General features: G+C 69.4%; 59 protein-coding genes (1 of these 59 cut by a window edge). 32 read left to right on the top strand and 27 right to left on the bottom strand.

Annotation, left to right across the window (positions count from 1 at the left end; genetic code table 11):
* Nucleotides 1-335, top strand: partial view of a flavodoxin family protein gene (locus EZ216_RS16585; protein WP_135250905.1) — the 3' portion only. 736 nt of this gene lie to the left of the window's left edge; 335 of the gene's 1,071 nt are visible here — the last part of the coding sequence; its start codon lies off the left edge, out of view; it ends in the stop codon at nt 333-335.
* A gap of 31 nt (nt 336-366) precedes the next feature.
* Here the strand turns inward: EZ216_RS16585 and EZ216_RS16580 are convergent, their stop codons facing one another.
* Nucleotides 367-978, bottom strand: a complete 612-nt coding sequence (locus EZ216_RS16580; RefSeq protein ID WP_135250904.1) for a hypothetical protein — start codon at nt 976-978, stop codon at nt 367-369.
* A 118-nt stretch (nt 979-1,096) separates the two neighbouring features.
* On the opposite strand from EZ216_RS16580, the gene EZ216_RS16575 reads away from it, so the two are divergent.
* The 4 genes from EZ216_RS16575 to EZ216_RS16560 all read left to right on the top strand — a co-directional run bounded on the left by EZ216_RS16575 (nt 1,097) and on the right by EZ216_RS16560 (nt 4,491).
* The gene (locus EZ216_RS16575) at nt 1,097-1,474 is read left to right on the top strand and encodes a DUF192 domain-containing protein (RefSeq protein ID WP_167772941.1); all 378 of its coding nucleotides are present in this window, start codon (nt 1,097-1,099) and stop codon (nt 1,472-1,474) included.
* A 116-nt stretch (nt 1,475-1,590) separates the two neighbouring features.
* A complete protein-coding gene (locus EZ216_RS16570) occupies nt 1,591-2,739 on the top strand; it encodes an acyl-CoA dehydrogenase family protein (protein ID WP_135250902.1) in 1,149 nt (382 codons plus the stop codon).
* 13 nt (nt 2,740-2,752) lie between these two features.
* The gene (locus tag EZ216_RS16565) at nt 2,753-4,315 is read left to right on the top strand and encodes an FAD-dependent monooxygenase (RefSeq protein WP_439126741.1); all 1,563 of its coding nucleotides are present in this window, start codon (nt 2,753-2,755) and stop codon (nt 4,313-4,315) included.
* Complete coding sequence (locus EZ216_RS16560) at nt 4,312-4,491, top strand: hypothetical protein (protein WP_135250900.1); 180 nt, start codon at nt 4,312-4,314, stop codon at nt 4,489-4,491. Before EZ216_RS16565 ends, EZ216_RS16560 begins: the two co-directional genes overlap by 4 nt.
* Here the strand turns inward: EZ216_RS16560 and EZ216_RS16555 are convergent.
* The 15 genes from EZ216_RS16555 to EZ216_RS16485 all read right to left on the bottom strand — a co-directional run bounded on the left by EZ216_RS16555 (nt 4,488) and on the right by EZ216_RS16485 (nt 16,343).
* On the bottom strand, nt 4,488-4,961 hold the full coding sequence (locus tag EZ216_RS16555; RefSeq protein ID WP_135250899.1) for a DUF3237 domain-containing protein: 474 nt from the start codon (nt 4,959-4,961) through the stop codon (nt 4,488-4,490). The genes EZ216_RS16560 and EZ216_RS16555 overlap by 4 nt on opposite strands.
* A 23-nt stretch (nt 4,962-4,984) precedes the next feature.
* Nucleotides 4,985-6,727 (bottom strand): thiosulfohydrolase SoxB, encoded by a 1,743-nt coding sequence (gene soxB / locus EZ216_RS16550; protein WP_135250898.1) that lies wholly within the window; start codon nt 6,725-6,727, stop codon nt 4,985-4,987.
* Nucleotides 6,728-6,851: 124 nt separating this feature from the next.
* Nucleotides 6,852-7,523, bottom strand: a complete 672-nt coding sequence (gene soxX, locus EZ216_RS16545; protein WP_135250897.1) for a sulfur oxidation c-type cytochrome SoxX — start codon at nt 7,521-7,523, stop codon at nt 6,852-6,854.
* An 11-nt stretch (nt 7,524-7,534) separates the two neighbouring features.
* Nucleotides 7,535-8,344 (bottom strand): sulfur oxidation c-type cytochrome SoxA, encoded by an 810-nt coding sequence (soxA, locus tag EZ216_RS16540; RefSeq protein WP_135251111.1) that lies wholly within the window; start codon nt 8,342-8,344, stop codon nt 7,535-7,537.
* 55 nt (nt 8,345-8,399) lie between these two features.
* Nucleotides 8,400-8,711, bottom strand: coding sequence for a thiosulfate oxidation carrier complex protein SoxZ (soxZ, locus tag EZ216_RS16535; protein ID WP_205959694.1), 312 nt, complete (start codon nt 8,709-8,711; stop codon nt 8,400-8,402).
* Nucleotides 8,712-8,745: 34 nt separating this feature from the next.
* Nucleotides 8,746-9,204 (bottom strand): thiosulfate oxidation carrier protein SoxY, encoded by a 459-nt coding sequence (soxY, locus tag EZ216_RS16530; RefSeq protein ID WP_135250896.1) that lies wholly within the window; start codon nt 9,202-9,204, stop codon nt 8,746-8,748.
* Between the two features lie 76 nt (nt 9,205-9,280).
* Nucleotides 9,281-10,330 carry a c-type cytochrome gene (locus EZ216_RS16525; RefSeq protein WP_135250895.1) on the bottom strand — a complete coding sequence of 350 codons (1,050 nt, stop codon included), beginning with the start codon at nt 10,328-10,330 and terminating at the stop codon, nt 9,281-9,283.
* Nucleotides 10,314-11,651, bottom strand: coding sequence for a sulfite dehydrogenase (gene soxC, locus EZ216_RS16520; RefSeq protein WP_135250894.1), 1,338 nt, complete (start codon nt 11,649-11,651; stop codon nt 10,314-10,316). Before soxC ends, EZ216_RS16525 begins: the two co-directional genes overlap by 17 nt.
* A 66-nt stretch (nt 11,652-11,717) precedes the next feature.
* Nucleotides 11,718-12,176, bottom strand: a complete 459-nt coding sequence (locus tag EZ216_RS16515) for a thioredoxin fold domain-containing protein (protein WP_135250893.1) — start codon at nt 12,174-12,176, stop codon at nt 11,718-11,720.
* A gap of 6 nt (nt 12,177-12,182) precedes the next feature.
* Entirely contained in the window at nt 12,183-13,136 is a 954-nt protein-coding gene (locus EZ216_RS16510) for an MBL fold metallo-hydrolase (protein WP_439126740.1), read from the bottom strand.
* Nucleotides 13,137-13,147: 11 nt separating this feature from the next.
* A complete protein-coding gene (locus EZ216_RS16505) occupies nt 13,148-13,486 on the bottom strand; it encodes an ArsR/SmtB family transcription factor (RefSeq protein ID WP_135250892.1) in 339 nt (112 codons plus the stop codon).
* 10 nt (nt 13,487-13,496) lie between these two features.
* Nucleotides 13,497-13,922, bottom strand: coding sequence for a DsrE family protein (locus EZ216_RS16500; RefSeq protein ID WP_135250891.1), 426 nt, complete (start codon nt 13,920-13,922; stop codon nt 13,497-13,499).
* A 77-nt stretch (nt 13,923-13,999) separates the two neighbouring features.
* On the bottom strand, nt 14,000-15,112 hold the full coding sequence (locus tag EZ216_RS16495) for a YeeE/YedE family protein (RefSeq protein ID WP_135250890.1): 1,113 nt from the start codon (nt 15,110-15,112) through the stop codon (nt 14,000-14,002).
* 44 nt (nt 15,113-15,156) lie between these two features.
* On the bottom strand, nt 15,157-15,423 hold the full coding sequence (locus EZ216_RS16490; RefSeq protein WP_135250889.1) for a hypothetical protein: 267 nt from the start codon (nt 15,421-15,423) through the stop codon (nt 15,157-15,159).
* Nucleotides 15,424-15,524: 101 nt separating this feature from the next.
* On the bottom strand, nt 15,525-16,343 hold the full coding sequence (locus EZ216_RS16485; protein WP_205959693.1) for an SGNH/GDSL hydrolase family protein: 819 nt from the start codon (nt 16,341-16,343) through the stop codon (nt 15,525-15,527).
* 136 nt (nt 16,344-16,479) lie between these two features.
* Between EZ216_RS16485 and EZ216_RS16480 the strand changes: the two genes are divergently transcribed.
* On the top strand, nt 16,480-17,919 hold the full coding sequence (locus EZ216_RS16480; RefSeq protein ID WP_135250888.1) for an MFS transporter: 1,440 nt from the start codon (nt 16,480-16,482) through the stop codon (nt 17,917-17,919).
* Here the strand turns inward: EZ216_RS16480 and EZ216_RS16475 are convergent.
* Nucleotides 17,903-18,613, bottom strand: a complete 711-nt coding sequence (locus EZ216_RS16475) for a TraX family protein (RefSeq protein ID WP_135250887.1) — start codon at nt 18,611-18,613, stop codon at nt 17,903-17,905. The genes EZ216_RS16480 and EZ216_RS16475 overlap by 17 nt on opposite strands.
* A gap of 678 nt (nt 18,614-19,291) precedes the next feature.
* Between EZ216_RS16475 and EZ216_RS16470 the strand changes: the two genes are divergently transcribed.
* Together EZ216_RS16470 and EZ216_RS21840 are read left to right on the top strand one after the other, a co-directional pair.
* Complete coding sequence (locus EZ216_RS16470; protein ID WP_135250886.1) at nt 19,292-19,801, top strand: hypothetical protein; 510 nt, start codon at nt 19,292-19,294, stop codon at nt 19,799-19,801.
* Between the two features lie 116 nt (nt 19,802-19,917).
* Nucleotides 19,918-20,523, top strand: a complete 606-nt coding sequence (locus EZ216_RS21840) for a hypothetical protein (protein ID WP_135250885.1) — start codon at nt 19,918-19,920, stop codon at nt 20,521-20,523.
* On the opposite strand, the gene EZ216_RS16460 is transcribed toward EZ216_RS21840, so the two are convergent.
* The 5 genes from EZ216_RS16460 to hutU all read right to left on the bottom strand — a co-directional run bounded on the left by EZ216_RS16460 (nt 20,520) and on the right by hutU (nt 26,482).
* Complete coding sequence (locus EZ216_RS16460) at nt 20,520-21,338, bottom strand: ABC transporter ATP-binding protein (protein WP_135250884.1); 819 nt, start codon at nt 21,336-21,338, stop codon at nt 20,520-20,522. The genes EZ216_RS21840 and EZ216_RS16460 overlap by 4 nt on opposite strands.
* A complete protein-coding gene (locus tag EZ216_RS16455) occupies nt 21,335-22,111 on the bottom strand; it encodes an ABC transporter permease (protein ID WP_135250883.1) in 777 nt (258 codons plus the stop codon). The genes EZ216_RS16460 and EZ216_RS16455 overlap by 4 nt, the downstream gene beginning before the upstream one ends.
* A 115-nt stretch (nt 22,112-22,226) precedes the next feature.
* Nucleotides 22,227-23,171 (bottom strand): ABC transporter substrate-binding protein, encoded by a 945-nt coding sequence (locus tag EZ216_RS16450; RefSeq protein WP_135250882.1) that lies wholly within the window; start codon nt 23,169-23,171, stop codon nt 22,227-22,229.
* Between the two features lie 45 nt (nt 23,172-23,216).
* A complete protein-coding gene (gene hutH, locus EZ216_RS16445; RefSeq protein WP_135250881.1) occupies nt 23,217-24,764 on the bottom strand; it encodes a histidine ammonia-lyase in 1,548 nt (515 codons plus the stop codon).
* A 14-nt stretch (nt 24,765-24,778) separates the two neighbouring features.
* Nucleotides 24,779-26,482, bottom strand: coding sequence for a urocanate hydratase (hutU, locus tag EZ216_RS16440; RefSeq protein WP_135250880.1), 1,704 nt, complete (start codon nt 26,480-26,482; stop codon nt 24,779-24,781).
* A gap of 108 nt (nt 26,483-26,590) precedes the next feature.
* Between hutU and hutC the strand changes: the two genes are divergently transcribed.
* The 10 genes from hutC (at nt 26,591) to EZ216_RS16390 (ending at nt 35,843) form a co-directional block, all read left to right on the top strand.
* The gene (hutC, locus tag EZ216_RS16435; RefSeq protein ID WP_135250879.1) at nt 26,591-27,298 is read left to right on the top strand and encodes a histidine utilization transcriptional repressor HutC; all 708 of its coding nucleotides are present in this window, start codon (nt 26,591-26,593) and stop codon (nt 27,296-27,298) included.
* Complete coding sequence (locus EZ216_RS16430; protein ID WP_135250878.1) at nt 27,295-27,852, top strand: HutD/Ves family protein; 558 nt, start codon at nt 27,295-27,297, stop codon at nt 27,850-27,852. The genes hutC and EZ216_RS16430 overlap by 4 nt, the downstream gene beginning before the upstream one ends.
* Entirely contained in the window at nt 27,849-29,057 is a 1,209-nt protein-coding gene (hutI, locus tag EZ216_RS16425) for an imidazolonepropionase (protein WP_135250877.1), read from the top strand. The genes EZ216_RS16430 and hutI overlap by 4 nt, the downstream gene beginning before the upstream one ends.
* Nucleotides 29,054-29,851 carry an N-formylglutamate deformylase gene (gene hutG, locus EZ216_RS16420; protein WP_135250876.1) on the top strand — a complete coding sequence of 266 codons (798 nt, stop codon included), beginning with the start codon at nt 29,054-29,056 and terminating at the stop codon, nt 29,849-29,851. Before hutI ends, hutG begins: the two co-directional genes overlap by 4 nt.
* The gene (gene hutF / locus EZ216_RS16415) at nt 29,844-31,127 is read left to right on the top strand and encodes a formimidoylglutamate deiminase (RefSeq protein WP_135250875.1); all 1,284 of its coding nucleotides are present in this window, start codon (nt 29,844-29,846) and stop codon (nt 31,125-31,127) included. The genes hutG and hutF overlap by 8 nt, the downstream gene beginning before the upstream one ends.
* A gap of 64 nt (nt 31,128-31,191) precedes the next feature.
* Complete coding sequence (locus EZ216_RS16410) at nt 31,192-32,412, top strand: helix-turn-helix domain-containing protein (RefSeq protein WP_135250874.1); 1,221 nt, start codon at nt 31,192-31,194, stop codon at nt 32,410-32,412.
* 51 nt (nt 32,413-32,463) lie between these two features.
* Nucleotides 32,464-33,129, top strand: a complete 666-nt coding sequence (locus EZ216_RS16405) for a Vgb family protein (protein ID WP_135250873.1) — start codon at nt 32,464-32,466, stop codon at nt 33,127-33,129.
* Between the two features lie 101 nt (nt 33,130-33,230).
* Complete coding sequence (locus EZ216_RS16400) at nt 33,231-34,010, top strand: DUF899 domain-containing protein (RefSeq protein ID WP_135250872.1); 780 nt, start codon at nt 33,231-33,233, stop codon at nt 34,008-34,010.
* Between the two features lie 15 nt (nt 34,011-34,025).
* Nucleotides 34,026-34,619: a hypothetical protein gene (locus tag EZ216_RS16395; RefSeq protein WP_205959692.1), complete on the top strand. Its 594-nt coding sequence runs from the start codon at nt 34,026-34,028 to the stop codon at nt 34,617-34,619.
* Between the two features lie 45 nt (nt 34,620-34,664).
* A complete protein-coding gene (locus EZ216_RS16390; RefSeq protein ID WP_135250871.1) occupies nt 34,665-35,843 on the top strand; it encodes an SGNH/GDSL hydrolase family protein in 1,179 nt (392 codons plus the stop codon).
* Nucleotides 35,844-36,032: 189 nt separating this feature from the next.
* Here the strand turns inward: EZ216_RS16390 and EZ216_RS16385 are convergent, their stop codons facing one another.
* Entirely contained in the window at nt 36,033-36,590 is a 558-nt protein-coding gene (locus tag EZ216_RS16385; protein WP_167772940.1) for a GNAT family N-acetyltransferase, read from the bottom strand.
* Nucleotides 36,591-36,713: 123 nt separating this feature from the next.
* Between EZ216_RS16385 and EZ216_RS16380 the strand changes: the two genes are divergently transcribed.
* The 5 genes from EZ216_RS16380 to EZ216_RS16360 are packed head-to-tail and all read left to right on the top strand — an operon-like array spanning nt 36,714 to nt 39,606.
* On the top strand, nt 36,714-37,034 hold the full coding sequence (locus tag EZ216_RS16380; protein ID WP_135250869.1) for an ArsR/SmtB family transcription factor: 321 nt from the start codon (nt 36,714-36,716) through the stop codon (nt 37,032-37,034).
* Nucleotides 37,035-37,045: 11 nt separating this feature from the next.
* Nucleotides 37,046-37,510, top strand: coding sequence for an ArsI/CadI family heavy metal resistance metalloenzyme (locus EZ216_RS16375; protein WP_135250868.1), 465 nt, complete (start codon nt 37,046-37,048; stop codon nt 37,508-37,510).
* A gap of 7 nt (nt 37,511-37,517) precedes the next feature.
* Entirely contained in the window at nt 37,518-38,021 is a 504-nt protein-coding gene (locus tag EZ216_RS16370; protein ID WP_135250867.1) for an arsenate reductase ArsC, read from the top strand.
* Nucleotides 38,018-38,656 carry an aquaporin gene (locus EZ216_RS16365; RefSeq protein ID WP_135250866.1) on the top strand — a complete coding sequence of 213 codons (639 nt, stop codon included), beginning with the start codon at nt 38,018-38,020 and terminating at the stop codon, nt 38,654-38,656. The genes EZ216_RS16370 and EZ216_RS16365 overlap by 4 nt, the downstream gene beginning before the upstream one ends.
* A gap of 29 nt (nt 38,657-38,685) precedes the next feature.
* Nucleotides 38,686-39,606 carry a M14 family metallopeptidase gene (locus tag EZ216_RS16360; protein WP_135250865.1) on the top strand — a complete coding sequence of 307 codons (921 nt, stop codon included), beginning with the start codon at nt 38,686-38,688 and terminating at the stop codon, nt 39,604-39,606.
* Between the two features lie 158 nt (nt 39,607-39,764).
* On the opposite strand, the gene EZ216_RS16355 is transcribed toward EZ216_RS16360, so the two are convergent.
* Entirely contained in the window at nt 39,765-40,145 is a 381-nt protein-coding gene (locus tag EZ216_RS16355; RefSeq protein ID WP_135250864.1) for a hypothetical protein, read from the bottom strand.
* A gap of 274 nt (nt 40,146-40,419) precedes the next feature.
* Here EZ216_RS16355 and EZ216_RS16350 point away from each other — a divergent pair, with 274 nt between their 5' ends.
* The 5 genes from EZ216_RS16350 to EZ216_RS16330 all read left to right on the top strand — a co-directional run bounded on the left by EZ216_RS16350 (nt 40,420) and on the right by EZ216_RS16330 (nt 46,236).
* The gene (locus EZ216_RS16350; RefSeq protein WP_135250863.1) at nt 40,420-41,100 is read left to right on the top strand and encodes a response regulator; all 681 of its coding nucleotides are present in this window, start codon (nt 40,420-40,422) and stop codon (nt 41,098-41,100) included.
* 3 nt (nt 41,101-41,103) lie between these two features.
* The gene (locus tag EZ216_RS16345; protein ID WP_135250862.1) at nt 41,104-42,534 is read left to right on the top strand and encodes a sensor histidine kinase; all 1,431 of its coding nucleotides are present in this window, start codon (nt 41,104-41,106) and stop codon (nt 42,532-42,534) included.
* Nucleotides 42,535-42,628: 94 nt separating this feature from the next.
* Nucleotides 42,629-43,051, top strand: a complete 423-nt coding sequence (locus tag EZ216_RS16340; RefSeq protein ID WP_205959691.1) for a tripartite tricarboxylate transporter TctB family protein — start codon at nt 42,629-42,631, stop codon at nt 43,049-43,051.
* A 3-nt stretch (nt 43,052-43,054) separates the two neighbouring features.
* A complete protein-coding gene (locus EZ216_RS16335) occupies nt 43,055-44,587 on the top strand; it encodes a tripartite tricarboxylate transporter permease (RefSeq protein ID WP_135250860.1) in 1,533 nt (510 codons plus the stop codon).
* 188 nt (nt 44,588-44,775) lie between these two features.
* Nucleotides 44,776-46,236, top strand: coding sequence for an MATE family efflux transporter (locus EZ216_RS16330; RefSeq protein WP_135250859.1), 1,461 nt, complete (start codon nt 44,776-44,778; stop codon nt 46,234-46,236).
* 51 nt (nt 46,237-46,287) lie between these two features.
* Here EZ216_RS16330 and EZ216_RS16325 read toward each other — a convergent pair whose 3' ends face one another.
* The 3 genes from EZ216_RS16325 to EZ216_RS16315 all read right to left on the bottom strand — a co-directional run bounded on the left by EZ216_RS16325 (nt 46,288) and on the right by EZ216_RS16315 (nt 49,490).
* A complete protein-coding gene (locus EZ216_RS16325; protein ID WP_135250858.1) occupies nt 46,288-48,201 on the bottom strand; it encodes a hypothetical protein in 1,914 nt (637 codons plus the stop codon).
* Between the two features lie 295 nt (nt 48,202-48,496).
* Nucleotides 48,497-48,823, bottom strand: coding sequence for a hypothetical protein (locus tag EZ216_RS16320; protein WP_135250857.1), 327 nt, complete (start codon nt 48,821-48,823; stop codon nt 48,497-48,499).
* A 106-nt stretch (nt 48,824-48,929) separates the two neighbouring features.
* Complete coding sequence (locus EZ216_RS16315) at nt 48,930-49,490, bottom strand: YbhB/YbcL family Raf kinase inhibitor-like protein (protein WP_135250856.1); 561 nt, start codon at nt 49,488-49,490, stop codon at nt 48,930-48,932.
* 138 nt (nt 49,491-49,628) lie between these two features.
* On the opposite strand from EZ216_RS16315, the gene EZ216_RS16310 reads away from it, so the two are divergent.
* The 4 genes from EZ216_RS16310 (at nt 49,629) to EZ216_RS16290 (ending at nt 53,546) form a co-directional block, all read left to right on the top strand.
* Entirely contained in the window at nt 49,629-50,531 is a 903-nt protein-coding gene (locus EZ216_RS16310; RefSeq protein WP_135250855.1) for a glutamate ABC transporter substrate-binding protein, read from the top strand.
* A gap of 3 nt (nt 50,532-50,534) precedes the next feature.
* Nucleotides 50,535-51,197 carry an amino acid ABC transporter permease gene (locus tag EZ216_RS16305; protein ID WP_135250854.1) on the top strand — a complete coding sequence of 221 codons (663 nt, stop codon included), beginning with the start codon at nt 50,535-50,537 and terminating at the stop codon, nt 51,195-51,197.
* Nucleotides 51,194-51,994 carry an amino acid ABC transporter permease gene (locus tag EZ216_RS16300; RefSeq protein WP_135250853.1) on the top strand — a complete coding sequence of 267 codons (801 nt, stop codon included), beginning with the start codon at nt 51,194-51,196 and terminating at the stop codon, nt 51,992-51,994. The genes EZ216_RS16305 and EZ216_RS16300 overlap by 4 nt, the downstream gene beginning before the upstream one ends.
* Nucleotides 51,995-52,349: 355 nt before the next feature.
* Nucleotides 52,350-53,546 (top strand): ABC transporter substrate-binding protein, encoded by a 1,197-nt coding sequence (locus EZ216_RS16290; RefSeq protein ID WP_239024414.1) that lies wholly within the window; start codon nt 52,350-52,352, stop codon nt 53,544-53,546.
* Nucleotides 53,547-53,767: the final 221 nt, after the last annotated feature.

The following is a 53,767-nucleotide window of genomic DNA, read 5'->3' as shown; positions in this document are numbered from 1 at the left end:
AGCTGAAGGGCTGGGACTACCCCAAGCACCTGAAGGGCCGCGTGTACGGCGTGGCCGTGCACGGCGACGTGGCCGGCATCGAATCGGTGCGGCGCGCGCTGTGCGACTGGCTGGACTGGATGGGCTTCGTCGACGCGGGCTCGCAGTCGAGGCTGGACCGCTTCATCGGCTACTACGAGCCGTACGCCACCAGCCACGACACGCTGGACGAAGACCATGCCGTGCAGGAGGAGGTGTGCAACGTCGCGCGCGCCATCGCGCACGCGGTGGAGGACCTGCGGGCGGGGAAGCTGCGGCAGCCGGACGCGCACCTGACGCGGCCGCGGCCGAAGTAGCCCTCATCCCCGCCTCCGCAGGGATGACGGGTTAGTACGGCGGCGCAAACCCGTTGCGCCCCGCGCTGATGCGCGTGGCCGTCGGCTTGCCATCCACCTGTTGCGCCGTGAGCGACACGCGCGTGCCGGGCACCAGCAGATCGCGCGAGCCCGGCTTCACGCTGAAGATCACCGCTTCGGGCGGCACCACGATGGTCTGCTCGCCGCCGGGGTAGGCCACCTTCAGCCGGCTGCCGTCCGCGGCCGAAGCGATGCCCGCCACGGTCGCGTTGGTCATCGTGCTTTGCGGCAGGAAGTCGAACGGCCGGTGGCCTTCGCCGGTGCCGCGCATGGTTTCGGGGAACACCAGCACCGCGATCGCCTTCTGCGTGCCGTCGGGCTGCGGCATTGCGCCCGCGCCGACGAAGCTGCCGGGCTGGATGTCCGAAAGCTTCGCCGGCACCACCTCGGTGACCACCAGGTTGGCGGGCAGCGCCAGGTCCACCTGCTCGCCGCTGCGGTCCCTCAGCACCAGCCGGTTGGCGTCCACACTTTCGATCGTGCCGCGCAGCCGCAGCGGCGCGTTCTGCGCGAAAGCCGGCAGCGAAACGGCGAGGACGAGGGCGGCAGCCAGCAGGCGGCGGCGGGGAAAGGCGAGGGCCATGGAACCTCCGGTGGTACGGCCGGGCAGCTTAGCGCGCCGCGTCGAGGTTTGCCGACAGCGCGCGGTGGTGTTGCCGCTCAGGGCGTGGCAGGGCGCCATCGCCAGAATGGTCCGCGTCATGCACAACCTGCTTCGCACCCCCCTGACCATCGGTGACTACACGCTGGACACCCGTATCGCCCGCACGCCGGAGCAGCGAGCGCTGGGCCTGATGCACCGGCAGGAACTGGGCGAGAACGAGGCCATGCTGTTCGTCTGCGACGAATGCGCGGTGCAGAAGTTCTGGATGAAGGACACGCCCGTGGCGCTGTCCATCGCCTTCCTGGACGACGATGGCACCATCCTGCACCTGGACGACCTGGAGCCGCATTCGCTGGAAGGCGCCAGCAGCCTCTATCCGGTGCGCTACGTGCTGGAGGTGCCGCGCGGCTGGTTCGCCGAGCGCAACGTGGCGCTCGGCGACCGGGTGGACGGCGCCGTATTCGCGATCGCCTAGCGAAGGCATTCCGCCGCCGGCTGCGGGTTCAGCGCGGCGCCGGGCCTTGTAGGAAAAAACCGCGGGTGCCGCGTGCAGGCCGCCCCAGCACCCGCTTGCGCCACAATGCCCGCACCATGGCCCTCACGTTCCGCCGCTCCTGGGAAGACGAAGACCTGCGCGCCTGGCGCGACTCGGTGGCCCGCTTCATCGAGCAGGAGATGCTGCCCGGCGACGAGGCGGCGCGAAAGCGCGGCAACGTCGGCCACGAGCTGTGGCGCCGCGCCGGCGAACTGGGCTTTCTTTGCGCCGACATCCCCGCTGAGTACGGCGGTGCCGGCGGCGACTTCCGGCACGAGGCGGTGTTCTACGAGGAAATGTCGCGGCGCGGCCTTTCGGGCATGAGCACGTCGGTGCACTCCATCGTCGCCCATTACTTCCTGAACCACGGCACCGAGGCACAGAAGCGCGAGTACCTGCCGCGACTGGCGCGCGGCGAGCTGGTGGGCGCCATCGCGATGACGGAGCCCGGCGCGGGCTCGGACCTTCAGGGCGTGCGCACGCGCGCGGAGCGCGACGGCGGCGACTACGTCATCCGCGGCAGCAAGACCTTCATCACCAACGGCTTTCTCGCGGGCGTGGTGCTGGTGGTGTGCAAGACCGATCCGGCGCAGGGTGCGAAAGGCACGTCCATCTTGATCGTCGACACCAGGGACCAACCCGGCTACTCCGTCGGCCGCGTGCTGGACAAGGTGGGCATGAAGGCGCAGGACACGTCCGAGCTGTTCTTCGACGGCGTGCGCGTACCGGCTTCGCGGCTGCTGGGCGGGCGCGAAGGCCAGGGCTTCTACCAGCTGATGTCCGATTTGCCCTACGAGCGCCTGATCATCGGCGTGGTGGCGCAGGCCTGCATGGAAGGCGCGTACGAAGCCACCCTGCAGTACGTGCGCGAGCGCCAGGCCTTCGGCCAGCCGGTCGCGAATTTCCAGAACACGCGCTTCAAGCTGGCCGAGGTGGCCGCGCAGGTGATGGCGGGCCGCGCCTTCATGGACCGCTGCGTGGAGGAGATCGTCGCCGGCCAGCTGGACACTGCCACCGCTTCGATGGCCAAGCTGTGGGGCTCCGAGACGCAGTGCAAGGTGCTGGACGAGCTGCTGCAGCTGTGGGGCGGCTACGGCTACATGAACGAATCGATGATCGCGCGCATGTACGCCGACGCGCGCGTGCAGCGCATCTACGGCGGCACCAGCGAGATCATGAAGGAAGTCATCGCGCGCGCGATGTGAGGTCCGCATGCCAATGAAGTCCCTGCCGGCGCGGGTGCCGGTGCTTGTCGCCGGCGGCGGTCCCGTCGGCCTGACCTGCGCCGCGCTGCTCGCGCACTTCGGCATCGCGTCGTTGGTGGTCGAAGCCGACGAGTCGTATTGCACCGGCAGCCGCGCGATCTGCATTTCGCGGCGGTCGCTGGAGATCCTCTCCTGGGCCGGCACGGAAGCCGCGATGCGCGAGAAGTCGCTGCCCTGGACCGGCGGCCGCAGCTTCTGGCGCGACCGCGAAGTGCTGCATTTCCAGATGCCCAGCGACCCGGCGCAGCGCTTCGCGCCCATGGTCAACATCCAGCAGTTCTACGTCGAGCGGTTCGTGCACGAGGCGCTGGACGCGGCGCTGGCGCAGGTGGCCTGGTCGCACCGTGTGGTGTCGGTGGCGCAGGATGGGGAAGGCGTGTCCGTCGTGGTCGAAGGCGCGGCCGGGCGCACGACCGTGAAGGCCGATTGGCTGGTGGCCTGTGACGGCGGCCGCAGCACGGTGCGCGAGCAGCTGGGCTTGTCGCTCGAAGGCACGCAGTACGAGGGGCGCTACGTCATCGCCGACATCGAACAGGCGACGAAGCGGCCTGTGGAGCGTCTGGCCTGGTTCGACCCGCCGTCGAATCCCGGCTCGACGCTGCTGATGCACCGGCAGCCGGACAACGTGTGGCGCATCGACTACCAGCTGCGCGAAGGCGAGGACGCGCAGGCCGCGCTGGCGCCGGGGAACATCCAGCCGCGCATCCAGAGCCACCTGGACATGATCGGCGAGCGCGAGCCGTGGAAGATGCTGTGGGCGTCCACGTACAACGCCAAGTGCCTGACGCTGGGTGACTACCGCCACGGCCGCGTGCTGTTCGCGGGCGATGCGGCACACCTGGTGCCGATCTTCGGCGTGCGCGGGCTGAACTCGGGGTTGGACGATGCCGGCAACCTGGCGTGGAAGCTGGCGGCGGTGCTGCAGGGACGCGCCGCGCCCGCATTGATGGATTCGTACACCGCCGAGCGCCTGCACGCCGCGCGCGAGAACATGGCCTACGGCGCGAAGAGCACCGAGTTCATGGCGCCGCCGGATTTCGCGTTCAGCCTCATGCGCGAGGCCGTGCTGCGGCTGGCGCTGGACGAGCCGCGTGTGCGGTCGCTCATCAATCCCCGGCAGTCCGCGCCCATCGCGTACACGGCGTCGCCGCTGAATGGGCCGCAGGAAGGGAGGTGGACTTCCAGCCTCGCGATGCCTGGCCAACCCGCGCCGGAAGCGTTGGTGCGTGGGCCGCGAGGCGAGATGCATCTCACGCAGACGTTCGGACGCGGCTTCGTTGGCCTGGCCTTCGGCGGTGACGGAGATGAAGTGCGCTTGGAGACGGTGGACGGCATCACGCTGGTGCATGTGCCGCGCGGCGCCGACACACTGGGCCAGGCGCACGAGCGTTATGGCGTGAGCGCCGGCGAAGCATTGGTGCTGGTGCGACCCGACGGCTACGTTTTCGGCCGGTGGCGCAAGTTGGACGTGGCCGCGGCACGCGCGGAGCTCGCCGAACGGGGAGTGCAGCCATGAACGATCAAGACCTGGACATCGCGTACACCGCCATCTGCCACGCATTGGGCGAAGTGGGACCGGAGAACGCGCAGCGCTTCCTCGCGATGCTGTGCCTGGCGCTGATGGCCCGCAGCGACAGCGCCGGCGATGTGCTGCCGCTGATCGAGTCGGTGCGTGCGCGCAGCGTGGACTAATCCAGCAGGAAGAACTTCATCTCCACCTGCGCCGGTTTGCGAACACCGGTGCCGACGAACAGCCGCTCGTTGATCCAGCCCAGCGCCTTCGACGCCGTCTCCAGCGTGGGCGCGCAGCGGAAATACACCAGCGAAGGATCGACCGGCTCGCCTCTCACCAGCTTCGCGGTGACTTCGGGCGGCGCGGAGCGGATGGCCTGGTTGCGCACGTACACCAGGTCGCCCGCGTCGGTTTCCAGCACGTAGTGCGCCTGCAGCTCCGCCAGCGTGTCGCCGATCACCAGTTGGTAGTCGGCGCCGCCGGGCAGCACGCGCGCCGTCCAGCCGTCACCGCGCACCTGGCCGCCCAGGATGGAGATCATGCGGCGCAGCCCGCGCGGCGTGCGGCCCACCTCGATCGGCTTGTCGACCTGCACCGCCAGCTCGGCGAAGAAGTGCAGCTTCGGATCGGGGGCGGAAGAGAGGCTCATGCGGCTGATCGTAGTCGCACCATTCAACCGATGTCGGCGTAGCCCGGGTTGGGCAACACGCCCACGAGCTTGGGCACGTTGGGCTTGCGCGCCTGTACCGTGCCGCGCTGCGCGCGCAGCCATTCCTCGGCCACTTCCCACACCGGCCGGGCGCCGGGCGCATTGCGCGCTTCCTCGGCGACGGGCGCCCAGCCCGCGACCTTGTACGTCTTCGACGCTTCGATGGGCTGGCCGCCCAGGCGCATGTCCTGGATGCGCTGGCCCATGGGCGCGTTGGGCGCGCAGGTGTACTGCAGGCCGCCCACGCGCACCATGTCGCCGCCCTGCTGGTAGTAGGGGTCGGGGTTGAACAGGTTGTCGCAGACGTCTTCCAGCACGGTCTTGATCTGCTCGCCGGTCATGTTGCTGACCGTCGCGTACGAGTACGTGGTGGCGGTCATGTCCATCAGCCATTCGCGCGTGATGGCCTCGCCCGGCAGCAGCGAGGTGCCCCAGCGGAAACCGGGCGAGAAGCCGATCTGCGCGTCCTGCACCTTCATGATGGCGTCCAGGATCAGCTGGTCGCCCGAGCCGTTGAAGTTGCCGCGGCGGAACAGCGTGCCTTCGGTGACCGCCAGCTTCTCGGCCAGTTTCGTCTCGTACGGCGCGCGCACCTTGGTGATGAACGACTGCATCTCCGCGTCGGCCGGCAGGGCGTTGGACAGCACCGGCAGCAGCTTGTAGCGGAAGTCCTGCACCTTGCCGCCGCGCACGTCGAAGTCCATCACGCCGAGGAACTTGCCGTTGGAGCCCGCGTTGGTCACCAGCGTCTTGCCGCCGGCGTTGGAGACGACCGTCGCCACCGGCATGCCGTCGTGCGTGTGGCCGCCGAAGATGGCATCGATGCCGCGCACGCGGCTGGCCAGCTTCAGGTCCACGTCCATGCCGTTGTGGCTGAGCAGCACGACCACCTGCGCGCCCTTGGCGCGCGCTTCGTCCACCTGCTTCTGCAGCGTGTCTTCCTGGATGCCGAAGGTCCAGTCGGCGACGAAGTAGCGCGGGTTGGCGATGGGCGTGTACGGGAAAGCCTGGCCGACGATGGCGCACTGCACCCCGTTGATGGTCTTCGTCACGTACGGCTTGAACACCGCGTCGCCGAAATCGGCGGTCTTCACGTTCTGGGCGACGAAGTCGATGCGGCCGGCGAAATCCTTCTCCACCAGCTGCTGCACGCGTTCCATGCCGTAGGTGAATTCCCAGTGGCCGGTCATCACGTCCACGCCCAGCAGCTTGGCGGCGTCGGCCATGTCCTGGCCTTTCGTCCACAGCGAGGTGGCCGAGCCCTGCCAGGTGTCGCCGCCATCCAGCAGCAGCGCGCCGGGGCGGCTGGCTTTCAGGCGCTTGACCAGCGTGGCCAGGTGCGCGAAGCCGCCCACCTTGCCCCAGCGCCGCGCGGCCTGCTCGAAGTCCAGGCAGGTGAGCGCGTACGAGTCGGCGCTGCCCGCGGGCACGTTGGCGGCCTTGAGCAGGTGCTCGCCCACCAGGTGCGGCAGCTTGCCGTTCATGCCGCCCACGCCCAGGTTGACGCTGGGCTCGCGGAACCAGATGGGCAGCAGCTGCGCATGGCAGTCGGTCATGTGCAGGAACGACACGTTGCCGAACTTCGGCAGGTCGTACAGCCGCTCGCCGGCGGTCTGCGCGTCGGCTTCGGACCAGCGGGTGAGGCCCATGCCGGCCACGCCGGCGGCGGCGAGGACCTGGAGGAATTCGCGCTTGGAAAGGTTCATATGTGATGGATGACGAATGACGTCGCTGCGCGTCGATGACAAATGACAGGGTCAGCGTTCATCACGCCTTCGGCTGCGCGTCATCCGGCGGCACAGCCGCCAGTCATTCGTCATTCGTCATTCGTCATTTGTTCACCGGCGATTGCGGGTCCAGCAGCAGCGCCATGATGTGCTTGACCTGCTGTTCGTTCAGGTTGCCCATGTGGCCGGCGCGCGGCATGTTGCTGCACGCGTTGTAGGCCTTGGCGTTCCAGATCTTGCCCCACGTGTACTGCACGATGGCCTTGGCTTCCGGGCTGTCCGGGTTGGCCACGCCGCGTAGCTTGCCGTAGTTGTAGAGGCTGGGGCCGATGGTGCCGAAGGAGATCTCTTCCTTGCTGATCTGGTGGCAGTTGTAGCAGTTGCCGCCGTTGGGCGTGCTGGCGGCGTCGGTCCAGGTCTGGCCGCGGCCGCTCTGCGCGATCTGCTCGCCCTGCTTCCAGTCGCCCAGGTACTTGCCGTCGCTGGGCCACTTCACCGTCTTGAGGTTCTCTTCCTCGATGCGCTTGGCGGTGGCCGCGTCCAGCGGCTTGCCGGACGCGTCGGCCTGGTTGCACAGGCGCAGGGTCTCGTCGATCTGCGTCACGCGTTCGACCTTGGCGATGCCTTCGCTGCGGAAGCTGGTCTTCACCGCTTCCTGCGCCATGCGGTCCAGGTCGGCGCCCGGCGGCAGCGGCGCCATGTTGGCGCAGCCCACGGCGGCGACGGCGACCACGGCGGCGGCCAGCGCCGCGAGCTTCATTCGCTTGTTGTCCATGCGGCTCTCCTTCAGCGCTTCAGGGTGGGGGCGGCCGACTTGGCGCCCTTGGCGTTGACGCCGAGGTAGGTGGACAACGCCGAGATGGCGTCGCTGCCGAATTCCGGGTACGGGAAGCGCTGCTGGCGGTAGCAGTCGTTCAGGCGCAGCTGCATGCTCCACATCTGGCCGTTGGACACGCGGTAGGCGGGCCACGCCGCGAAGCCGACGCCGTCGCCGGGGTTCTTGGTGAGGTTGGGCAGGTCCTGCAGGCGGATGCGCTTGCCGTCCTCGCCGTGGCACGAAGCGCACGAGAAGTCGTGCGTGCCGCCGCGCATGAAGAACAGGCGCTTGCCCACTTCATAGGCCACGCGTTCCTGCGGATGCGACTGCGGCAGGTTGAACGGCAGGCCGCGCGATTCGGCCGCGATCCAGGTGGCCAGCGCGGTGACGTTCTCCTGCTCGCCCTTGCCGTACGGCGTCTTGGCGATCTGCTGCGCGTCGAAACCCTGCAGCGTGGCCATGCAGCTGACCAGGCGCGATTCCAGGTCCTGCACCTTGTTCGTGTCCGCGAAGTAGCGCGGCAGCTCCACGAACGCGCCCTTCACCACGCCCGGGCCCTTGCCCAGGTCGCATTGCTCCAGCGAGGCGTTCTTCGGGCCGCGCTTTTTCTTCCAAAGGTCTTCGCCCTTGGCTTCGAACAGTTCGGCCGGGTTGCCGTCGGCCAGCATGGCCCGGTATTCCTCGATCGACTGGGTGGCGGACTTGGGCTGCTGCTGCGCGTGGGTCGCGCCGCAAGCCAGCGTCGCGACGGCCGCGAAGGCCGCCAACTTCCTGGTCATCATGGATGCGTCTCCTCTTTTCGTCATCGCCGGCCGCTCCCCGCGGCCATCGCCCTCAGGCGACCGTGGCCTCGTCGGTTCGCGTGTCGCCGCGGTTGTCCTTCCAGGTCACCGCGATCTTGTCGCCGGCCTTGGCGCCCTTGACGTTGAACTGCAGGAACGGGTTCTTGGCCACGGCCGGGCCCCATTCGGCGGCCAGCACCTGCTTGCCGTTGTGGGTGGCGGTGACGTCGGTGATGTGCCAGGCGGGGATCACCTTGCCGGCCGCGTCCTTGCGCTGGCCGGTTTCCATCTCGTGGCTCATCAGCACGCGCACGACGGCGGCGTTGCCTTGCACCTGGGCGCGGATGCGCATCGGGTCTGCCATGTTCTTTCTCCTTTTGTCCTGTGCTGTGTCCGGGTCAGCCGCCGCAGCCGCCGAGGGTGACCTTGACTTCCTTCTTGGTGAAGAGCGCCTTGCCGTCGGTGGTGATGGCCACCGCGTAGACGTCGGACGACTGGCCCATCTTCGCGCGCGTCAGGAAGTTGGCGTCGACCGCCGGGTTGATGTCGAACTTCGCGACCAGCGGGCTGGGGTTCTTCTCGACCAGGATCAGCAGCTGCTTCACGTTGGGCAGCGTGGTGGCCACGCCCATGGGCACGACGGCGCCGTTCTCGGCGATGTCGGGCGCGGTGAGCTGCACGTCCTTGCTCTCCGCCGGCGCGCCGGCGCCCAGGGCCTTGAGCGCTTCGTTGACGGTCTTGGCGTCGAAGGCTTCCTTGGTGAAGGCCAGCGCGGTGCGGGGCAGCAGGCCGGCGGTGGCCAGCAGCGCCGCGACGGCGGCGGTCTGTTGCAGGGTCTGTCGGCGGGTGGTGTTCATCGGGCTCTCCGGGATGATCGTTGCATCAGTGCAGGCTAATGAAAGGCGAGAGTGTACGCATGCGGACAATCCCTGCTCACGGCTTGGCGCCGCCGGCCAGCCAGCCGGCGATGCGGCGCGCGTCGGCGTCGGCGAGCGATTGCGGCGGCATGGAGATGGAGCCCCACACGCCGCTGCCGCCGCTCTTGATCTTGCCGGCCAGGTAGTCGGCCTTGCCGGCGTGGCGTTGCGCGACCTCGGCCCAGCTGGGGCCGACGATGCGCTGGCCGGCCGCATGGCAGCCGGTGCAGTTGTTCTTCTGCAGCAGCGCGTTCACGGCCGCGGCGTCGCTGCCGCCCGCGGGCTTCGCCGCGGGCGCCTGCGCCACCACCTTGCCTTCCGGCGGACGCCCGCGCTGCGGGCCCACCAGGCGGTTCTGTTCGGCGAGGTTGCCGTGCGCGTCGCCGGCGTGCGGCGGCAGCAGCGAGGTGACCCTGGGTTCGGTGGCGCAGTCCTTCATGCAGGTGCTGCCCGTCACGTCGGGCTTGCCCGGGCCGCCGAATTCGTTGCCCGGCCACATCGCGTGCCGCGTGGTCACGCCGTTGCGATTGGGCATGCGCTTCTGCACTTCGGCGATGTTGCGGTCGGACATCACGAAGTCGGCCGGCAGCACGTCGCCCAGGTTCAGCAGGTACGCGGTGACGGCGTACACGTCGTCGACCGGCAGCGACTTGGGCGCGTTCCACGGCATAGCGCGGCGGATGTAGTCCCAAAGCGTCGAGACGTAAGCCACTTTCATCAACGTGGTGCGCCCGGGGTAGTCGGTTCGTTTGAGCGATGCGACGCGGCCGCTCTCGACGTCGGCCTTGCTCGTGCCGCCCACCAGCGGGTTGAACACCGAGTTGGATTCGCCGAACACGCCGTGGCACGACGCGCACTTGTCTTCCCACACCTGCTGGCCGCGCTGCACGCTGCCCGAGCCGGGCGGCAGGCCCTGGAAGTCGGGCCGCACGTCGATGTCCCAGGCTTTCACTTCCGCGGGCGTGGCGTCGCGGCCGATGCCGGTGAAGCGGTCCTGCGCGTGGGCGCCGCACGCCGTGGCGGACAGCGCGGCCGCGAGTACGAAACGTTCAACCCAGCTGGACATTCTTCACCTCGCCGCTTTCCTCCACCAGCCAGGTCTGGATGGCGTTGTTGTGGTAGATCGAACGCGTGCCGCGCACGCCGCGCAGCTGCCGGTACGAGGGCTGCACGTAGCCCGATTCGTCGCGCGCGCGGCTTTGCAGCAGCGCGGGCTTGCCGTCCCAGGTCCAGTCGAGCGAGAAGCGGGTCAGGCACTTGTCCATCACGGGCCCTTGCAGGCGCGCGGCGCGCCAGTTGCGCCCGCCGTCGGTGGACACGTCCACCTGCGTCACCTTGCCGCGGCCCGACCAGGCCAGGCCGTTGATGCTGTAGAAGCCCTGGTCCATCAGCACCTGCCCGCCCGAAGGCGTGGTGATGACGCTCTTGCATTCCTGGATGCTGGTGTACTGGCGGTGCGTGCCGTCGGGCATCAGGTCCACGTAGTGCACCGTCTCGTCCTTGGTCGCCCACGGCTGGTCGCCCACCTCGATGCGGCGCAGGTACTTCACCCAGCTGACGCCCTGCACGCCGGGCACCACCAGGCGCAGCGGGTAGCCGTTCTCCGGCCGCAGCATCTCGCCGTTCTGGCCGTAGGCCACCAGCACCTGGCCGGATTCCACCAGCTCCATCGGGATGGTGCGCGTCATCGACGAACCGTCCGCGCCTTCGGCCAGCACGAAGCGGCCCTTCTTCAGGTCCGCGCCGGCCATCTGCAACAGCGTGATGAGCGGCACGCCGGTGAACTCGCTGCACGACAGCATGCCGTGCGTGTACTGGCACGTCGGTACCGCGACGTTGCCCCATTCCATGCCGGTATTGGCGCCGCACTCGATGAAGTGGAAGCGCGAGACGGATGGCAGCCGCATCAGCTCGTCCATCGTGAACACCTTGGCCGCCTTCACCAGACCGTTGACCATCAGCCGGTGCTTGGACGGGTCGATGTCCCACCATCCCTGGTGGTGCCGCTCGAAATGCAGGCCGCTGGGCGTGACGATGCCGAACAGCGACTGCAGCGGCGCGAACGACACCGAAGCCTGGCGCGTCTGCGTCAGGCCCGGGCTCTGGCGGCGCTGCACGTTGGCTTCGTACTTCGAGGGCTTGCCGTAGCCGTCGGTGACGACGGGCTGGCCCAGGCCCGTGGTGTGCTCGGGCGCCTGCAGGATGTCGGGATCGCCTTCCGCAGGCGCGGGAGCGGCGTGTGCCACCGCCGCCGCGCCCGCCGCGGCGGCCGCGAAGGCGCCGCGCAGGAAATCGCGGCGGCCCTGCTTCGCTTCCGTGTTCACCTGCCGGATGCCGGCGGCATCCAGGAAATTCTCGGGCGCCTTGCGCACGCGGCCGGTCTGCATCGTGAATGAATCTCTATATTCGGATTCACGAATATATTACGCGGCGCGCCGCGCCGGCCACCGGGTTTACGAGGGGGCGATGCTCTTCATGGCGGCCTGCAGCCGCTGTTCGAGGTAGGCGCCGTAGAAGTCCGGGATGGACGCGCCCACCAGTCTTTCGGCCACTTCGCGCCCGCCGCGGCCGAAGAACATCACCACGGGCGCCAGCTTGATCCGCCATTCGCGCAGCAACTGCTCGTGCGTGGACGCCTTGCCCTGGAAATCGGCGACGGCGGCGCGGCTGCCCATGTCCACCTGCACGATGGGTTGGCCTGTTTGGGCGCGCAGCGGCGCAAGATGGCTGTCGCGCACCACGCGGCAGAACGGGCAGCCTTCCAGGCTGGCCATCACGACCAGCGGCCGGCCTTTGCCCAGGGCCTGCTGCAGCTCATCGGCCAGCGACGTGGGCGTGGGCAAAGTCGCTGCTTGCGCGAACGCAGGCAGCGCCAGTGCGGGCGCGGCCAGGAGCAGTTCGCGCCGGCGCATCGCCGCTCAGTCCTTCTCCTGCTCCATCAGCAGGTAGGTGTTGTAGGCATTCATGCGGTTGGCCGCCTGGAAGAGGGGCAGCTTGTCGAAGCGGCTCCAGTCGGCGGCCTTGTACGCGTCCTCCCAGGGCTCCAGGTTCTTCGCGGCGGTGCCCATCACCTGGCGCAGGTACAGCAGGTAGTCGCGGGTGAGCGCCGCGTCGGCTTTCGCCTCGTGCGAAGCGGGCCCGTGGCCGGGCACGATGACATCCGCGTCCAGCGCCAGCACCTGGTCCAGCGCGCGGATCCAGCGTCGGCTGTCGGCCTGGCCGACGAAGGGGATGCGGTTGCGGAACACGATGTCGCCGGCGAACAGCACCTTCTCCGACGGCAGGTACACCACCAGGTCTTCCGGCGTGTGCGAAGGCCCCACCGGCAACAGCTTCAGCGTGGTGCCGCCCAGCTGCAGGTCGCGCGGGCCGTCCAGCCATTCGTCGGGCTCGACCAGGTGCGTGTTGGCATCGATCCACGGCGCCAGGTCCTGCCGCGAAGCTTCCAGCCGCAGCCGTGCCGTGTCGGAGTTCAGGTATTCGCGGGCCGCGCGGTGCGCGACGATCTTCGCGCCGGCGGCGCGGAAAGCCTGCAGCCCGTACACATGGTCGGCGTGGTAGTGCGTCAGCACCACGTACTTCACCGGTTGCGGCGTGACGCGGCGGATCCGTTGCAGCAGCTGCTGCGCGAGCGAGGGCGAACCCAGCGCGTCGATCACCACCACGCCGGCCGGCGTGACGACGAAGCCCGCGTTGGAGATGAAGTTGCGGTTGGCCGGCGAGCCCAGCGCCGACTGGCCCTGAACGAACCAGGCGGATGCCGACACCTGCTGCGGCAGCATGGCCGGCCCTTCGGGGCTGACGGGCGTGACGGCGAAAGCGGGGGCGGCCAGCAGCGCCAGCAGCAGCGCCCGGGCGCGGCGGAACGGCAAGGGGAAATCCTTCAGCGCGCCACTTCGGCTTCGATGGCGATCTGCGTGCAGATGGCCCGGCACAGCGTGACGACGCGGTCGTTGACGATTCGGTAGTAGATCTGCACGCCTTCGCGGCGGCGGCCCAGCACGCCGGCCTGGTACAGCGTGTTCAGGTGCTGCGACATGTTGGGCTGCGTGGTGTCGATCTCGGACAGCAGCTCGCTGACGTTCTTCTCGCCGTTGCACAGGCTGCTGATGATCTTCAGCCGCATCGGCGCCGACATCACGCGGAAGACTTCCGCGGCCATCTCGAACACCTCGTCGGACTCGACGGGCGATGCTTCCTTGCGGGCGCGTGCGGTGGCCATGGCGCGGACCTCAGGGCTTGATGTACGCGTAGTGCTCGCGCGTCTGCAGCTGCCCGATGCGCACGACGCCGGAGGGCGTGAAGTCCGCGTCCATGATGAACTTGTCCTTGGGCAGGTTGCGGCTCTTCAGCGTGATCTCGCACACCTCGAAGCGCACGCCGCGGGCCTTCAGCGCGCTGACCAGCGACGCGTACTCGATGTTCGGGTTCTTCTTGTCGTGCGCGCCTTCCATCAGCATGTCCACGCCCTCGGCGTGCGTCACCACGATGATCTTGGTGTCGGGCGCCACGTCCAGGTGGTTGCGGATGTTGCGCAGCCCCTTGGTGGCCTGGGCTTCGGTGTTGTCGATGTGGTAGACCACCTTGTCCTGTGCCCAGGCACCGCAGGCGGCGAAGGCCAGCAGCAGCGCGGGCAGGAATCGGAAGAGGGCTCGCATTTCGTGTTCTCCAGGCGATGAATATCGCCAGTGACCAATATAAGCCAGCGCGCAGGCATCCGGCGCTGGGGCTGACCCTAGGCGTCGCGTTCGATGCGCCAGGCCTGGTAGCGAACGCCCGCCACGGCGCCGGCCACCATGGCCAGCGTAGCAGCCAGGCTGCCCAGGCTGAGCGTCGACAGGCCGGTGACGCCCTGGCCGATGCTGCAGCCCAGCGCCGTGACGCCCCCCACGCCCATGAGCACCGCGCCCGCCAGGTGGTGGCCCAGGTCGCCGGTGCCGGCGAAGCCTTCCCAGCGGAAGCGGCCGCGCGCCAGCGCCACCAGCGCCGACCCCGCGAGCACGCCCACGACGGAAACGATGCCCACGGTCAGGCGCTTGTTCGCGTCGCTGAAATACAGCAGCCAGTCCAGCGCGTAGCCGGTGGGCGCGACGAAGCTCAGGCCCTCGGCGCGGGTGGACGAGGTGGCGATCCACGCTTCTTCCAGCGTCTGCGGGTGCTCGGCCAGGTGGCCGACGTGGCCGGTGATCCACCACATCGCCAGCACCGAACCGCCCACGCCCAGCCCGGCCAGCAGGTTGAGCGGGCGGCGCGATTCCTTCGCGGCCAGCGACCAAGCCAGCAGCGCGAGCCCCAGGACTCCGCCGGCGACCAGCGCGGCGACGGCCAGGGACATGCCCGAACCTCGTGCCAGCAACGTGGCGAGATCCGTGTTGCCGCCGGTCTCCACCGCCACGCGGTCCACCGTCGCCACGCGCAGCACCGCCGTGATGCCGCGCAAAGTGGCGAACGCGGCGATGCCCGTGACCACCGACACCACCAGCGACTTCAGGTTGCCCGCGCCCGCGCGCACCAATGTCTTGCTGACGCACCCCGACGACAGCACCATGCCGAAGCCGAACACCGCGCCGCCCGCGAGCGCGGACAGCCACAGCCAGCGAGTCGACGCGTACAGGGTCTGCGGTGCGGTGAGGATGCCGAGAAAAGCGAGCGCGGCGAAGCCGAGCATCGCCGTGGCCGCGGCCAGCGCCCATTGGCGCCCGCGCGTGAAGTCGCGCAGCGTCACGGCGTCGGCCACCGCGCCCATCGTGCAGAAGCCGGTGGCCTGCACGACGGCGCCGAAGGCCAGCGACGCGAGGAAGGCGAGGAAAAGGACGAGGTGCTGCAGCGAAAGCAGCTCGGCGGTCATCGCACGATTCTAGGATCGTGCTCTTCGGTGACCGCTCTTGGAGGTCAGACCACGTCGGACCGGTCGCGCTGGATGCCGCCGCCGATCGGCGTCCACCGCATGATGCTGCTGAGGCGCTGGCGGCCATGCGCCGCGCGCGCCACCAGCGTCGCGCCGAGGAAGGTGCCCAACGTGCGCACGGCCAGCGAAGGGTGCTTGCGGGTCAGCAGCCAGGCGGCGATGCCGCCGGCCAGGTCGATCCATTGTTCGCCCGGGAACAGGGGCTCGGGATTTTCGAGACGCTGGACGGCGTCGGGGGGCTGCAGGTCCATGGCGCGAGGCTCCGAATTCGTCGGATGCCGCACGCTATCGCGCGGGCCGCGCACGTGGCGGCGGACCGCGCACACAGCCGCTGTGGGAGCCGTCCGATACGCTACGGCTTGGCGTAGTAGGCCTGCACCGTCTCCCACGCCACGGCCTGCAGGTGCGCGGCGGTGGCCGCGTCCAGCCCCGCGGTGTACTTGTTGCCCACCGGCGAGTTCTTGAAGAGGGCAGCGTAGGTCGTGCACGCCGCCAGGTAGGTGCCCGCCAGGCTGGGGTGGCGCTTGTCGGGCGCGTACAGGTTCAGGTCGGGCTTCGCGGCAATGGAGCGCGCGAAGGCCAGCCCGGCCGGGATGACGAAAGCGTCGTTGTCGTTGCCGGCCTGCGTGTACGCCTCGGCCAGCCCGGCCGTCATCGAAGGCACGTCCTGGTAGGCCCAGGACATGAAGAACACCGGCTTGGCGCCGTGCCTGCGCACCGTGTCGGCGTGCTTCTTCGCGTATTCCCGGAACGTGTCCTTCAGCTGCGGGTGCAGCGGGCACTGGCTGCAGTCCATCAGGATCGCCACGTCGAACAGCTTGTCCAGCTTGTTGAAGACGACGTTGTTGTTGCGGTCGAACGAGTACCTGCCGATGGCGTTGGGGCGGAAGTACGAGTCGACGTCGTGCCAGTCGAAGCCGCTGCCGCCGATGGTCACCGACGTGCCGCGGTGGCGGAAGCCCGGGTCGGCCGAGCGGATCAGCTCGCCCACGTGGTTGTGCAGGCTGTTGTTGTAATAGAAGAAGCTGTTGCCGATGTAGATGGCCGACGCCGGCTTGTCCACGCCGCTGTCCGCCAGCTTGGGCCGGGTCTGGGCGATGGCGGGCGCCGCGAGCGTCGCGGCGAGCAGCAGCGCCGGCAGCAGCCGGGCCAGGCGGATCATGGCTCGCATGGTGTCTCCTTGTGGTGGCGGCACTTTGACACAATCCCGGCCGGGCGTTGTCGATTCCGGCCGCCCCGGTTCGTCGTGCAGCACAAGGCCCGCCAGAGGCCTCATGACCGAACCCAACGAAAAAGGAAATAACGCCATGTCTTCCCTCGATGCCGGCCGGCGCCAGCGCTGGTGGGCGCTGTACGTGCTGTGCCTGGGCGTGCTGATGATCGTGCTGGACACGACCATCGTGAACGTCGCGCTGCCCTCCATCCGCACCGACCTGAAGTTCACCGAGACCTCGCTGGTCTGGGTGGTCAATGCCTACATGCTCACCTTCGGCGGCTTCCTGCTGCTGGGCGGCCGGCTGGGCGACCTGTACGGCCACCGCAAGGTGTTCCTGGCCGGCCTGGCCGTGTTCACGCTGGCTTCGGCGGCGTGCGGCTTCGCTTCCACGCAGACCATGCTGGTGGCCGCGCGCGCGGTGCAGGGCCTGGGCGGCGCCGTCGTCTCGGCGGTGGCGCTGTCGCTGATCATGAACCTGTTCACCGAGCCTGAAGACCGCGCGAAGGCGATGGGCGTGTACGGCTTCGTGTGCGCGGGCGGCGGCAGCGTGGGCGTGCTGCTGGGCGGCCTGCTCACCAGCTGGCTCAACTGGCACTGGATCTTCCTGGTCAACCTGCCGATCGGCGTGGTGGTCGCGCTGCTGTGCCGCGCGCTCATCGCGCCGGGCGGGGGCGCCGCGGGCCAGCGCCTGGACTGGTTCGGCGCCATCACCATCACCGCTTCGCTGATGCTCGCCGTGTACGCGGTGGTCAACGGCAACGAAGCGGGCTGGACTTCGGTGCAGACGTTGTCGCTGCTGGGCGCCGCGGCCGTGCTGCTGGGCCTTTTCATCGCCATCGAATCGCGCGTGGCCGCGCCACTGATGCCGCTGGGCCTGTTCCGCCACCGCAACCTCACCGTCGCCAATTTCGCCGGCGTGCTGTGGGCCGCGGCGATGTTCGCCTGGTTCTTCATGTCGGCGCTGTACTTGCAGCTGGTGCTGGGCTACTCGGCCATGCAGGTCGGCCTGTCGTTCCTGCCGGGCAACCTGATCATGGCTTTCATGTCGCTGGGCGCCTCGGCGCGCATCGTGGTGCGCTGGGGCATCCGCGGGCCGCTGGCCTTCGGCCTGGGCATCGCCACGCTGGGGCTGGCGCTGTTCGCGCGCGCGCCGGTGGGCGGCAGCTTCGCCGTCGACGTGCTGCCCGCGATGACGCTGCTGGGCATCGGCGCGGGCATCGCGTTCAACCCGCTGCTGCTGGCCGCGATGAACGACGTCGGCCCGCAGGACTCGGGCCTGGCTTCGGGCGTGGTGAACACCAGCTTCATGATGGGCGGTGCGCTGGGCCTGGCGGTGCTGGCCAGCGTGGCCGCCGCGCGCACGGCGGCGCTGGAAGCGGCGGGCACCACGGGTGCCGTCGCGCTCAATGGCGGCTATCAGATGGCCTTTACGTTCGGCGCGGTGTTCGCGGGGCTGGTGGCGCTGGTCGGCTGGTTCTGCATGCGCGAGAGCAAGCCGGTGGGCGAAGCCCGGCTCAGCCCCACGCCTTGAGCGCGCCGATGGCGGCCAGGTGCAGCGGGTAGATGGCGTAGAACAGCAGCTGCCATCTCGGCATCGACAGCGGCAGTTCGTGCACGGCGGCGGCGATGGGCCAGGCCACCACGGTGGCCCACAGCGCCGGCCCGCCGGCATAACGCTGGTTCAGCAATCCGGTCGCGAAAAGCAGCAGCAGCGCCACCAGGGCCACGCCCGGATCGGGCCGCGTCGCGTACAGGTACACCGCCACCACGAGGAAAGCGCCGCCCACGCCGAACTCGCACCACCAGCTGGCGATGGCCATGGCGATGCAAGCCAGCATGCGCAGAGGCACCGCCGCCGGGCTGTCCACCGCCCAGCACAGGCCGGCGCCCAGCGCCAGCGTCACCAGCACGTTGACCACCTGGGGATCGCCGCGCGCCCAGATCGAAGGCAGCACGGCGACCAGTCCCCAAGCCGCCAGTCGCAACGCGGTGCGCGAGCTGCGCGCGGGCCTATCGCCTTGGCGCGCGAGGTTCAGGCCCAGCACCAGCGCGAACAGCGGGAAGGCGATGCGGCCGGCGAGGAAAGGCACGCTCTCGTTGGGCATGCCCAGCAGGTGCCGGCCGATGTGGTCGGTGACCATCGAGCCCAGGGCCAGCCACTTCAGCGTTTCCAGCTGGCCGTCGGTGAAGCCGAGGGGTGCGGTGCGCAAGGCTGGGGTGACCATGGCCGCATCCTAGGGCGCGGTGCATGCGCATGCGCGAGAGGTGATTCCTTCCTGACGGGCGGCGATGCGCGGCAACCTCGGCCGTGCCACCACGGCGGCGGCTTGCGCTGACACACGCGTCGGGCGCCGTCCGGCGGACGGTGACCGCCGCACTGCACACCATGCGACCTTCCTGCATTGAAGAGGTCCGCCATGCACCGCTTTCCCTACCGCCTGATCGCCGTCGTCGTTTCCGCCGCGCTGGCCGCCGGCACCGTGAGCTGGCCGGATGAGGCTTGGGCGAAAGGTGGAGGTGGAGGCGGTGGCGGTGGGGGTGCAGGCGCAGGCGGCGCAGGAGGAGGTGGTGCTGGTGGTGCAGGAGCCGGCGGAGCAGGTGGAGCAGGCGCCGGTGGTGTCGGAGCCGGTGGTGCAGGGGCTGGCGGAGCAGGCGCTGGTGGAGCAGGCGCAGGCGCGGGCGGCGCAGGTGCGGCTGGAGCAGGATCAGGCGGTGCAGGAGCGTCAGGCGCGGGGGCTTCCGGCAGCGGTGGCTCGGGCAGCGCGGGCTCCGGCAGCGGTGGTTCCGGAAGCGGTGGATCGGGCAGCGGCGCCGCGGGTGCCGGTGCGGCCGGTAGCGCTGGAGCTGCGGGTGCCGCTGGTGCTTCCGGAGCAGCCGGAACCTCCGGTGCGGGAGCCGGTAGCGTGGGCGGCGCAGGAACCGGCGCCGGCACGGGCGGCAGTGGAACCGGCACGGGCGGCAGCGGTGCGGTCGGCGTTGGTGCGGGCGGCACTGGCGCTTCGTCCGGCGCATCGGCAGGCGCAGCTGCGGGCATCGGTGCCGCGAGCGCGGGTGGTCCTGGAGCAGCTGCGGGCAGCGTGGGCACCGCTGCCGGCAGTGGCTCGGCATCGAGCAGTGGCGCAGCATCGAACGGCGGCGGTGCGGCATCGAGCAGCGGCGCGGCGACGGGCGTCGGCGTGGCGGCCGGCAACAGCTCGGTCGCCGGCATGGGCTCGAGCCCGACGGCCAGTGGCGGCGACGGAATCTCTTCCGGCACCGCCGGGTCGGCGCCCGGCGGCGTGGCGGTGATCCGCATGCCCGCCCCTCAACCTGGCGTGGTCCTGACCGAAGGCGCCACCACGGCGCCGGTCACCGCGACGATGGGCGGCCCGCCCGTCATCCAGTACCTGCCGCCGATGGATCCCGCGCGCTAGCCCCATCGGGCCAGCGGCGTCGTGCGGGCGCCGACAGCAACGCTCGCGGCTTTCCTACTGCTGCGCTTGCGCGCGCGGGACCAACATGGCCGCGTCACAGCAGGGAGAACAGCGAGATGGGAGCCAGCAAAGCCTGGATAGCAGCGGCCATCGGCGGCGCACTGGTGCTCGGCGTGGCCGCCGCCGAGACGAAACCGCCGCAGCCGCGCGCGCAGGGCGCGGGCACGGCGAAATCGAAACCCGCCGGGGGCACGGTGCAGCACGCCGACCTGAAGCGCGCGAAGGAGGCCAAGCCGGCCCGCAAGCCGGTGACGGCGAAGGCTTCGGCGAAGAAGGCAACGATCGCCGCACGAGCGCCGGCGAAAAAGACCACCGTCACCGCGCACGCACCGGCGAAGAAAGCCGCCGCCACGGCACACGCGCCGGCGAAGAAGGGCGTCGTCACCGCGAAATCGAAACCCGCGGCGAAGAAGCCGGTGCTCACGGCGAAGACGCCTTTGCGCAAGACCACCATCACGGCGCGCCGCGAGCCCGAGAAGCGCTACCTGCCGCCGCCGGTGTCCATGAACTGGACGCCGCCGCCGCTGGGCCCCGAGCGCTTCTACCCGAACGGCATCCCTGAACTGCACCCGGCGTTCATGCACCCGCTGCCCGGCGACGCGCCCGTGCAGACGACCACCGCCGCGGGCCCGAGCAGCGGCGAGTCGGAGCTGAGGAACTAGACCGCGCCGGCCGGCAGCAGCCCCGCGGCGCGCTGCACCTCGACGCGGATTTCTTCGGTCAGCCGCGCCTTCAGTTCGGCGAAGGCCGGCGTAGTCTTCATCGAGTAGTGCCGCGGGTGCGCCAGCGGCACCGGGAGGTCGCACTTGATGCGCCCCGGCCGCGCGCTCATCACCACGACGCGGTTGGCCATGAAGATGGCCTCGTCGATGTCGTGCGTGACGAAGAGCACCGTCTTGCGCTCTTCTTCCCAGATGCCCAGCAGCAGTTCCTGCATCAGCTCGCGCGTCTGGTGGTCCAGCGCGCCGAACGGTTCGTCCATCAGCAGGATGCGCGGGGCGTTGGCCAGCGCGCGCGCCAGCGCCGTGCGCTGCTGCATGCCGCCGGACAGCTGCTTGGGGTAGTGATGCTCGAACTGCGACAGGCCCACCTTGGCGATGAACGGGCGCGCGATGGCGTGCTGCTCGGCCAGCGGCAGGCCCTTCTCGCGCAGCCCGAAGCACACGTTCTGCAGCACCGTCAGCCAGGGGAACAGCGTGTAGCTCTGGAACACCATGCCGCGGTCGGCGCCGGGGCCCGTCACCTGCTTGCCATCCAGCGCGATGCTGCCGCCGGTGGGCGTGTCCAGCCCCGCCACCATGCGCAGCAGCGTGCTCTTGCCGCAGCCCGAGGGGCCGAGGATGGTGATGAAGTCGTTCTCCTGCACCTGCAGGTCGGTGGACTGCAAGGCCACCGTGCCGCCCGCGAAGGTCTTGCCGACGGCGGAAACCTGCAGCACCGGCGCGGCGCCGGCCAGCGTGACGTCGTCTCGTTTCATCGGATTTGCGACCACGGAAACAGGATCTTGTTGAACGCCTTGAAGGCGAAGTCCGTCACCAGCCCGATGAGGCCGATGACGATGATGCCGAAGATGATCTGGTCGGTGGCCAGCAGCGCCTGGCTGTCGGTGATCATGTGGCCGATGCCGCTGGAAGCGCCGATCAGCTCGGCGACGATGACGTAGGTCCAGGCCCAGCCCAGCACCATGCGCAGCTGCTCGGCGATCTCGGGCGCGCTGGAAGGCAGCAGCACGCGCGTGACCACGCCGCGGTCCTGCGCGCCCAGCGTGTACGCCGCTTCCACCAGGTCGCGCCGCGTGTTGCCCACGCTCACCGCGATCATCAGCACCAGCTGGAAGAACGAGCCGATGAAGATGACGGCCAGCTTCTGGCTTTCGCCGATGCCGGCCCACAGGATCAGCAGCGGGATGAAGGCCGAAGCGGGCAGGTAGCGCGCGAAGCTCACGAACGGTTCGAAGAAAGCTTCGATGGGCTTGTAAGCGCCCATCAGCACGCCCAGCGGCACGGCGAAAGCGGCGGCGATGAGGAAGCCGCCCACCACGCGCCACACCGTCATGCCGATGTCCTTGAGGAACCCGTATTCGGTGAGCAGCGTCCAGCCGGACTTCACCATGGTCAGCGGGTCGGCGAGGAACTGCTTGGGCACCAGGCCGCCGAAGGTGACGGCGGCCCAGAGCAGGAAGAAGGCGGCGAAGAAGGACACGCCGAGGAGGGCGCGGGTGCCGGGGGGGACGGGGTGGAGGGGTTTCATTTGTCTTCCTCCCTCTCCCGCCGGCGGGAGAGGGTTGGGGTGAGGGTGGGTGTGCGGTGCGGGTCCAATCCCTCACCCCCGCCCTCTCCCCCAAGGGGAGAGGGAGTTTCCAGGCTTATTTCAGGAACCGCGTATCCGCCAGCTTCGACAGATCCGGCACCTGCTTGATGATCCCCGCCTCCATCAGCAGATCCGCCGCTTCCTTGCTGAAGGCCGCGTGCTCGCCCGCGAAGAACTTCTGGTTCGCGTCGCGGTCCTGCCAGCGCAGGTACTTCTGGCTGGCTTCGAACTGCTCGCCGGTCTGCTTGACGTCGGCGCCCATGATCTCGAACGACTTCTTCGGGTCCTTCTTGATCATGTCCACGGCTTCGAAGTAGCTGTCGGCCAGCGCCTTGGCGGCCTTGGGGTTGTCCGACAGGAACTTGGGCGTGCAGCCGAAGGTGTCCATCACCATCGGGTAGTCCAGCGTCGTCGCGATGATCTTGCCGGCCTCGGGCTTGGCGCGCACGGCGCCCAGGTAAGGCTCGTACGTCATCGCGGCATCCAGGTCGGCGGTGCCGGCGATCATGGCGTTGGCGGCGGCCTGCGGTTCCAGGTTCACGACCTTCACGTCCTTGGTGGACAGGCCGTTCTTCTTCAGGAACCAGGCCAGCGTGAAGTAGGGCGCCGTGCCGGGCGCGCTGGCCGCGACGGTCTTGCCCTTCAGGTCGGCGATCTTCGTGATGTTGGGCTTGACGACCATGCCGTCGGCGCCGTACGACTTGTCCAGCTGGAAGATCTGCGTGGTGGCCACGCCGTTGGCGTTCCACACCACCCAGGTTTCCACCGTGGTGGCCGCGCACTGCACGTCGCCCGAAGCGATGGCCAGGTGGCGGTCCTTCTGCGGGATCTTCTTCAGCGTGACGTCCAGGCCGTTCTTCTTGAAGATGCCGGCTTCCTTGGCCAGCGTCAGCGGCGCGAAACCGGTCCAGCCGGAAATGCCGACGGCGACCTTGGTGTCCTGCGCCTGCGCGGCGGTGACGGCCAGCGCGGCCAGCGAGAGGGCGAACAGCTTCTTCATGGGGCTTCTCCTGTGAATGAGGGTGGGTGCAACTCTATGCATGGGTCATGCCAGCCGTAAAGCGTGCAACTCCGGTATGCGTTGCTCGATGGCATGCCCCAGGCCGCCGTCGGCCACCAGGTGGTGCACGGCCTCGATGTCGCGGGCCAGGCTGCGGTCGGCCATCATGGCCGGCGACAGGCTGCGGACGAGCCGCAGCGCGGCCTCCAGCGCGGGCGCGCTCTGCAGGGGCCGCAGGAACTCGATGCCCTGCGCGGCCGCGAGCAGCTCGATGGCGACGATGTGCGCCGTGTTGCGCAGCATGGGCTGCAGCCGCCGCGCGGCGAACGTCGCCATGCTGACGTGGTCTTCCTGGTTGGCGGAAGTGGGCAGGCTGTCCACGCTGGCCGGGTGCGCCAGCGACTTGTTTTCCGAGGCCAGCGCCGCGGCGGTGACGTGCACGATCATGAAACCGGAGTTGAGCCCCGGCTCGGCCGCCAGGAAGGGCGGCAGGCGCGACACCACCGTGTCCACCAGCATCGCGACGCGGCGTTCGGAGATGGCGCCGATCTCGGCGATGGCCACCGCCAGCGCATCCGCCGCCAGGGCGACGGGCTCGGCGTGGAAATTGCCGCCGGACAGCAGCGAGCCCTCGAACACGAGCGGGTTGTCGGTGACGGCATTCGCTTCGCGCAGCAGCACCTGCGAGGCGTAGCGCATCTGGTCCAGGCAGGCGCCCATCACCTGGGGCTGGCAGCGCAGGCAGTACGGGTCCTGCACGCGGTCGTCGTTCTCCAGGTGCGAACGGCGGATGTCGCTGCCGGCGGTGAGCGCGCGGTACGCGGCCGCGCAGTCGATCTGGCCGGGCTGGCCGCGCACTTCGTGGATGCGGGCGTCGAACGGCGCGTCGCTGCCGCGCGCCGCATCCAGCGTGACCGCGCCGGTGACCACCGCCGACTCGAACAGGCGGTCGGCCGCCATCAGCGCGTCCAGCGCCAGCGCGGTGGACACCTGCGTGCCGTTGATCAGCGCCAGCCCTTCCTTGGGGCCGAGCTGCAGCGGCTCGATGCCGGCCTGCCGCAGCGCCTGCGCCGCGGGCACGCGTTGGCCGCGGAAGAAGGCCTCGCCTTCGCCGATCAGCGGCAGGCACAGGTGGGCCAGCGGAGCGAGATCGCCCGAGGCGCCGACCGAGCCTTGCGCGGGCACGACCGGAATGACGCCCGCGTTGTGCAGCGCCAGCAAGCCGTCCACCACCTCTTCGCGCACGCCGGAAAAGCCGCGCGCCAGGCTGGTGGCCTTGAGCAGCAGGATGAGGCGCACCACGCGTTCGGGCAGCGGGTCGCCCACGCCCACCGCATGCGAGCGCAACAGCTTCAGCTGCAGCGTCGCCAGGTCTTCGCGGGCGATGCGCTTCGTGGCCAGCTTGCCGAAGCCGGTGTTCACGCCGTAGACGGGTGCGTCCCCGTCCGCAGCCTGCCGGACCAGGGCCGCGCTGGCGCGGATGCCGGCGCGGCAGCTGTCTGGCAGTTCGGCGCGCTCGATGCCGCCGGGCGCCAGGGCCAGGCGGACGTCGTCGAGCGTGAGTTGTCCGGGGGTGAGCGTGCGGGCGGTCATTCGTCCGGCGCTCTTCAGCCTGCCATCGGCAGGTTCAGGCCCTGCTCCTTCGCGCATTGCAGCGCGATGTCGTAGCCCGCGTCGGCGTGGCGCATGACGCCGGTGGCCGGGTCGTTCCACAGCACGCGTGCCAGCTTCTCGTCGGCGTCTTTGGTGCCGTCGCACACGATGACCACGCCGGCATGCTGCGAGTAGCCCATGCCGACGCCGCCGCCGTGGTGCAGGCTGACCCAGGTGGCGCCGCTGGCGGTGTTGAGCAGCGCGTTGAGCATGGGCCAGTCGCTGACCGCGTCGCTGCCGTCGCGCATGGCTTCGGTTTCGCGGTTGGGCGAAGCGACCGAGCCGCTGTCCAGGTGGTCGCGGCCGATGACGATGGGCGCCTTCAGCTCGCCCTTGCGCACCATCTCGTTGAACGCCAGGCCCGCCTTGTCGCGGTCGCCCAGGCCGATCCAGCAGATGCGCGCGGGCAGGCCCTGGAACGCGATGCGCTCGCCGGCCATGTCCAGCCAGCGGTGCAGCGACTTGTTCTGCGGGAACAGCTCCTTCATCTTCGCGTCGGTCTTGCGGATGTCTTCCGGGTCGCCGGACAGCGCCACCCAGCGGAACGGGCCCACGCCGCGGCAGAACAGCGGGCGGATGTAAGCGGGCACGAAGCCGGGGTAGGCGAACGCGTCCTCCACCCCGAAGTCCTTGGCCACCTGGCGCAGGTTGTTGCCGTAGTCGACGGTGGGGATGCCCATCGCGTGGAACGCCAGCATCGCGCGCACGTGTTCGGCACAGGACTCGCCCGCGGCCTGCTTCAGCTTGGCGTGCTGGGAAGGGTCCTTCTGCGCCGCCTGCCATTGCTCGACGGTCCAGCCCTTGGGCAGGTAGCCGTTGATGATGTCGTGCGCCGAGGTCTGGTCGGTGACGATGTCGGGCTTCGGTCCGCCCGCCTTCGCGCGGCGCACCAGTTCCGGCACGATCTCGGCCGCGTTGCCGCACAGGCCGATGGACACGGCTTCCTTGCGCGCGGTGTGCTCCTTGATCAGCGCGAGCGCCTCGTCCAAATCCTTCGCCTGCTTGTCCAGATACTTCGTGCGCAGGCGGAAGTCGATGCGCGACTGCTGGCACTCGATGTTCAGCGAGCACGCACCCGCGAACGAAGCGGCCAGCGGCTGCGCGCCGCCCATGCCGCCCAGCCCCGCGGTGAGCACCCAGCGGCCCGACAGGTTGCCGCCGTAGTGCTGGCGGCCCGCTTCGGCGAAAGTCTCGTACGTGCCCTGCACGATGCCCTGGGTGCCGATGTAGATCCAGCTGCCCGCGGTCATCTGGCCGAACATCATCAGGCCCGCGCGGTCCAGCTCGTTGAAGTGCTCCCAGGTCGCCCACTTGGGCACCAGGTTGGAGTTGGCGATGAGCACGCGCGGCGCGCCGCCGTGGGTGCGGAACACGCCCACCGGCTTGCCCGACTGGACGAGCAGCGTCTCGTCGGGCTGCAGCTTGCGCAGCGAATCCAGGATGGCTTCGAACGCGGGCCAGTTGCGCGCGGCCTTTCCGATGCCGCCGTACACCACCAGGTCGTCGGGCCGCTCGGCCACGGCGGGATCCAGGTTGTTCTGGATCATGCGGTAGGCCGCTTCGATGGGCCAGCTGGCGCAGGCGAGGGTGGTGCTGCGCGGCGCGCTGACCGGGCGGGGGCCGGCGGCGATGAACGGGGCGGTGGAGAGGTCTGACATGGCGGGCTCCTGTGCGCGGTGCGGCGGGTTGTCTATACAACTCGCGAAGTTCGGGCCGCAGGATAGTTGTCTATACAAGACGTGTCAATCCGGATATTCTTCGCGCCCATGGCAGCTGCCAAACCGGCATACGGACAGGTCAAGGACTGGGTGCGCCAGCACATCGCCCGCGGCGACTGGCGCCCCGGCGACCCCGTGCCCAGCGAGGCCGCGCTGATGGAGCGCTTCGGCGTCAGCCGCATGACCGCGCACCGGGCGCTGCGCGAGCTGGCGGCGGAAGGGCTGGTCACGCGCACGCAGGGTTCGGGCACCCGGGTGGCCCAGCTGCACCGCATCAGCTCGCAGCTGGTCATCCGCGACATCCACGAGGAAATGGCCGAGCGCGGCCACGAGCACGGCACGCGCGTGCTGAAGGTCGCGCAGGAGAAGGCCGGCGCGGAACTGGCCGGGTCGCTGCGGCTGCGCAAGGGCGCCCCCGTGTTCCACACCGTGCTGGTGCACCTGGAGAACGCCGTGCCCATCCTTTACGAAGACCGTTACGTCAACCCGGCGGCGGCGCCCGCGTACCTGGACACGGACTTCACGCGGACGTCGCCCACTTCGCACCTGCTTGAGCATGCGCCGCTCACCGAAGCCAGCTACACCATCGAGGCCTGCCTGCCGTCCGCCGACGAGGCGCGCGCGCTGGGCATCCGCGTGAGCGAGCCTTGCCTGGTGATGATGCGGCGCACCGTCAGCGGCGCGCACGTCGCCAGCGTCGCGCGCCAGCTGTACCCCGGCAGCCGCTACAGCTTCAGCGGGCAGTTCGCGGCATGAGCTGGAACTTCGTCCCTCTCGATTCGGTCACGCCGCAGCCGTGGAAGAACGGCGGCGGTACCACGCGCGAACTGCTCGCGTGGCCGCAGGCCGAAGGCTGGAAGGTGCGGCTGTCGGTGGCCGATGTCACCGCGGCGGGCCCGTTCTCGCGCTTCGAGGGCATCGAGCGCTGGTTCTCGGTGCTGGAAGGCGAGGGCGTGGTGCTGAAGGTGGCCGGCGGCCGGCATTGGCTGCGGGCCGACAGCGAGCCTTTCCGCTTCGATGGCGGCCTGGCCACGGATTGCGAGCTGTCGAACGGGTCGACGCGCGACCTCAACCTGATGGCGCCGCCCGGCCGTTCGCGCATGCGCCGGCTGCAGCCCGCGGAGCAGATGTTCAAGATGCGCGGGCCGGGCCTGCTGGCCATCTACGCGCATTCGCAGCCTTCGCGCGTCATCCTCGACTGGGTGAACGTCGACGTGCCCGCGTACACGCTCGCCTGGCGCTGGTGCGGCGAAGCGATGAGCGGCATCGCGCGCGGTGCCGACGCGCTGCTGATGGAGGCGCAGGCATGAGCATGCAGCTGTGGATTGGCGCACGCATCGCCACGATGGCGGAAGGTGGCGCGCCGTACGGGTTCATCGACGATGGCGCGTTGGTGGTCGAAGCCGGCCGCATCGCGTGGGTGGGCCCGCGCGCGGAGCTGCCTGCGCACTACGCCAGCGGCGCGCAAGTGCACGATGTGCAAGGCGCGCTCATCACGCCCGGCCTGATCGACTGCCACACGCACCTGGTCTGGGGCGGCGACCGCGCCCGTGAATTCGAGTTGCGCCTGCAAGGCGCCAGCTACGAAGACATCGCCAAGGCGGGCGGCGGCATCGTCTCGACGGTGAAAGCCACGCGCGCGGCCGACGAGGCGTCGCTGCTGGCGCAGGCGCAGCGCCGGCTGGACGCGCTGCTGGCCGAGGGCGTCACCACGATCGAGATCAAATCCGGCTACGGCCTGTCGGAAGAAGCCGAAGCCAAGTGCCTGCGCGTCGCGCGCACGCTGGGCCAGCGCAACCGCCTCGACGTGCGCACCACCTTCCTCGGCGCGCACGCGCTGCCGCCGGAATTCGCCGGCCGCGCCGACGACTACATCGCCGAAGTCGTGCGCATGCTGCCTCGCCTGCACGAGCAAGGCCTGGTGGACGCGGTCGATGCGTTCTGCGAGCGCATCGGCTTCTCGGTGGACCAGACGCGCCGCGTGTTCGAGACCGCGCGCGCGCTCGGCCTGCCGGTGAAGCTGCATGCCGAGCAGCTGAGCGACAGCGCGGGCACGCAGCTGGCCGCTTCCTTCGACGCGCTGAGCGCCGATCACCTGGAGTGGCTGAGCGAGGAAGGCGTGCGCGCGATGGCGAAAGCCGGCACCGTCGCCGTGCTGCTGCCCGGCGCGTACTACTTCATCCGCGAGACCCGGCTGCCGCCCGTCGCGCTGCTGCGCGAGCATGGCGTGCCCATGGCCGTGTCCACCGACTGCAACCCCGGCACCTCGCCCTGCACCAGCCTGCTGCTGATGCTGAACATGGCGTGCACCCTGTTCCGCCTGACGCCCGAAGAAGCGCTGGCTGGTGTCACGCGCCATGCGGCGCGCGCGCTCGGCCTGCCCGACCGCGGCGTGCTGGCGGCCGGCCTGCGCGCCGACTTCGCGCTGTGGGACGTGGAGCACCCGGCGCAACTCGCCTATGCATTCGGCGCGCGGCCTTGCCGCGGCGCCTTCGTTCAAGGACAAGCCCGATGACTTTCAAGCTCACGCGCGGCCGCGTGCCGCTGCTGGTCAGCATCCCGCACATGGGAACCGAAATCCCCGAAGCGCTGCGCGGCGCCTACGACCCGCGCGCGCTGCAGGTGGAAGACACCGACTGGCACCTGGACCGCCTGTACGCTTTCGCGCACGAGCTGGGCGCCAGCGTGCTGCAGCCCACCGTGTCGCGTTATGTCATCGACCTGAACCGCCCGCCGGATGACACGCCGATGTACCCGGGCGCGTCGAACACCGAGCTGTGCCCCACGCGCTTCTTCACCGGCGACCCGCTGTACGCCGAAGGCTCGGCGCCTTCGGCGCAAGTGAAGCTGCAAAGGCGCGAGCAGTTCTGGGCGCCGTACCACGCCGCGCTGCGCGGCGAGCTTGATCGCCTGAAGGCCGAGCACGGCTGGGTGCTGCTGTGGGACGCGCACAGCATCCGCAGCGAGATCCCCTGGCTGTTCGAAGGCGTGCTGCCCGACCTGAACATCGGCACCGCGAATGGCGCGGCGGCTCATGCCAGCGTCGGCGAAGCGGTGCAAGCCGCTGCCTCGCGCGCGGCCGGCGTGACCAACATCCTGAACGGCCGCTTCAAGGGCGGCTACATCACCCGCCAGTACGGCCGGCCCGCCGAGCACGTGCACGCGGTGCAGCTGGAGATGACGCAGAAGACCTACATGCGCGAGTCGCTGCCGTACGACTACGACGAAGCGAAGGCCGCGAAGATCCAGCCCGTGGTGCGGAGCATGGTCGAAGCGGCATTCGAAGCCTGCAGCAAGCTGTATGGCTGAACGGCGCTACCTTGCCCGGCACGCCTGGATCGACGGGGGCTGGTCGCGTGACGTCCTTCTCGTCGCAGGCGACGATGGTCGTTGGTCACGCGTCGAGCCCAATGCCGCCGACCGCGCCGGCGCGCCAGTCATCGACGGCGCCGTCCTCCCCGCCCTCGTCAACGCGCACAGCCACGCCTTCCAGCGCGCCATCGCCGGCCAGACCGAGCGTGCACCCGCGGGCCAGGCCGACGACTTCTGGAGCTGGCGCGACCGCATGTACCAGGTCGCGCTCACCATCACGCCCGAGCGGCTCGAGCAGGTCGCCACGCAGCTGTACCGCGAACTGCGCGCGGGCGGCTACTCGCACGTCTGCGAGTTCCACTACCTGCACAACGACACCGAAGGCCGGCCGTACGCCGACCCGGCGGAGATGTCGTGGGCGCTGGTGCGCGCCGCGCAGGCCGCGGGCATCGGCCTCACGTTGCTGCCCACGCTCTACATGCGCGCGGGCTTCGGCGCGGCGGGCCTGCGCGAAGACCAGCGGCGATTCGCGTCCACGCCCGAGTCCGTGCTGCGCATCGCCGAATCGATCCGTGCGCATCGCAGTGCCAACCTGCCCCTGACCGCCGGCATCGCCATCCACTCCCTCCGCGCGGTCGACGAAGGCGCGATGCGCGAAGTGGCGCAGGCCGCGCGCGCCGCCGGCATGCCCATTCACCTGCACATCTCCGAGCAGGTGAAGGAAGTGGACGACTGCCTGCGCGCCCGCCACCAGCGCCCCGTCGAATGGCTGCTGGCGCATTTCGACGTCGACGCAAGCTGGAACCTGGTCCACGCCACGCAGGCCGACGAAGCCGAGCTGCGCGCGCTGCACAAGACCGGCGCTTCCATCGTGCTGTGTCCCACCACCGAAGCCAACCTGGGCGACGGCGTGTTCGACCTCTGGACCTGGGGACAGCTGCGCGGCGCCTGGTCCATCGGCAGCGACAGCCACGTCGGCCGCGACTGGGCGGAAGAGCTTCGCCTGCTGGAGTATTCGCAGCGCTTCGTGCGCCGCGAGCGCAACGTCGCCGCGCGCGCGGCGGGCCGCGAAGACACGGCGGCCGTGTTGTTCGATGCCGCCCTGCGCGGCGGCGATGCAGCGGCGGGCATGCCCACCGCGCAGCTCGCGCCCGGGCGGCCGGCGCAAGCCATGGTGCTCAAGGATCGAGCCGGATTGGGACCTCTCGACGGCGCCGGCCTGCTCGAAGCGGCGGTGTTCTCGCCGGGCGCCTGCACCGTCGAACCGCTCTGACATGGACACGCGCGAATGGCTGCGGCCGGCTTAGGACGGCCGCAGCGGACATACTCGCCATCCCATGGACGCCCTCATCGCCGCTTCCGCCCGCGCGCTCGCCGCGGGCGATGCGCTCGGCGCGCTCAAGCAGGTGGCGCTGCGCGACGACCCGCCGGCGCTGGCGCTGCGCGGCATCGCGATGGCGCAGCTGGGCGAGCACGCACGGGCGCGCGACCTGCTGCGTCGCGCGGGCCGCGGCTTCGGTGCGAACGAAGAACTGGCGCGGGCGCGCTGCGTGCTGGCCGAAGCGGAAGTGGCGCTCGCGATGCGCGAGCTCGACGGGCCGGCGCGTGCGCTGTCCTCGGCAGCCGTGGCGCTGGACAAGCACGGCGACCGCGCGAACGCGCTGCATGCGCGGCTGGTCGCGGCGCGGCAGTTCCTTCTGCTCGGGCGATTGGCCGACGCGAAGTCGATGCTGGAAACCGTCGATGCGCGCGGGCTGCCCCCCGCGCTGGGCGCCATCGCCGAATTGGCGAAAGCTGAACTCGCGTTGCGCTCGCTGCAATCCGCGGCGGCGGCCGCAGCGCTGGCACGCGCGGACCAGGCGGCATACCGCTCGGGCATCTCAGCGCTGATCGCCGAAGTGGCCGAAGCACGCGCGGCGCTGGAAAGGCCCGCTGCGCGCCGGGTGAGCGGCGAAGGCGCACAGGCGATGCGGCTGCACGAAGTCGAGGCGCTGCTCGCCTCGGATGCGCTGGTGCTGGACGCCTGCCGCCGCGGCATCGCGAAGGCGGGCACGTGGCGATCCCTCGCGCGCCGCCCCATCCTGTTTTCGCTGGCGCGCTCGCTCGCCGAAGCCTGGCCGGACGACGTCGAGCGCGATGCGCTCATCGCCACCGCCTTCCGCACGCGCCGTCCGGACGACACGCACCGCGCCCGCCTGCGGGTGGAGATCGGCCGCCTGCGGGCGCTGGTGAAAGACATGGCCGCCATCGATGCGACCCCACGTGGCTTCGTGCTGCGTCCGCACGGGGATGCCGAAGTCGCGGTGCTCGTGCCGCCCATCGACGGCGAACAGGCCGCGCTCGTCGCGCTGCTTTCCGACGGGGCCGCGTGGTCCACCTCGGCGCTCGCGCTCGCCCTGGGCGCCAGCCAGCGCACCGTCCAGCGCGCGGTGGCCGAGCTGGAGGAAGCCGGCCAGGTGCGCGGCGTCGGCCAGGCCCGCGCGCGCCGCTGGGTGGCGCCGCCGCTGACCGGTTTCACGACAATCTTGTTACTCCCCGCTTCGCTGCCGGGTGCGTAGAGTCCTTCCCATCGCGCCGGATCCCCGGCGCCGCACGAAAGGAACGACGCCATGACCAACAAGCGATCCAGCCCGCCGCAGGCACGACCCGCCGAGATCGTGCGCGAGTACGGTCCTTACCCCGGCGCGGCGTCCATCGCCGGCGTCACCTGGGACGGGCAGCACGTGTGGGCCGCCGCCCGGACGGAGCTGCTCGCCATCGACCCGGAGAGCGGCGAGGTCGCGCGCAAGCTGCCGCGGGCCTGCGATGCCGGCACCGCGTTCGACGGCAAGCACCTGTGGCAGATCGCCGAATCGCGCATCGACAAGATCGACCCCGCCACGGGCGAGGTGCTGGCCACCATCCCCGTGCCCGCCGAGAGCAACTCCGGCCTGGCCTGGGCCGAAGGCAGCCTGTGGGTGGGCGACTACCGCGGCCGCAAGATCCACCAGATCGACCCGGCCACCGGCGCCATCCGCCGCACCATCGAGTCCAACCGCTTCGTCACCGGCGTCACCTGGGTCGACGGCGAGCTGTGGCACGGCACCTGGGAAGGCGACGAGAGCGAGCTGCGCCGCCTGAACCCGCAGAGCGGTGAAGTGCTCGACCGCCTGGCGCTGCCGGCCGGCGTGAACGTCAGCGGGCTCGAGTCCGACGGCGACGGCCTGCTGTACGCGGGCGGCGGCGGCACCGGCAAGGTGCGCGCGGTGCGCCGGCCCAAGGCGCAGTCCCACTAAACCTTTCCCCCATCCGGTGAAGCAGGCCCTGCCGGGTCGGGCCGCCGCATGGTCCCTTCGTCCGTCAACCGGCGCTTCGCGCCCCCCACAAGGAGAGCAGCATGACCACCGCCAACCATCCCGTCGTCAGCGACGCCCGCTGGACCGAGCAGCGCATCGCGCTGCTGGCCCGCGAGAAGGAACTCACGCGCCTGCACGACCAGGTCGCCGCCGAGCGCCGCGCGCTGCCCTGGCGCCGCATCGACAAGCCCTACGTGTTCGACACGGCCGATGGCAAGCGCACGTTGGCCGAGCTGTTCGGCGGCCGCCGCCAGCTGGTGGTGCAGCACTTCATGCTGGGCCCGGGCTGGGAGCAGGGCTGCCCCAGCTGCTCGTACATGGCCGACCACGCCGACGGCATGAACGTCCACCTGGCGCACCGCGACATCACCTTCGTCGCCGTTTCGCGCGCGCCACTGGCGGAGATCCAGCGGTTCCGCCAGCGCATGGGCTGGCAGTTCGACTGGGTGTCGTCGAACGGCAGCGACTTCAACTACGACTTCGCGGTGAGCTTCACGCCCGAGCAGCTGGCCGCCGGCGAGGTGGCCTACAACTACCGCAAGGGCTACTTCCCCGCCGAGGAGGCGCCCGGCATCAGCGTGTTCTACCGCGACGACGCTGGCGAGGTGTTCCACACCTATTCCACCTTCGGGCGCGGCGTGGAAGTGATGATGGGCGCGTACGCGCTGATGGACCTGACGCCGCAGGGCCGCAACGAGCGCGACGTGTTCTACAAGATGGAGTGGGTGCGCCACCACGACCGCTACGACACGGGCGCGGCTTTCGAGCCCGCGCCGGAGAAAGCGGCGCCCGCGGCGGCCTGCCCGCACTGCGAAGCCTGAGCGCGGGGCCGCACCATGCAAGGCGCCTGGCCCTGGCTCGCGGTCGCGGCGGCGGGCGCGCTGCACGGCCTGAACCCGGCCGCAGGCTGGGCGTTCGCCGCGTGGCGTTCGCCGTGGCGCATGCTGGCGCCCATCGCGGCGGGGCATGCCGCTTCGATCGGCGTGGTGGCGGCCGCCGTGCCGCTGGCGCTGCGATGGGGCGTGGCGTTCGATCCGCTGGTGCCGCAAGGCCTGGCCGCGGCTCTGCTGCTCGCCGTCGCCGTGCAGCATGTGCGCGGCCATGCGCACCGGTGGACATCGCCCGGCCGCACCGGGCTCGCGCTGTGGTCCTTCATCGTGGGCACCGCGCACGGCGCGGGCTGGATGCTCGTGCCGGCCGTGGTGCCGCTGTGCATCGGCGACCTGCCGGGCCGTGAACTCACCGCGACGGGTTCGTGGCGGCTGGGCCTCGCGGCGGTGGGCGTGCACCTCGCGGCGATGCTGGTGGCCACGGCCGCGATGGCGTTCGGCGCGCGTGGCGTGGCACAGCGGCTGCGCGCGCGCCATCTTCCTACCGCGCTGTCAGCCGCGGCGGGGTTGCGAAACGCGCCGCGCTCCGATGCCGGGTGAGGCGCGCGGTCGCGACGCTGGGGCGAATCCCAAGGAAGTCGTCCCATGTCGTTCCCCCGTTCGCGTCGTGTGTTCCCCGCGGTCCTGGCCGCGCTGGCGGCTGGTGTCCTCGTCGGCTGTGGCGGCGGCGGGGGCAGCGATTCGTCTTCCGCCCCGCTGCCGTCGGCGGCGGCCGCGCCGGTGTCGCGTGTCGTGGTCGCCGGCGACAGCCTGGCCGACGTCGGCACGGCCGGCTTCAAGGCCACGGTGCAGAGCGCGGCCAATCCCGCGCGGGGCTATCCCATCTACCCGGAGATCGTCGCGTCGAGCTTCGGCATCTCCAGCCTCTGCAACTACTTCTCCAGCCCCGACATGGGGCAGACGTTCACGACGACCAGCACCAACTGCACCGACTTCGCGGTGGCTGGCTCGCTGATCGTCAACCCGCCCACGCACGACGGCGACAACTCGCCGTTCTCGCTGAAGCACCAGCTCAGCACGGCTGTCGACGCCAACGGCGGCAGCTGGCGCGGCGGCGACCTGATCGTGGTGGACGCGGGCGGCAACGACGTGGCCGCCCTGGCCGACGCCTACCGCAACGCGCAGGCCGGCAGCGCTTCCGACCAGGCCATCTACCTGGCGTTCCTGGCCCAGCAGCTGAGCGCTTCGCAGATCAGCAGCACCACCAGCCAGGCCAACGGCGGCTCGGTGGCGGCGGGCCTGTACATGACGGAGCTGGCTCACACCTACTGGGACACGATCCGCGCCAACACGCTGGACCGCGGCGCCCCGCGCGTGGCTATCCTCGACGTGCCCGACATCACGCTGACGCCGCGCCTGCGCACCATCATCGGCAACATCGCCACCGCGCAAGGCTCGGCGGCGGCCACGCAGTTCCAGGCCAACGTGCGCTCGTGGATCGCGGGCTTCAACGCCGAGCTCACCACCCTGGCCGCGGAAGGCGGTTCGCGCGTGGTCGTCGCGCCTTATGACGAAGAATTCAGCGCGCAGATCGCCAGCCCGGCGGCTTTCGGGCTGACCAACGTCACCGAGGCGGCGTGCCCGCCGGCCGCCGGCTTCCCCGCCTGCACCGATGCGGCGCTGGACGCCGCGCCCCCACCCGGCCTGGCGCCCGGCTGGTGGAAGACCTGGTACTTCTCCGACTCGTTCCACCCCACGCCGCGCGGGCACGAGCTGCTGGCCGGCACGGTGAACAACGCGATCACGCGCGCCGGTTGGCGCTGACCGGCCTCGCGGCGGCCGGGCAGAGAATGCGGGCGCGATGTCGAAATCCGCGCCGCCCGATGGCACTGGGCCTCGGCGCGGCGGCCATCGCGCTGGCTTTTCCGCCGGCACGGCGCACTACGCCTGCGTTCGCGCCAGCCTGAATGCCGGCAGGTTCAGCGCGCGAACTGCGCCCAACGCGAAGGATCATCAGGTCGCCTTCGCCGGATGACCTGGCAGGTGCCGCTGCAAGTACAGGCTTTTCGCCGGCCCGTGATCCGTGTCGAAGGTGTCCCAACCGGCCTCGCCAAACCCGTGCCGCCTGTAGAAAGCGATGGCCCGGGTGTTCTCCGCCCAGACGCGCAGCCACATCGAGCCGAGTCCGCGCGAGAGAGCTTGCTCATGGCAGGCGGCCATGAGTGCTTCTCCCACACCGCGGCCGAACCAGCGCGGATCGACATAAAGCCGTCCAAGCTCCATGCTGCCGGTCGCGTCGACGAACTCCGGTGCCTTGCCGGGTCGCAGCTCCGCGTAGCCGACGATCTCGTTGCCGCACTGCGCGATGCGCCACCAGCGGCGCGGGTCGTCCAGCTTCTTCTCCAGCGAAGGCATCCCAAGGCCTTCCGAAGCCCACCGGCGCGCCCACGCGGGCCCGAGCGCTTGCCCATAGGTGGCGATGAAGGCGTCGATCGCGAAACGTGAGAGCCGGGCGGCGTCCGCGGCCTGCGGCTGCTCGTAGGTGACTTCGGTGGTGATCGGGCGCGGCATCGGATCCTTTGAACCGGATGTGTCGGGGAGCGCGCCGGTAAGAGCGCGGCCTGCCGGCGGGCAACAGCGACCAAGCGCCAAGCCGTACCGGTTTCCTTTAAATAATTCGAGTATTATCGAAATATGGACGAAAATGAAGTCGTGCGTTCCCTGGCCGCGCTGGCACATCCCGTCCGGCTGCAGGTATTTCGCGCTCTCGTCGTGGTCGGCCAGACGGGATTGACGCCCGGCACCATGGCCGAAGCGCTGGCGATGCCGCCGGCGTCCCTGTCGTTCCACCTGAAGGAGCTGGTGCATGCCGGCCTGGTGCGGCATGAGCGGGCGGGCCGCAACCTGGTCTACCGCGCCGCGTACGACCGCATGAACGCCGTGCTCGGCTACCTGACTGCCCACTGCTGCCAGGGCGCCCAGTGCCTCGAACCCGCCGCCGGCTGCAACTGCTGAAGGAGAGTTCCATGAAGCGATTCCACGTCCACGTGCGCGTCGCCGACCTGGCCGCCAGCGTCGCGTTCTACAACCGTCTGTTCGGCGCCGAGCCTTCCCGCCGGGAAGCCGACTATGCGAAGTGGATGCTGGACGACCCGCGCATCAACTTCGCCATCTCCACACGTGGGGGCGAAGCCGGCCTGGACCACCTTGGGTTCCAGACGGACGATGCTTCCGAACTCGCCGAACTGCGCCAGCGAGCCGAGGCCGCGGACATGGCGGTGCTGCCGCAAGGCGAAGTCGCCTGCTGCTACTCGCGCAGCGACAAGCACTGGGTGACCGATCCGCAAGGCATCGCCTGGGAGCACTTCCACACGCTGGGGGACGTCCCGGTCTATGGCGACGGCGGTCGCCAGGCGGCCGGGGCGGCCTGCTGCACGCCGGCGCAAGTCGCCGTGGCGATCCCCACGCGCGCCAAGGCCAACTGCTGCTGAGGACGCGATGGCCGGCGGCAAACCCCTCAACGTGCTGTTCCTCTGCACGCACAACTCCGCGCGCAGCATCCTCGCGGAAGCGGCGCTCAATCACCTGGGGGAAGGCCGCTTCCGTGCCTTCTCCGCCGGCAGCAGCCCGCGTGACAACCAGCAGCCCCATCCATTCGCGCTCGCCGTGCTGCAGGAGGCGGGCTATTCGACGCAAGGTTTGCGCAGCAAAAGCTGGGACGAATTCGCCGGTGCCGGCGCGCCCGGCATGGACCTGATCATCACCGTCTGCGACAACGCGGCCGGCGAGGCGTGCCCCATCTGGCCCGGGCACCCAGCCACGGCGCATTGGGGCTACCCGGACCCTTCCGAAGCGCAAGGCGGCGAAGACCAGCGTCGCGCCGCGTTCCGCGCCACCTTGCAGGCCATCCGCAACCGCATCGAGATGCTGGTGAACCTGCCGGCGGACAAGCTCGGCCGCCTGGTCCTGCAGCAGTCCGCGCGCGCCCTGGCGGATCGGTGAGCCGCCGCCTGTTCGCCGAGTTCCTGGGCACGCTGCTGCTGCTGGCGGCCGTCATCGGCTCGGGCATCATGGGCGAGCGCCTCGCGCAGGGCAACGCCGCCGTGGCGCTGCTCGCCAACACGATGGCGACTGTCTTCGCGCTGTTCGTTCTCATCGAAACGCTGGGGCCGGTGAGCGGCGCGCACTTCAATCCGGTGGTGACGCTGGCCTTCGGCCGTGCAGCGGGGCTGGAGCGTGCGGAGCAGGTGCTGTACGTCGCTGCCCAGCTGGCCGGTGCAGCGGCCGGAGCCGTCCTCGCCAACGCCATGTTCGACCTGCCGCTGCTGCAATGGGCCGCGAAGGCTCGCGGCGGCGCGGGACAATGGCTCGCGGAAGTCGTGGCGACCGCCGGCCTGGTGCTGGTGATCGCCCGGGCAGGTGCCGGCCGCGCGCCGATGCTGGTGGCGGCGTACATCGGATCGGCCTACTGGTTCACCTCATCCACGTCGTTCGCCAACCCCGCGGCCGCATTCGGCCGGATGTTCAGCGACAGCTTTGCCGGCATCGCGCCGGCTTCGATCACCGCCTTCATCGCGTCGCAGGCCGCTGGCGGCGTGCTGGGCGTGCTTCTTTCGCGGGCACTGAAGGACGCCTGAGCGTCCCCGGTGGTGGCAACATCGCAGGGATGGCTTCCCTCTTCGATACCTTCGAGTTCCGCGGCGCCGCTGGGGGCCCGCGCCTGCTGGCGCTGGGCGCGGTGCACGGCAACGAAACCTGCGGCACGGTGGCGATCCGCCGTGTGCTGCAGCAGCTGTCCACCGGCGAGCTGCGCCTGCGGGCCGGCCAGCTGACGCTGGTGCCCGTGGTCAACCGGCTCGCCTACGACCACCGCCGGCGCGCGGGTGACCGCAACCTCAACCGCGACCTGCGCCACTTCGACCACCCGCGCGACAACGAGGACCGCATCGCCAACGAGCTGTGCCCGCTGCTGGCATCGCACGAGGTGCTGCTGGACCTGCACTCGTTCCATTCGCCCGGCGCGCCCTTCGTGATGGTGGGCCCGGAGAACAACGGCGGCGCGCTGGAGCCTTTCAGCCACTCGCGCGAGGAAGAAGCTTTCGCGCGCCGCCTGGGCATCGACCGGGCGGTGGACGGCTGGCTCGATACCTACGCCAAAGGCGCGAAGCGCCGCGGCGGCAGCGCGGCCTACGGCGTGGGCACCACCGAGTACATGCGCACCAGGGGCGGCTGGGGCGTGACGCTGGAGTGCGGCCAGCACGACGACCCGCGCGCGCCCGAGGTGGCATACCGCGCGCTGATGAACGCGCTGGCGCACCTGCGTTTGATCGATGCCCCCGACCCGCAACCGCAGCGCATGGAAACGCTGCGGCTCACCGACGTGATCGACTTCCAGGACCCGGGCGACCGCTTCGTGCGCGACTGGCCGAGCTTCGAGCCGTTGAAGGCGGGCGAGCTGGTGGGTTGGCGCGCGGATGGCAGCGAAGTACGCGTCGCCACCGACAGCTGCATCGTCTTCCCGAACATGAACGCCGTGCCGGGCGCGGAGTGGTTCTATCTCGCGGAGCGCAGCCCGCGGATGGGTTAGTCCCATCCGTTCGCCCTGACAGGCCCGCCGAAGGGACGTGCCCCGGCTTCGGCAAGCTCAGCCCGAACGGCTGGGGCGCGGTTGAGGGGAGCGCCTTCGCGCGGATCGGGCAACTCGACGAAGGCCCAAGGGGCGGGCGGATGTCACGCCCCCAGGGCTCAGGGCGACAGGAAAGTGCTGGCGCGCGGCACGCAGTTGCCGCCGCGATTCTCCAGCTCCGGCGGACAGACCTTGCGCATCGCACCGCGCTTGTCCCAGGCCTGCGGCGCGGCGCTGTTCAGCACGTTCTCCAGCCCGCTGCCCGGCGTGCTGATGGCGCCAGCGCCCAGCAGCTGGGTCGGTGGGCGTGACGTGACGTCGGCGTTCGCGGCATTCGTCGCGTTGGTGGCATTCGCGGTGGGCGCCGGTGCGGCGGCCGAGGGCGGCGTGTAGAACGGCGCCGACGCGGCCTTGTCGGGGAACGCCGCGGCGCGTTCCTGCGCGGCGGCGGCAAAGGCCGTGCAGCAGAGCAGGGCGCAGGCGAGGCGGATCGAAGTCATGCGCCATGCTAGGGCGGCTGGTCCGTGAGGAAGTGCCGCTGTAACCAGTTGCGAACCATTGACGGGCTGGGCGACCAAAGTCAACTCGACTTCAGCACCGGGGGTGCGGGAGGTCAAGGAGTGAACAAGTGGAGCCGGCGCGGCGGCATCGCCGAGACCGACCTGCGCGCGCTGCACCTTTACCCCAAGACGCTGGGCGTGAGCCTGACGGGTGGCTGAGCGCCTGCGTAGTCTCCACATGACGCGCGCGCCCGCGCGCGAGCAGGATGGTGTCATGCGCATCCTGCTGGTCGAAGACGACGCCGAGCTGGCTTCCTGGCTGGCGCGCAGCCTACGCCAGGGCTCCTTCCTCGCCGACCACGCGCCCGACGCGGCATCAGCCGAGGCGCTGCTGGCGGAAGACGACGCGTACGACGCCATCGTGCTAGACCTCGGCCTGCCCGATCGTCCCGGCAACGCACTGCTGGCTTCATGGCGGCAGCGCGGCGTGGCGACGCCCGTGCTGGTGCTCACCGCGCGCGGCGCGCTGCCCGACAAGGTGCAGTCGCTGCGCGGCGGCGCCGACGACTTCCTGGCCAAGCCCTTCGAAGTGGCGGAGCTGGAGGCGCGGCTGGCCGCGCTCGTGCGCCGCAGCCGCCGCACGTTCGAGACGCGCGTGTCCTGCGGTTCGCTGGACTACGACCTCGCGGACCGATCGTTCACGCTCGGCGGCGCGCCGCTGCAGCTGACACCGCGCGAGCGGTCCGCGCTGGCGGCGCTGGTGCTGAAGGCCGGCTCGCCGGTGCCCAAGCAGCAGCTGCACCGCAAGGTGTTCCCGGTCGACAGCGAAGCCGGCCCCGAAGCCATCGAGCAGGTGCTGCACCGCGTGCGCCGAAAGCTCGAAGGCAGCGACGTGCAGGTGCTCACCGTGCGCGGCCTGGGCTACATCCTCCAACCCGCCGCCGTGCAGGCCTGAGCCGTGCGCTGGGGCCTGCGTTCGCAGCTTCTGGCGCTGCTGCTGCCCGGCGTGGCGGTGGCGCTGGCGCTGGACAGCTGGACCGACCACCACGCGCGCGTCGCGGCCATCGAGGATGCGCTGGACGAAGTGCTGATGCAGCCGCTGGCCGTGCTCGACCGCGCCGTCGAGCCCGATCCCGCCGGCGGCCTGCGGCTGGGTCTGACCGAAGGCTCGCGGCAACTGCTCGACGCGATGGCCGCGGAGCCGCGGCACTTCCACGTCGAGGTCTGGGTCGAAGGCAGCGAACCGAAGACATTGTTCGGTGCCGAGGCCTTGCCGGCGCCGCCGCCGGGCGAAGCGATCGGCCTGACCGCGTCCCCCGCCGTCGGCGAGAGTGCCGTCGTCTACGACGCCACCTTCCGTGGCCAACCGGTGCGCGTGGCTTCGCTGCAGCATCAGCGCGCGGGCGGCGATGGGCGCGCGTGGATCGTGCGGGTGCAGGCGGCCGAATCCACCGGCCGGCGCACGCAGGCCCGCAACGATTCCATGTGGCGCGAATTGCGGCAGGACGCGCGCACGCTGCTGCTGGCCGCGGCGCTGGTGCTGCTGGGCGTGGGCTGGAGCCTGCGGCCCTTGCACCGGCTGCGCGACCAGATGGCGCGGCGGCGGCCGGGCGACCTGGCGCCGCTGCCGGTGGAAGGCGTGCCGCACGAAGTGACCCCGCTCGTCGACGCCGTCAACCTCGCCGTCGCGCAGCACCGCGAGGTGCTTCAGGAGCAGGAGCGTTTCCTCGCCGACGCGGCGCACCAGCTGCGCACCCCCATCGCGGTGATGATGGCGCAGATGGAATACGCCCGCCGCGCGCACGACGCCGCCGCGGAGCACGAAGTGCTCGCGGCCCTGGGCGCGCCCCTGCAGCGCAGCCGCCGCATCGCCGACCAGCTGCTGTCGATCTCGCATGCGATTAGCGCGCCGCTGGGCGAAGCACCGCGCGTGGACCTGCACGAAGCGGCGGCCGAAACGGTGCTGGAGGCGCTGCCGGCCGCGCGCCAGCGCGGCGTGGACCTGGGCCTGTCCGACCCGCCGCAGCAGCCGGTGTTCGTGCGCGCCGAAGCGGCCGAACTGCACGAGATCCTGTCCAACCTCGTCCACAACGCGTTGCGCCACACGCCCGCCGGCGGGCGCGTGACGGTGCAGGTGCAGGCCGAAGGCGGCACGGCATCCGCCGAAGTCATCGACACCGGCTGCGGCCTGGACCCCGCGCGGCGCGAAGCGGTGTTCGAGCGCTTCCACAGCCGCTCGCGCACCGAGGGCAACTCCGGCGCCGGATTGGGGCTCGCCATCGCCCGCGCCTATGCCCGCCGGCGCGGCGGCGACGTGTCGCTGCACGATGCACCGGGCGGCGAGCAGGGGCTGGCCGCGCGCCTGACCATGCCCCACTCCGCGGATTAGGAATACCACGTATTTCGCTGGGCGGCCGGCGTTTTGGCAGCTTTTTGGAAGGTAGCCCTTCCTAGACTGCCTTCGCATTACCGGAACCCCCCGCATGAAAGACCAGAACCTCTTGCGAGGCCTCTTCTTGATGGCCATCGCCCTTGCCTTCGGCATTCCCGCCCTGCGTTACCCGATCGGCGAATTCGGCCGCGCCGGCCCCGGCCTGTTCCCGCTGATGGTCAGCGGGCTGCTGCTGCTGGTGGGCATCGCCACCGTGGTGCGTGCGCGCTTCATCGCGCCCGTGCCGATGCACTTCAACGTCCGCAACATCGGCCTGATCCTGGGCGCCCTGTGCGCCTTCGCGCTGGTGTCGCTGCTGCTGAACATGACGGCCGGCATCGTCGCGCTGGTGTTCGTCGCCACGGCGGCCGGCTCCAACTACTCGGTGATGCGCAACATCAAGATTTCCGTCGGCCTGCTGGCCATCGCCTTCGCCTTCGTCAAGTTCCTGGGCGTCAACCTGCCCCTGTACTGAAACATGGAAGTCCTCCACAACCTCGCCTTCGGGTTCGAGCACGCGCTCACCCTGCAGAACCTGATGTTCTGCGCACTGGGCTGCACCGTCGGCACGCTCGTCGGCCTGCTGCCCGGCCTGGGCCCCCTGGCCACCATCAGCCTGCTGCTGCCGCTGACCTACTCCATCCCCACCGGCGGCGCGCTGATCATGCTGGCGGGCATCTACTACGGCGCCCAGTACGGCGACAGCGTCAGCGCCATCACGATGAAGATCCCGCACGCCAGCTCCATCGTGGCGTGCATCGACGGCTACGCGATGACGCTCAAGGGCAAGACCGGCCTGGCGCTGTTCACCGCCGGCGTGTCCAGCTTCATCGGCGGCACCGTCGCCATCGTGGTGCTGGCCTGCCTGGCGCCCGCGCTGGGCGAGGTGGCCTTCCTGTTCGGCCCGGCCGACTACTGCGCGCTGATGATGGTGGGCTTCTTCTGCGTGAGCTTCGTCACCACCGGCAGCCTGCTCAACGGCCTGGCCATGTGCCTGGTGGGCGTGCTGCTCGGCCAGATCGGCACCGACGTCAACAGCGGCATGCAGCGCTACACCATGGACCTGCCGTTCCTGGCCGACGGCGTGGGCCTGGTCAGCATCGCGCTGGGCTGCTTCGGCATCGCCGAGATCACCAAGAACCTGGACGAGAAGACCGAGCGCAGCCCCTTCAGCGGCACGATCAAGCTCATGCCCACGTGGCCCGAGTTCAAGCGCATCCTGCCCAGCGCCATCCGTGGCGGCGTGATCGGCTCGGCGCTTGGCATCCTGCCCGGCGGCGGCCCCACCATCGCCCAGTTCGCGGCTTACGCCATCGACAAGAAGGTCAGCAAGTACAAGCACGAGATCGGCACCGGCTGCATCGAAGGCGTGGCCGGCCAGGCCGCCGCCGACGAAGCCGCCGCGCGCACCAGCTTCATCCCGCTGATGTCCATCGGCATCCCCGAGAACGCCGTGATGGCGCTGATGATGGCCGCGTTCATCATCAAGGGCATCCAGCCCGGCCCCAACATGATCGCCGGCCACCCGGACCTGTTCTGGGGCCTGGTCGCCTCGATGTGGGTCGGCAACGTGTTCCTGATCGTGCTGAACGTGCCGCTGGTGCGCTACTGGCTGTCGGTGTTCAAGATCCCGTACAACGTGCTGTTCCCCTGCATCCTGTTCTTCTGCTGCATCGGCACGTACAGCGTGAACAACAACCTGGACGACGTGTTCATCACCGCCTTCTTCGGCCTGATGGGCTACAGCTTCCTGCGCCTGAAGCTGGACCCCGCGCCGCTGATGCTGGGCTTCATCCTGGGCCCCATGCTGGAAGAGAACTTCCGCCGTGCGCTGCTCCTGAGCCGCGGCAGCTTCGGCATCTTCGTCACGCGCCCGATCAGCGGCACCCTGCTGGGCCTGATCGCGCTGCTGGTCGTGTGGCAGATGTGGGCGTTCTTCCGCGCCAACCGCAAGGGCGCCCAGCCGCAACCTTCGGCCGCTGCCGCCGCCGCGGAGGGCGCCCCGTCCTGAACCGTTTGCGTCATGCGCTTGACCGCGCATGGGGCTGGCCGCGTCCTTCTTGATCCTGCGTCCGGCTCTTCGGGCCCGGCTTCCAGCCGGGCCCTTTTTCATTCCGGGGCAGTCTCGGACGGAGTCGTCCGATGCCCGCGCGGTCTTCCTACACGGTGCCGTGCTCATGCGGGGCAAAGTGCCTCTGCATGGCCAAGCGTGACCTGACCCAGGGCCCCATCGCGAGCACGCTCGCGGCGTTCGCGCTGCCGGTGCTGGGCGCCAGCGTGCTGCAGTCGCTCAACGGCTCGGTCAACGCCATCTGGATCGGCAACCTGCTGGGCGAAGCCGCGCTCACCGCGACGTCCAACGCCAACCTGGTGCTGTTCCTGCTGCTGGGCTCGGTGTTCGGCATCTCGATGGCCGCCACCATCCTGGTCGGCCAGGCGCTGGGCGCGCGCGAGCCGGATCGCGCCAAGTGCGTCGTGGGCACCGGCGCGACGTTCTTCGTCGCGCTGTCGCTGGTGCTGGCGGCCGTGGGCTGGGTGTTCACGCCGGCCATCCTGCACCTGCTGGGCACGCCGCAGGCCGCGTTCCAGCATGCGGTGGATTACCTGCGGGTGATCTTCCTGGCCGTGCCTTTCATGAACACGCTGGCGTTCGCGATGGCGGTGCTGCGCGGCTCGGGCGATTCGCGCACGCCGTTCTGGTTCATGGCGCTGTCGGTGGGCCTGGACATCGCGCTCAATCCGCTGCTGATCCGTGGCGCGGGACCACTGCCGGCGATGGGCATCGCGGGGTCCGCCGCTTCCACGCTGGTGGCGCAGGCCATCAGCCTGCTGGCGCTGCTGTCGCTGCTGCACCGGCGCCATCACCCGCTGCTGCCTCGGCGCGACGAGCTGAACCACTACCGGCCGCGTCCGCACCTGCTGCGCGCCATCGTGGTCAAGGGCATCCCCATGGGACTGCAGATGATCGTCATCTCGTCGGCCGCGCTGGTGGTGATGGGCTTCGTCAACGCGTTCGGTGTCGAGACCGCCGCGGCGTACGGCGTGGCAGCGCAGCTGTGGACGTACATCCAGATGCCGGCGCTGGCCATCGGTGCGGCGGTGTCGTCGATGGCGGCGCAGAACGTCGGCGCGGGCCGCTGGGACCGCGTGGGCCGCATCGCGCAGGTGGGCGTGCTGTTCAACCTGATCCTCACCAGCGCGGTGGTGGGCCTGCTGTACCTGGCCGACCGCCACGTGCTGGGCTTCTTCCTGCCGGTGGACAGCCCCGCCATCCCCATCGCGGTGCACATCAACGACGTGGGCAGCTGGTCGTTCGTGCTGTTCGGCGTGACGCTGGTGCTGTTCGGCGTGGTGCGCGCGACGGGCGCGGTGATGCCGCCGCTGGTGATCCTCGCCATCGCGCTGTTCGGGGTGCGCGTGCCTTTCGCGTGGGGGCTGCGCGGCGAACTGGGCGCCGATGCCATCTGGTGGAGCTTCCCGCTCGCGGCCGGCGTGTCGGCGGTGCTCGGTGCGCTGTACTACCGCTTCGGTGGCTGGCGAAAGGCCAGTTTCGCGGTGGAAGAAGTGCCCGCCACCGGCACCGCGGCCGACACCGGCGTGTCCACGCCCGCGATGGACCAGGAGCCGATGTACGAAGGGGCCGCGGCGGCCACGCGGTAGGCGCGATTCATGGTCAGCGCGGGCGAAGCCGCAGTCCTGAGCGCAGTGGTCTCAGTTCCTGGGAACCAGGTGAAAGGCGCGGTAGTGCTCGAACTCCATGATCTCCGTCGTCGCGTAGGCACTCTGGAAGTCGGCGATCCAGCGCTCATCCATCTTCTTGTCCACGAGGAGCCAACCCGATCGCCCGAGCACGCGCGCGACGTCCTGCAGGTACCTCTGCCGGTACTCGGATGGCACGTAGGAGAAGTTCGCGGGGCTGTGCATGGCGTTCCAGACACGATCCGGGCCGGCGGGGACGATGTTGAAGTAAGGGTCGATCACGGTTACGGGTTCGGGGCTGTACTTCCCCAGGATCGCCAGTGGCGGCGCCGCCTCCCGGAACGCCATCCTCTGCCGGACGCCGGCGGGGTTGGAGGTGAGGAGGCTGCCCTCCTGCAGGGACGTTCGCCAGCTGGTCCAGTTGAATGCAGGGAGCCACGCGATGAGTGCTGCCGCCGCGAGGGCTGCGACCCTCCACGCGGCGCCCTGGACGGTCGCCAGCGCATGCATGAGGACCGGCAAGGCGAGAGGCAGGACGTTGAGGAGGTTGTTGTCGTGGCTGCGTCCGAGGAAGTAGGAGGCGCTCGCATAGCAAAGCAGGTGCACGACCAGGCCCCTGCGGAACGCGGGAGTGTCACCGCCCGCCCGCCACTGCTGCACGAGCGACCATGTGCCAATTCCGATGCAGGTGAGGAAGTAGCCGATCGTCCCCCCCCAGTTCACCGGCAGAATGCCTGGGGGATACAGCGCGTAGGCGACCACGTCGAAGAGGCGTGGGGCCACGCCGTGCCAGAGGGCGAAGCCGGATGTCACCAGCAGGAGCAAAGCCAGGGCGGCAGCCACCAGCGTCGAGCCCTGCAGCAGCACCTGCCGGATGCGCAGTAAGGGAGAGACGTCCTTGCGATGCAGGAACACGTAGAACGGCCACCAGACGAAGCTGGCGTAGAACGCCGACTCCGGAGCCCACAGGAATGCGAGCGCCCAGAGCGCGAATGCTCCCGCCTGCACGCGGCGTGTGAACCCGTGCCGGCCGGCGTGCACGAGGTACACGGCAAGCAGCGTGGCGGGAAGGAACCGCAACCCGTTGGTCGAGGGCGTCGCCACCGGCGTCGAGAGTTCGGGCGGAAAGGCGTTCCAGAAGAAGCACGTCGCAGTGCATGCCGCCGCGGTGAAAATCCGGCCGCCGAGCGTGCGCGGTCCGACCGCCCAAGCCAGGGCGAAGACGCAGACGGCCTGGGCGAACGCGCCGATCGCGGCCAGCCAATACATGCCGGACCAGCAGTTGGCATCGCAGACCGCCGCCAGCATCCAGGTTGGGCCAGGACCGTACTGGACCGGGACGTCCCGGAAGATCGTCGCGCCCGCCATGATGGTTTCCGTAGGGCCGATGTAGGCGCCCCAGTGGTGCCAGGCGTCGCGGATGGCATTGGGCTGCTGGAGGATTCCCGTACTGAAAGACAGCATGATGGCCAGCACGAGGAACGCCGCGGTGACCAGCCCGCTGCCGACCTTGCCGAGGGGCCGGGACAGGCCAAGAAGGACGTAGGACGCCGCACCCAGCGCCAGGACGCCGACGAACTCCCCCGCTTCGATGGCGAGCGCCCGATCGTATCGGATCCACCATGGAACCACGCCGACGGCCAGGATGCCGACGGCCATGGCCAGTGCCAGCGTGGACGATTCCCGGCGCGGATTCCTGGATGCCAGCATCGTGGACACGGCAATCACCACGGCCACGCAGTTCGCAATGAGCGGAGCTGCGGCAGCCAGCACGAGGGCCGCAAGGCCCAGCGCGGGTCCTTGTATGGCAATCCCGGTCTTGGTGGGCCTGCCTGGCCCCCTGGGCGCAACCACAAATACCGGCCACAGCGCCAGGATGAGGCCGAGCAGCACATATCCCAGCACCAACAGCTTCTTATCCGCCACAAATTCCTCCCTCGCTCGCAAGTGCCCCTTGACCGGTAGTCCGGTTGTGCCGGTACGTCCGGCCGTCCGCCCGCAAGGTCCAATGTGAGCGGCCCGGCGGTGCTCCAGCGGCCCCGCGATGTTTCGATAGCCGAAGCATAGGGGCTGCACGGACCGGCCTTGAGGCATACGCATCATGCATGCGCACGACAGCGAAAACGCCGTTTCGCGTGTAGGCGATGTTTGCAATCTTCAACGGCTGCGCGTAGTGCAACGTGCGCGCACCACGGGAAGGACGGCAGGAGCGGCTTGGGGGCTAGCGGCGCAGGCGGCGCAGCGCCATCAGCGCGAGGCCGCCGAAGATCAGTGGCATCCAGCGGACCTGGGTCCGCGGCCGGGCGAGGGCTTTGGCAAGCGACGGATGCGCGAATGCAGATTCGCGGCGGCTCGTGTTGTCGGACCCGAAATCCGGATCTCGCAGCATGCCTGCGTGACGCACGGCAACGCGTCTGGGTGAATTGGCGTCACGCGCCAGCTTCGCCAGCGGCGCGGTGCCCTCCTCGATCTCCAGGTCGTCCGATTCCACGTCCGGCAGGTGCGTGTCGCCGGTGAGCTTGAGGTGGCCGCGCGGGTGACGGGTCATGCGGGGATGGTGGTCAGCGGCGGCATGCCGTCCAGTCGGGAAGGACTGCGCGTGGCTGTAGTCCCCTGGCTTACGCCCGGCTCCCTGCGCAGACGCGGAGAGCTTGCTACTTCTTTTCCGCCGGACGGCCGTACCGGGCCGTGAACGTCGCCGAAGCGATCTTGTTCGCGTTGGTCATGAACCCGGCGACGGCCGCGGTCGCATCGGGCGGCAGCTCCAGCTTGTCCGTCTTCAGCGCGTAGACGGTGAATACGTAGCGATGCGGCTTGTCGCCGGGCGGCGGGCAGGTGCCGCCCCAGGCGGCGAAGCCATAGTCGATGCGATTCATCATGGCGCCCTTGGGCAGGTTGGCGCCTCCCTGCGCGCCGGCGTCGGCGGGCAGCTCGGTGACGTTGGCAGGGATGTTGTAGACGAACCAGTGCCAGAACCCCGAGCCCGTCGGCGCGTCAGGGTCGTACACCGTCACCACGAAGCTCTTCGTGTCCTTGGGTGCGCCGCTCCATTTCAGCGCCGGCGACTTGTTCTCGCCGTTGCAGCCGAAGACGTTGGCCTCGAACTTCTTGTCCATCGTCGAATTGGGCTTCACGTCCGGACTTTCGAGCCGGAAGCCCTGCGCGTGGGCGCCGGCGACGGTGAAGGCCGTGAGGATCACGAGGGTGGTTCGCATGGGCAGCTCCTGATCAGCGCGTGAATGATGCGACCGCAGTTCCGAGCCGGTCAAGCCATGCGGCAATCCGAGCGCCTCCGGTCAATTCACCCGGACTGCTATACATTCGCTGGCTGCATACACCAACCGGGAGAACCAATGTCGATCCCATCCATCCTGAAAGCCGCCCTGGTCGCACTGGCAGTTGCGAGCGGTGCGCCGCTATTCGCACAAGGCACGCCCATCAATGCGGCAGCTTTCGACTCGCTGGTCGCCCAGGGTCCCGTTGCCGACGCCGCGACCATCGCGTCGAACAATTGGGCCGGCAAGATCAAGCAGGCGGGCACGCTGCGCCTCGGCGGCACCCAGACGTCGAACCTTTTCTCGCTGCTCAACGAGAAGGACAACAAGATCCGCGGTTTCGACGCGGGCCTGGCCCAGCTGCTCACTCGCTACATCCTGGGCGATGGGGCCAAGTACCAGTTCACGCAGGTCACCTCGTCCACACGCGAACAGGTGCTCATCAACAACCAGGTGGACATGGTGCTGGCCACCTATTCCATCACCCCTGCCCGCGCGGAGAAGATTTCTTTCGCGGGGCCTTACTACACCTCGCAGGCGGGGGTGCTGGTCAAGTCGAACAACAACGCGATCCAGTCATACAACGATCTCGCCGGCAAGAAGACCGCCACCCAGGCGGGCTCGACGGGGCCCGCGATCCTTGCGCAATTCGCGCCCAAGGCCACCGTGCAGGAGTTCCAGACGCACCAGGAAGCCCTCGACGCCCTGCGCCAGGGACGCGTGGACGCCTACGTCACCGACTACACGTTGCTGCTCAATGCCCTGAGCCTCGGCACGGGCGACTCGAAGATGGCGGGGGCGCCCTTTGGTCCGCAGGACCCGTACGGCATCGGCCTGCCCAAGGGCTCGGACGGCGTGGCCTTCGTCAATGCCTTCCTGAAGAAGATCGAAGCCGATGGCACCTGGGCCAAGCTGTGGACAGTGACCATCGGGCAGCGCACCGGCAGCACGAACATTCCGGCGCCGCCTCCGCTTCCTTGAGCGATGGGGAGTGTCTTGCGGCTCCTGGCCGACTACGGGCCTGCCTTCGGGCAGGCCCTTTTGCTCACATGGAAGCTCACGGCCATGTCGTTCGTGGCCGGCTTCGCGCTGGGCATCGTCGTGACGGTGGCCCGGCTCCTGCCGCTGCGGCCGCTTCGTTTCGTGCTGACCGGCTACGTCGAGATCTTTCGCAACATCCCGAGCGTCGCGCTGCTGATCTTCATCGTGTTCGCGCTGCCCGATCTCAATGTCGTGATCGACTATGAGCCGAGCGTGATCCTGACCCTGGCTCTGGTGTGCTCCGCATTCACCGCGGACTATCTGCGCACGGGCATCAACACCATCGCTGCCGGCCAGGTCGATGCCGCACGCAGCCTGGGCATGAGTCCGATGGTCGTCATCTCCTCGGTGGTATTGCCCCAGGCGCTGCGCTCGGTCGTCCAGCCGATGACCTCGCTGCTGATCGCGCTGATGCTTTCGACTTCGTTGGCGTCGCAGGTGCCGCTGCCGGGCCGGGAACTCACGGCGCTGGTGGCCAAGATCGCCAACGACTCCGCCGCCGGGATCAGCGCGTTCGCAATGGCTGCCGCGATGTATCTGCTATCGGGCCTGCTCATCGCCTGGGCGGGCGCCACCCTGGAAAAGAAGGTGCGGATCCTGCGATGAGCCGCGCCCTGGAAGACGTTCTCTTCGGCGACCTGAACCCGAAGGCGCAGGCCGTCACCCGGGCCGTGAGCGTGACCGTCGCGGCGGCGCTGCTCGTGCTGGCCGCAGGGATCGTGTACCGGTTCCATGCCGCGGGCCAGCTCGACGGCCGGCTCTGGGAATTGTTTGCCTGGAAGACGACCTGGGCCTTCCTGGCGAAGGGCTTGCTCGGCACGCTGGCATCGGCCGCAGTGGCGGCCGTCATCGCGCTGGTCCTCGGGCTGGCGCTCCTGGCTGGCCGCCTGTCGCGGCTGCGGCTCGTGCGCTGGCCAGCCATCGCGGTCATTGAATTCCTGCGCGGCGTGCCGACCCTGCTGCTCATCTATGTGTGCTTCCTGGTCCTTCCGTCGGTTGGTATCAAGCTGAGTGCCTACTGGATGTTGACCTTGCCCGTGGGACTCAGCACCGCTGCCGTGGTGGCCGAGATGTACCGCGCAGGCGTGCTCGCCGTTCCCCGCGGCCAGACCGACGCGGCCCGGGCCTTGGGTCTCAATGAAGCACGGGTCTTCGCCCATGTCGTCTTTCCCCAGGCGCTGCGCTACATCGTCCCGGCACTGGTCGCACAACTGGTCATCGTGGTCAAGGACACCACCTTCGGCTACGTCGTCACCTACGGCGAACTGATGCAGAACGCCAGGGTGCTCATCGCCAACTACCGCTCTCTTGTCCCCGTGTACCTTGCGGTAGCGGTGCTGTACTGCCTGGTGAACTACGCCATTTCGAGGGCAAGCCGCCGGCTCGGCCGGCCGATGCATTGACCCCTTCTGTATCTTGCGCGCCTTCTTCGCGGGTACTGCGATCGCCGTCACCTTTCAGCAGGCCGGGAAACACGCACTCGCCAGCCCCCTTCTTGCTCACAGATGCGAGCACCGCGCCTTCCAGGGCGCCATTACCGCCTTCACGCCCTTATGTGGTTGCGCAGCACAGTGCGGCCAAGGTGTACGCAAGGCGGGGCCGCGACCTAAACCACCAATGCGCTTGCCCGACCAGCCACGCGCCGCCTATGTTCATTGATACCTTCCGTGCAATGCCGCCGGAGGAATTGGACGCTTGCGCAGCGCGTAACGAAACTTCCGAGGCCATTCATCACTTTGCCATGGCCCGGAGGAAATGATGAAGCGTTTCGTCGTAGCGCTTGCGGTGACCTTGACGTGCGCAAGTGCCTCCGCCGAGAGTCCCGCAGACACTGTTCGCATCGGTGTGATCGGCCCTTTCACTGGCGGGTCGGCAGATTTCGGCATCCCGATGCTCAATGGGGTCAAGCTCGCCGTCGACGAGATCAACAGCGTGGGCGGATACCTTGGCCGCAAGCTCGAGTTGGTCATCAAGGACGACCGCGCCGACCCGGCAGCAGGGCGGGCAGCAGCCGAGGCGATGCGCTCCGAGCACGTGGTTGCGGCCATCGCCTTCTGCAACACGGGCGTGGCGATGAAGTCCATCGACGTGTTCCAGACCGCGAAGATTCCGCTGATCGTTCCCTGTGCGACGGGTACGCCGATCACGACGACGTACCCGGCCAAGGACAGCTACATCTTCCGCACGTCGGCGCGCGACGAGATTCAGGCTCCCTTCGTCGTGAAGGACATCGTACGCAGGGGCTGGAAACGCGTGGCGGTGCTGGCCGATCGCAGCGGCTATGGCGAGGCCGGGCTGAAAGACGTCAAGGGTGCGCTCGAAAAGCAGGGGCTGACGCCAGCGTATGTCGGTCGATTCGACGTTGGCGTCAAGGACCTGACCGCTGAAATGAAGGAGGCGCGTGCCGCGGCCGCCAACGTGGTCTTCACGTACACCGTCGGGCCGGAAAACGCCGTGGTCGCGCGCGCACGGGAGCAAATCAAGTGGAAGGTGCCGATCGTGGGGCCCTGGACGCTCTCGTTCCCCTTCTTCATCGACGGTGCAGGCTCGCTCGCCGAGGGCGCGCTTATGGTGCAGACCTTCATTGCCGAACCGAGCAACGAACGACGCACCTCCTTCCTGAGCTCCTACAGCAAGACGTACAAGACGCCTCGCATTCCCGTTCCGATGGCGGCAGCCCAGGCCTATGACAGCATCTACATCCTCACGTATGCCCTGCTCGGGATCCGGGGCGGGGACTTCTCCGGCCCGGCAGTGAAGGAGGCACTGGAGAACATCCGACGCACGTACTACGGCGTGGTGGCCACGTACGAGAAACCATTCAGCGCGGCCGACAAGGATGCCATCGACGAGAGCATGCTCGTGCTTGGAGAGGTGAAAAAGGGGCAGGTGACGTTCGCCTATCCGGAGAGCGCACGCAAGAACCTGCTCGTGCAACGCAAGAAGGCGAGCTGATCACTCGAGGAGGACCGCTATCGTCGACAAAGCCGATCAGATGCCCGCGAAGAGCCAACCAGCGCTCCAATGCAATGCCCTCACGCGTCAGCGCACCAACCACGTCTTGATCTTTGATTCCCATGGCAGCGGACGTCCGCTTCTGGCGGCGGATTCAACCGGTCAATGCAACACGCTACCCTGCGTAAGCAGAAGGAGTGTGGATGCGGAGAAGAAGACCA

Origin of the sequence: Ramlibacter humi (assembly GCF_004681975.1) — a bacterium.
Classification (GTDB): Bacteria; Pseudomonadota; Gammaproteobacteria; order Burkholderiales; family Burkholderiaceae_C; genus Ramlibacter; species Ramlibacter humi.
The sequence above is the reverse complement of the archived record's forward strand: the minus strand, read 5'-3'. Positions and strand labels throughout refer to the sequence as shown.

Excerpts from the sequence above, each read along its gene's own strand:
- EZ216_RS16300 (WP_135250853.1), top strand. The coding sequence starts at position 51,194 with ATGAGCCGCGCCCTGGAAGACGTTCTCTTCGGCGACCTGAACCCGAAG.
- EZ216_RS16330 (WP_135250859.1), top strand. The coding sequence starts at position 44,776 with ATGGCCAAGCGTGACCTGACCCAGGGCCCCATCGCGAGCACGCTCGCG.
- hutC (WP_135250879.1), top strand. The coding sequence starts at position 26,591 with ATGGCAGCTGCCAAACCGGCATACGGACAGGTCAAGGACTGGGTGCGC.
- EZ216_RS16475 (WP_135250887.1), bottom strand. The coding sequence starts at position 18,613 with ATGGTCACCCCAGCCTTGCGCACCGCACCCCTCGGCTTCACCGACGGC.
- soxB (WP_135250898.1), bottom strand. The coding sequence starts at position 6,727 with ATGAACCTTTCCAAGCGCGAATTCCTCCAGGTCCTCGCCGCCGCCGGC.
- EZ216_RS16370 (WP_135250867.1), top strand. The coding sequence starts at position 37,518 with ATGGCCGGCGGCAAACCCCTCAACGTGCTGTTCCTCTGCACGCACAAC.
- EZ216_RS16380 (WP_135250869.1), top strand. The coding sequence starts at position 36,714 with ATGGACGAAAATGAAGTCGTGCGTTCCCTGGCCGCGCTGGCACATCCC.
- EZ216_RS16385 (WP_167772940.1), bottom strand. The coding sequence starts at position 36,590 with ATGCCGCGCCCGATCACCACCGAAGTCACCTACGAGCAGCCGCAGGCC.
- EZ216_RS21840 (WP_135250885.1), top strand. The coding sequence starts at position 19,918 with ATGGGAGCCAGCAAAGCCTGGATAGCAGCGGCCATCGGCGGCGCACTG.
- EZ216_RS16340 (WP_205959691.1), top strand. The coding sequence starts at position 42,629 with ATGAAAGACCAGAACCTCTTGCGAGGCCTCTTCTTGATGGCCATCGCC.
- EZ216_RS16460 (WP_135250884.1), bottom strand. The coding sequence starts at position 21,338 with ATGAAACGAGACGACGTCACGCTGGCCGGCGCCGCGCCGGTGCTGCAG.
- EZ216_RS16485 (WP_205959693.1), bottom strand. The coding sequence starts at position 16,343 with ATGCGAGCCATGATCCGCCTGGCCCGGCTGCTGCCGGCGCTGCTGCTC.
- EZ216_RS16495 (WP_135250890.1), bottom strand. The coding sequence starts at position 15,112 with ATGACCGCCGAGCTGCTTTCGCTGCAGCACCTCGTCCTTTTCCTCGCC.
- soxX (WP_135250897.1), bottom strand. The coding sequence starts at position 7,523 with ATGGACAACAAGCGAATGAAGCTCGCGGCGCTGGCCGCCGCCGTGGTC.
- hutG (WP_135250876.1), top strand. The coding sequence starts at position 29,054 with ATGACTTTCAAGCTCACGCGCGGCCGCGTGCCGCTGCTGGTCAGCATC.
- EZ216_RS16320 (WP_135250857.1), bottom strand. The coding sequence starts at position 48,823 with ATGACCCGTCACCCGCGCGGCCACCTCAAGCTCACCGGCGACACGCAC.
- EZ216_RS16290 (WP_239024414.1), top strand. The coding sequence starts at position 52,350 with ATGAAGCGTTTCGTCGTAGCGCTTGCGGTGACCTTGACGTGCGCAAGT.
- EZ216_RS16560 (WP_135250900.1), top strand. The coding sequence starts at position 4,312 with ATGAACGATCAAGACCTGGACATCGCGTACACCGCCATCTGCCACGCA.
- EZ216_RS16430 (WP_135250878.1), top strand. The coding sequence starts at position 27,295 with ATGAGCTGGAACTTCGTCCCTCTCGATTCGGTCACGCCGCAGCCGTGG.
- soxA (WP_135251111.1), bottom strand. The coding sequence starts at position 8,344 with ATGACCAGGAAGTTGGCGGCCTTCGCGGCCGTCGCGACGCTGGCTTGC.
- soxC (WP_135250894.1), bottom strand. The coding sequence starts at position 11,651 with ATGCAGACCGGCCGCGTGCGCAAGGCGCCCGAGAATTTCCTGGATGCC.
- EZ216_RS16305 (WP_135250854.1), top strand. The coding sequence starts at position 50,535 with ATGGGGAGTGTCTTGCGGCTCCTGGCCGACTACGGGCCTGCCTTCGGG.
- EZ216_RS16315 (WP_135250856.1), bottom strand. The coding sequence starts at position 49,490 with ATGCGAACCACCCTCGTGATCCTCACGGCCTTCACCGTCGCCGGCGCC.
- EZ216_RS16405 (WP_135250873.1), top strand. The coding sequence starts at position 32,464 with ATGACCAACAAGCGATCCAGCCCGCCGCAGGCACGACCCGCCGAGATC.
- EZ216_RS16555 (WP_135250899.1), bottom strand. The coding sequence starts at position 4,961 with ATGAGCCTCTCTTCCGCCCCCGATCCGAAGCTGCACTTCTTCGCCGAG.
- EZ216_RS16490 (WP_135250889.1), bottom strand. The coding sequence starts at position 15,423 with ATGGACCTGCAGCCCCCCGACGCCGTCCAGCGTCTCGAAAATCCCGAG.
- EZ216_RS16360 (WP_135250865.1), top strand. The coding sequence starts at position 38,686 with ATGGCTTCCCTCTTCGATACCTTCGAGTTCCGCGGCGCCGCTGGGGGC.
- EZ216_RS16565 (WP_439126741.1), top strand. The coding sequence starts at position 2,753 with ATGAAGTCCCTGCCGGCGCGGGTGCCGGTGCTTGTCGCCGGCGGCGGT.
- hutU (WP_135250880.1), bottom strand. The coding sequence starts at position 26,482 with ATGTCAGACCTCTCCACCGCCCCGTTCATCGCCGCCGGCCCCCGCCCG.
- hutH (WP_135250881.1), bottom strand. The coding sequence starts at position 24,764 with ATGACCGCCCGCACGCTCACCCCCGGACAACTCACGCTCGACGACGTC.
- soxY (WP_135250896.1), bottom strand. The coding sequence starts at position 9,204 with ATGAACACCACCCGCCGACAGACCCTGCAACAGACCGCCGCCGTCGCG.
- EZ216_RS16450 (WP_135250882.1), bottom strand. The coding sequence starts at position 23,171 with ATGAAGAAGCTGTTCGCCCTCTCGCTGGCCGCGCTGGCCGTCACCGCC.
- EZ216_RS16335 (WP_135250860.1), top strand. The coding sequence starts at position 43,055 with ATGGAAGTCCTCCACAACCTCGCCTTCGGGTTCGAGCACGCGCTCACC.
- EZ216_RS16575 (WP_167772941.1), top strand. The coding sequence starts at position 1,097 with ATGCACAACCTGCTTCGCACCCCCCTGACCATCGGTGACTACACGCTG.
- EZ216_RS16480 (WP_135250888.1), top strand. The coding sequence starts at position 16,480 with ATGTCTTCCCTCGATGCCGGCCGGCGCCAGCGCTGGTGGGCGCTGTAC.
- EZ216_RS16390 (WP_135250871.1), top strand. The coding sequence starts at position 34,665 with ATGTCGTTCCCCCGTTCGCGTCGTGTGTTCCCCGCGGTCCTGGCCGCG.
- EZ216_RS16355 (WP_135250864.1), bottom strand. The coding sequence starts at position 40,145 with ATGACTTCGATCCGCCTCGCCTGCGCCCTGCTCTGCTGCACGGCCTTT.
- hutF (WP_135250875.1), top strand. The coding sequence starts at position 29,844 with ATGGCTGAACGGCGCTACCTTGCCCGGCACGCCTGGATCGACGGGGGC.
- soxZ (WP_205959694.1), bottom strand. The coding sequence starts at position 8,711 with ATGGCAGACCCGATGCGCATCCGCGCCCAGGTGCAAGGCAACGCCGCC.
- EZ216_RS16410 (WP_135250874.1), top strand. The coding sequence starts at position 31,192 with ATGGACGCCCTCATCGCCGCTTCCGCCCGCGCGCTCGCCGCGGGCGAT.
- EZ216_RS16515 (WP_135250893.1), bottom strand. The coding sequence starts at position 12,176 with ATGCGCCGGCGCGAACTGCTCCTGGCCGCGCCCGCACTGGCGCTGCCT.
- EZ216_RS16400 (WP_135250872.1), top strand. The coding sequence starts at position 33,231 with ATGACCACCGCCAACCATCCCGTCGTCAGCGACGCCCGCTGGACCGAG.
- EZ216_RS16505 (WP_135250892.1), bottom strand. The coding sequence starts at position 13,486 with ATGGCCACCGCACGCGCCCGCAAGGAAGCATCGCCCGTCGAGTCCGAC.
- EZ216_RS16570 (WP_135250902.1), top strand. The coding sequence starts at position 1,591 with ATGGCCCTCACGTTCCGCCGCTCCTGGGAAGACGAAGACCTGCGCGCC.
- EZ216_RS16375 (WP_135250868.1), top strand. The coding sequence starts at position 37,046 with ATGAAGCGATTCCACGTCCACGTGCGCGTCGCCGACCTGGCCGCCAGC.
- EZ216_RS16455 (WP_135250883.1), bottom strand. The coding sequence starts at position 22,111 with ATGAAACCCCTCCACCCCGTCCCCCCCGGCACCCGCGCCCTCCTCGGC.
- EZ216_RS16525 (WP_135250895.1), bottom strand. The coding sequence starts at position 10,330 with ATGTCCAGCTGGGTTGAACGTTTCGTACTCGCGGCCGCGCTGTCCGCC.
- hutI (WP_135250877.1), top strand. The coding sequence starts at position 27,849 with ATGAGCATGCAGCTGTGGATTGGCGCACGCATCGCCACGATGGCGGAA.
- EZ216_RS16395 (WP_205959692.1), top strand. The coding sequence starts at position 34,026 with ATGCAAGGCGCCTGGCCCTGGCTCGCGGTCGCGGCGGCGGGCGCGCTG.
- EZ216_RS16500 (WP_135250891.1), bottom strand. The coding sequence starts at position 13,922 with ATGCGAGCCCTCTTCCGATTCCTGCCCGCGCTGCTGCTGGCCTTCGCC.
- EZ216_RS16580 (WP_135250904.1), bottom strand. The coding sequence starts at position 978 with ATGGCCCTCGCCTTTCCCCGCCGCCGCCTGCTGGCTGCCGCCCTCGTC.
- EZ216_RS16350 (WP_135250863.1), top strand. The coding sequence starts at position 40,420 with ATGCGCATCCTGCTGGTCGAAGACGACGCCGAGCTGGCTTCCTGGCTG.
- EZ216_RS16310 (WP_135250855.1), top strand. The coding sequence starts at position 49,629 with ATGTCGATCCCATCCATCCTGAAAGCCGCCCTGGTCGCACTGGCAGTT.